The sequence below is a fragment of the Paraburkholderia sp. A1RI_3L genome, from assembly GCF_048957895.1.
GTDB lineage: Bacteria > Pseudomonadota > Gammaproteobacteria > Burkholderiales > Burkholderiaceae > Paraburkholderia > Paraburkholderia kururiensis.
Window position 1 is genome coordinate 457,407 of record NZ_JARCHA010000002.1, and the last position, 57,061, is coordinate 514,467.

Annotated in this window: 50 protein-coding genes and 1 tRNA gene (1 of these 51 running past the window's edge); 28 read left to right on the top strand and 23 right to left on the bottom strand. The window is 62.6% G+C overall.

The genetic code is table 11. From position 1 onward, the window contains the following. The 3 genes from PXJ20_RS08170 to PXJ20_RS08180 all read right to left on the bottom strand — a co-directional run. A protein-coding gene (locus PXJ20_RS08170; protein WP_126876722.1) for a hypothetical protein crosses the window boundary here: on the bottom strand, nt 1-500 show its 5' portion. Its footprint begins 61 nt before the window's first position; only the first 500 of its 561 coding nucleotides appear in the window; it begins with the start codon at nt 498-500; its stop codon lies off the left edge, out of view. Beyond that, nucleotides 497-958: a hypothetical protein gene (locus tag PXJ20_RS08175; protein ID WP_421029729.1), complete on the bottom strand. Its 462-nt coding sequence runs from the start codon at nt 956-958 to the stop codon at nt 497-499. The genes PXJ20_RS08170 and PXJ20_RS08175 overlap by 4 nt, the downstream gene beginning before the upstream one ends. A 675-nt stretch (nt 959-1,633) precedes the next feature. Further along, the gene (locus PXJ20_RS08180) at nt 1,634-2,599 is read right to left on the bottom strand and encodes a helix-turn-helix domain-containing protein (RefSeq protein WP_199540292.1); all 966 of its coding nucleotides are present in this window, start codon (nt 2,597-2,599) and stop codon (nt 1,634-1,636) included. Nucleotides 2,600-2,776: 177 nt separating this feature from the next. Here PXJ20_RS08180 and PXJ20_RS08185 point away from each other — a divergent pair, with 177 nt between their 5' ends. From PXJ20_RS08185 to PXJ20_RS08200, 4 genes are all read left to right on the top strand, one after another. After that, the gene (locus PXJ20_RS08185; protein WP_017774494.1) at nt 2,777-3,310 is read left to right on the top strand and encodes a 2,4'-dihydroxyacetophenone dioxygenase family protein; all 534 of its coding nucleotides are present in this window, start codon (nt 2,777-2,779) and stop codon (nt 3,308-3,310) included. An 18-nt stretch (nt 3,311-3,328) separates the two neighbouring features. Further along, the gene (locus PXJ20_RS08190) at nt 3,329-4,639 is read left to right on the top strand and encodes an MFS transporter (protein WP_026121369.1); all 1,311 of its coding nucleotides are present in this window, start codon (nt 3,329-3,331) and stop codon (nt 4,637-4,639) included. Between the two features lies 1 nt (nt 4,640). Further along, entirely contained in the window at nt 4,641-5,762 is a 1,122-nt protein-coding gene (locus PXJ20_RS08195; protein WP_421029730.1) for a 2,3-butanediol dehydrogenase, read from the top strand. A 244-nt stretch (nt 5,763-6,006) separates the two neighbouring features. Next, nucleotides 6,007-7,098, top strand: a complete 1,092-nt coding sequence (locus PXJ20_RS08200; protein WP_421029731.1) for a porin — start codon at nt 6,007-6,009, stop codon at nt 7,096-7,098. Nucleotides 7,099-7,335: 237 nt separating this feature from the next. On the opposite strand, the gene PXJ20_RS08205 is transcribed toward PXJ20_RS08200, so the two are convergent. After that, a complete protein-coding gene (locus tag PXJ20_RS08205) occupies nt 7,336-8,289 on the bottom strand; it encodes an aromatic alcohol reductase (RefSeq protein ID WP_421029732.1) in 954 nt (317 codons plus the stop codon). A 92-nt stretch (nt 8,290-8,381) separates the two neighbouring features. Between PXJ20_RS08205 and PXJ20_RS08210 the strand changes: the two genes are divergently transcribed. Further along, complete coding sequence (locus tag PXJ20_RS08210) at nt 8,382-8,795, top strand: winged helix-turn-helix transcriptional regulator (protein ID WP_421029733.1); 414 nt, start codon at nt 8,382-8,384, stop codon at nt 8,793-8,795. A gap of 133 nt (nt 8,796-8,928) precedes the next feature. On the opposite strand, the gene PXJ20_RS08215 is transcribed toward PXJ20_RS08210, so the two are convergent. Continuing rightward, nucleotides 8,929-9,327 (bottom strand): nuclear transport factor 2 family protein, encoded by a 399-nt coding sequence (locus tag PXJ20_RS08215; RefSeq protein ID WP_421030940.1) that lies wholly within the window; start codon nt 9,325-9,327, stop codon nt 8,929-8,931. 81 nt (nt 9,328-9,408) lie between these two features. Here PXJ20_RS08215 and PXJ20_RS08220 point away from each other — a divergent pair, with 81 nt between their 5' ends. After that, entirely contained in the window at nt 9,409-10,350 is a 942-nt protein-coding gene (locus PXJ20_RS08220; protein ID WP_421029734.1) for a LysR substrate-binding domain-containing protein, read from the top strand. Between the two features lie 229 nt (nt 10,351-10,579). On the opposite strand, the gene PXJ20_RS08225 is transcribed toward PXJ20_RS08220, so the two are convergent. From PXJ20_RS08225 to PXJ20_RS08250, 6 genes are all read right to left on the bottom strand, one after another. Further along, complete coding sequence (locus tag PXJ20_RS08225) at nt 10,580-11,575, bottom strand: acetamidase/formamidase family protein (protein ID WP_421030941.1); 996 nt, start codon at nt 11,573-11,575, stop codon at nt 10,580-10,582. Between the two features lie 61 nt (nt 11,576-11,636). Then, entirely contained in the window at nt 11,637-12,341 is a 705-nt protein-coding gene (gene urtE / locus PXJ20_RS08230; RefSeq protein WP_421029735.1) for an urea ABC transporter ATP-binding subunit UrtE, read from the bottom strand. Between the two features lie 2 nt (nt 12,342-12,343). Then, the gene (gene urtD / locus PXJ20_RS08235; RefSeq protein WP_277596748.1) at nt 12,344-13,099 is read right to left on the bottom strand and encodes an urea ABC transporter ATP-binding protein UrtD; all 756 of its coding nucleotides are present in this window, start codon (nt 13,097-13,099) and stop codon (nt 12,344-12,346) included. Further along, nucleotides 13,096-14,232 (bottom strand): urea ABC transporter permease subunit UrtC, encoded by a 1,137-nt coding sequence (gene urtC, locus PXJ20_RS08240; RefSeq protein WP_421029736.1) that lies wholly within the window; start codon nt 14,230-14,232, stop codon nt 13,096-13,098. The genes urtD and urtC overlap by 4 nt, the downstream gene beginning before the upstream one ends. Continuing rightward, nucleotides 14,229-15,839 (bottom strand): urea ABC transporter permease subunit UrtB, encoded by a 1,611-nt coding sequence (urtB, locus tag PXJ20_RS08245; RefSeq protein WP_421029737.1) that lies wholly within the window; start codon nt 15,837-15,839, stop codon nt 14,229-14,231. Before urtB ends, urtC begins: the two co-directional genes overlap by 4 nt. 82 nt (nt 15,840-15,921) lie before the next feature. Further along, the gene (locus PXJ20_RS08250) at nt 15,922-17,169 is read right to left on the bottom strand and encodes an urea ABC transporter substrate-binding protein (RefSeq protein ID WP_026121364.1); all 1,248 of its coding nucleotides are present in this window, start codon (nt 17,167-17,169) and stop codon (nt 15,922-15,924) included. Nucleotides 17,170-17,572: 403 nt separating this feature from the next. On the opposite strand from PXJ20_RS08250, the gene PXJ20_RS08255 reads away from it, so the two are divergent. Both PXJ20_RS08255 and PXJ20_RS08260 read left to right on the top strand, forming a co-directional pair. Further along, the gene (locus tag PXJ20_RS08255; RefSeq protein WP_421029738.1) at nt 17,573-18,760 is read left to right on the top strand and encodes a transporter substrate-binding domain-containing protein; all 1,188 of its coding nucleotides are present in this window, start codon (nt 17,573-17,575) and stop codon (nt 18,758-18,760) included. Further along, complete coding sequence (locus PXJ20_RS08260) at nt 18,757-19,359, top strand: ANTAR domain-containing response regulator (protein WP_017774479.1); 603 nt, start codon at nt 18,757-18,759, stop codon at nt 19,357-19,359. Before PXJ20_RS08255 ends, PXJ20_RS08260 begins: the two co-directional genes overlap by 4 nt. Before the next feature lie 106 nt (nt 19,360-19,465). Here PXJ20_RS08260 and PXJ20_RS08265 read toward each other — a convergent pair whose 3' ends face one another. The 3 genes from PXJ20_RS08265 to PXJ20_RS08275 form a co-directional block, all read right to left on the bottom strand. Beyond that, nucleotides 19,466-21,709 (bottom strand): copper-transporting P-type ATPase, encoded by a 2,244-nt coding sequence (locus PXJ20_RS08265; protein WP_421029739.1) that lies wholly within the window; start codon nt 21,707-21,709, stop codon nt 19,466-19,468. 42 nt (nt 21,710-21,751) lie between these two features. Next, nucleotides 21,752-22,066, bottom strand: a complete 315-nt coding sequence (locus PXJ20_RS08270; RefSeq protein ID WP_421057417.1) for a YHS domain-containing protein — start codon at nt 22,064-22,066, stop codon at nt 21,752-21,754. A 1,027-nt stretch (nt 22,067-23,093) separates the two neighbouring features. After that, nucleotides 23,094-24,002 carry a LysR substrate-binding domain-containing protein gene (locus tag PXJ20_RS08275; protein ID WP_026121599.1) on the bottom strand — a complete coding sequence of 303 codons (909 nt, stop codon included), beginning with the start codon at nt 24,000-24,002 and terminating at the stop codon, nt 23,094-23,096. A gap of 98 nt (nt 24,003-24,100) precedes the next feature. On the opposite strand from PXJ20_RS08275, the gene PXJ20_RS08280 reads away from it, so the two are divergent. From PXJ20_RS08280 to PXJ20_RS08290, 3 genes are all read left to right on the top strand, one after another. Continuing rightward, on the top strand, nt 24,101-25,036 hold the full coding sequence (locus PXJ20_RS08280) for a DMT family transporter (protein WP_421030942.1): 936 nt from the start codon (nt 24,101-24,103) through the stop codon (nt 25,034-25,036). A gap of 167 nt (nt 25,037-25,203) precedes the next feature. Then, nucleotides 25,204-26,298: an NmrA family NAD(P)-binding protein gene (locus PXJ20_RS08285; protein ID WP_026121600.1), complete on the top strand. Its 1,095-nt coding sequence runs from the start codon at nt 25,204-25,206 to the stop codon at nt 26,296-26,298. A gap of 243 nt (nt 26,299-26,541) precedes the next feature. After that, on the top strand, nt 26,542-27,189 hold the full coding sequence (locus PXJ20_RS08290; RefSeq protein WP_421029741.1) for a hypothetical protein: 648 nt from the start codon (nt 26,542-26,544) through the stop codon (nt 27,187-27,189). A gap of 229 nt (nt 27,190-27,418) precedes the next feature. On the opposite strand, the gene PXJ20_RS08295 is transcribed toward PXJ20_RS08290, so the two are convergent. Further along, nucleotides 27,419-31,828 (bottom strand): autotransporter domain-containing protein, encoded by a 4,410-nt coding sequence (locus tag PXJ20_RS08295; RefSeq protein ID WP_421029742.1) that lies wholly within the window; start codon nt 31,826-31,828, stop codon nt 27,419-27,421. Nucleotides 31,829-31,979: 151 nt separating this feature from the next. Next, a complete protein-coding gene (locus PXJ20_RS08300; protein WP_421030943.1) occupies nt 31,980-33,737 on the bottom strand; it encodes a hybrid sensor histidine kinase/response regulator in 1,758 nt (585 codons plus the stop codon). 142 nt (nt 33,738-33,879) lie between these two features. Here PXJ20_RS08300 and PXJ20_RS08305 point away from each other — a divergent pair, with 142 nt between their 5' ends. Continuing rightward, nucleotides 33,880-34,494, top strand: a complete 615-nt coding sequence (locus tag PXJ20_RS08305; protein WP_421029743.1) for a response regulator — start codon at nt 33,880-33,882, stop codon at nt 34,492-34,494. 1,726 nt (nt 34,495-36,220) lie between these two features. On the opposite strand, the gene PXJ20_RS08310 is transcribed toward PXJ20_RS08305, so the two are convergent. From PXJ20_RS08310 to PXJ20_RS08320, 3 genes are all read right to left on the bottom strand, one after another. Beyond that, nucleotides 36,221-36,778: a carboxymuconolactone decarboxylase family protein gene (locus PXJ20_RS08310; RefSeq protein ID WP_421029744.1), complete on the bottom strand. Its 558-nt coding sequence runs from the start codon at nt 36,776-36,778 to the stop codon at nt 36,221-36,223. 157 nt (nt 36,779-36,935) lie between these two features. After that, nucleotides 36,936-37,847 (bottom strand): LysR family transcriptional regulator, encoded by a 912-nt coding sequence (locus tag PXJ20_RS08315; RefSeq protein ID WP_413212404.1) that lies wholly within the window; start codon nt 37,845-37,847, stop codon nt 36,936-36,938. A 264-nt stretch (nt 37,848-38,111) separates the two neighbouring features. After that, nucleotides 38,112-39,044, bottom strand: a complete 933-nt coding sequence (locus tag PXJ20_RS08320) for a LysR substrate-binding domain-containing protein (RefSeq protein WP_421029745.1) — start codon at nt 39,042-39,044, stop codon at nt 38,112-38,114. Between the two features lie 96 nt (nt 39,045-39,140). Between PXJ20_RS08320 and PXJ20_RS08325 the strand changes: the two genes are divergently transcribed. From PXJ20_RS08325 to PXJ20_RS08365, 9 genes are all read left to right on the top strand, one after another. Continuing rightward, nucleotides 39,141-39,788: a LysE family translocator gene (locus PXJ20_RS08325; RefSeq protein ID WP_421029746.1), complete on the top strand. Its 648-nt coding sequence runs from the start codon at nt 39,141-39,143 to the stop codon at nt 39,786-39,788. 444 nt (nt 39,789-40,232) lie between these two features. Then, entirely contained in the window at nt 40,233-40,580 is a 348-nt protein-coding gene (locus tag PXJ20_RS08330; RefSeq protein ID WP_126877961.1) for a hypothetical protein, read from the top strand. 463 nt (nt 40,581-41,043) lie between these two features. Further along, nucleotides 41,044-41,910 carry an AraC family transcriptional regulator gene (locus PXJ20_RS08335; RefSeq protein ID WP_421029747.1) on the top strand — a complete coding sequence of 289 codons (867 nt, stop codon included), beginning with the start codon at nt 41,044-41,046 and terminating at the stop codon, nt 41,908-41,910. Between the two features lie 199 nt (nt 41,911-42,109). Next, on the top strand, nt 42,110-43,072 hold the full coding sequence (locus tag PXJ20_RS08340; RefSeq protein ID WP_277596756.1) for a quinone oxidoreductase family protein: 963 nt from the start codon (nt 42,110-42,112) through the stop codon (nt 43,070-43,072). A 12-nt stretch (nt 43,073-43,084) separates the two neighbouring features. Next, on the top strand, nt 43,085-43,264 hold the full coding sequence (locus tag PXJ20_RS08345) for a DUF1427 family protein (RefSeq protein ID WP_017774469.1): 180 nt from the start codon (nt 43,085-43,087) through the stop codon (nt 43,262-43,264). 123 nt (nt 43,265-43,387) lie between these two features. Further along, the gene (gene ribBA, locus PXJ20_RS08350) at nt 43,388-44,548 is read left to right on the top strand and encodes a bifunctional 3,4-dihydroxy-2-butanone-4-phosphate synthase/GTP cyclohydrolase II (RefSeq protein WP_017774468.1); all 1,161 of its coding nucleotides are present in this window, start codon (nt 43,388-43,390) and stop codon (nt 44,546-44,548) included. 79 nt (nt 44,549-44,627) lie between these two features. Beyond that, entirely contained in the window at nt 44,628-45,143 is a 516-nt protein-coding gene (gene ribH / locus PXJ20_RS08355) for a 6,7-dimethyl-8-ribityllumazine synthase (protein WP_421029748.1), read from the top strand. Continuing rightward, nucleotides 45,140-45,574: a transcription antitermination factor NusB gene (nusB, locus tag PXJ20_RS08360; protein WP_017774466.1), complete on the top strand. Its 435-nt coding sequence runs from the start codon at nt 45,140-45,142 to the stop codon at nt 45,572-45,574. The genes ribH and nusB overlap by 4 nt, the downstream gene beginning before the upstream one ends. 88 nt (nt 45,575-45,662) lie before the next feature. Beyond that, nucleotides 45,663-46,865, top strand: a complete 1,203-nt coding sequence (locus PXJ20_RS08365; protein ID WP_413212409.1) for a pyridoxal phosphate-dependent aminotransferase — start codon at nt 45,663-45,665, stop codon at nt 46,863-46,865. A 168-nt stretch (nt 46,866-47,033) separates the two neighbouring features. Here PXJ20_RS08365 and PXJ20_RS08370 read toward each other — a convergent pair whose 3' ends face one another. Beyond that, on the bottom strand, nt 47,034-48,224 hold the full coding sequence (locus PXJ20_RS08370) for a lytic transglycosylase domain-containing protein (protein WP_017774464.1): 1,191 nt from the start codon (nt 48,222-48,224) through the stop codon (nt 47,034-47,036). Between the two features lie 595 nt (nt 48,225-48,819). Between PXJ20_RS08370 and PXJ20_RS08375 the strand changes: the two genes are divergently transcribed. Both PXJ20_RS08375 and PXJ20_RS08380 read left to right on the top strand, forming a co-directional pair. Further along, the gene (locus PXJ20_RS08375; RefSeq protein WP_421029749.1) at nt 48,820-50,400 is read left to right on the top strand and encodes a UbiD family decarboxylase; all 1,581 of its coding nucleotides are present in this window, start codon (nt 48,820-48,822) and stop codon (nt 50,398-50,400) included. A 115-nt stretch (nt 50,401-50,515) separates the two neighbouring features. Further along, entirely contained in the window at nt 50,516-51,199 is a 684-nt protein-coding gene (locus tag PXJ20_RS08380) for a LysE family translocator (RefSeq protein ID WP_421029750.1), read from the top strand. A gap of 113 nt (nt 51,200-51,312) precedes the next feature. Here PXJ20_RS08380 and PXJ20_RS08385 read toward each other — a convergent pair whose 3' ends face one another. Together PXJ20_RS08385 and PXJ20_RS08390 are read right to left on the bottom strand one after the other, a co-directional pair. After that, nucleotides 51,313-51,660 (bottom strand): hypothetical protein, encoded by a 348-nt coding sequence (locus tag PXJ20_RS08385; protein ID WP_233411300.1) that lies wholly within the window; start codon nt 51,658-51,660, stop codon nt 51,313-51,315. A 418-nt stretch (nt 51,661-52,078) separates the two neighbouring features. Then, nucleotides 52,079-52,240, bottom strand: coding sequence for a hypothetical protein (locus PXJ20_RS08390; RefSeq protein ID WP_168724576.1), 162 nt, complete (start codon nt 52,238-52,240; stop codon nt 52,079-52,081). Nucleotides 52,241-52,549: 309 nt separating this feature from the next. On the opposite strand from PXJ20_RS08390, the gene PXJ20_RS08395 reads away from it, so the two are divergent. From PXJ20_RS08395 to PXJ20_RS08410, 4 genes are all read left to right on the top strand, one after another. Beyond that, complete coding sequence (locus PXJ20_RS08395; protein ID WP_026121360.1) at nt 52,550-53,485, top strand: Rossmann-like and DUF2520 domain-containing protein; 936 nt, start codon at nt 52,550-52,552, stop codon at nt 53,483-53,485. Nucleotides 53,486-53,651: 166 nt separating this feature from the next. Then, a complete protein-coding gene (locus PXJ20_RS08400) occupies nt 53,652-54,215 on the top strand; it encodes a YggT family protein (RefSeq protein WP_017774458.1) in 564 nt (187 codons plus the stop codon). Between the two features lie 80 nt (nt 54,216-54,295). Next, a tRNA-Gly gene (locus PXJ20_RS08405) sits at nt 54,296-54,370 on the top strand. A gap of 255 nt (nt 54,371-54,625) precedes the next feature. Further along, nucleotides 54,626-54,850, top strand: a complete 225-nt coding sequence (locus PXJ20_RS08410) for a hypothetical protein (protein WP_017774457.1) — start codon at nt 54,626-54,628, stop codon at nt 54,848-54,850. A 34-nt stretch (nt 54,851-54,884) separates the two neighbouring features. Here PXJ20_RS08410 and PXJ20_RS08415 read toward each other — a convergent pair whose 3' ends face one another. Then, the gene (locus PXJ20_RS08415; RefSeq protein ID WP_017774456.1) at nt 54,885-55,526 is read right to left on the bottom strand and encodes an HD domain-containing protein; all 642 of its coding nucleotides are present in this window, start codon (nt 55,524-55,526) and stop codon (nt 54,885-54,887) included. A gap of 401 nt (nt 55,527-55,927) precedes the next feature. Here PXJ20_RS08415 and PXJ20_RS08420 point away from each other — a divergent pair, with 401 nt between their 5' ends. Beyond that, nucleotides 55,928-56,935, top strand: coding sequence for a GlxA family transcriptional regulator (locus PXJ20_RS08420; protein ID WP_421029752.1), 1,008 nt, complete (start codon nt 55,928-55,930; stop codon nt 56,933-56,935). Nucleotides 56,936-57,061: the final 126 nt, after the last annotated feature.

Sequence of the window (57,061 nt, forward strand, 5' to 3'; positions counted from 1 at the left end):
ACCACGGAAAGGCCGGGATTGATCTGAAAAGGTGAGGAGATAGGCACAGTTGCTATAATTTGAGTCTTATCATTCGCTAGTTCCCAAGTGTAATCCAGCTCGCGGGAAACGAAGGCACCCATCTTTGTTTTTATCGATTTATCTTGCGCTGACAGCACCGGACTTCCGTGTTGTTTCACGAGATCAAATTGCAAATCAATTAACTTTGTCGGAGTGAATGATTCCGTTTTCAAAACACTAGTTAGGCGATCGTCACAGAATCGCAAGATGAATATTGATGCTTGACCATTGACAGGATCGAATCGTGCAACGGTTGTCGCATCACCAGACTGTGAAATGCTTCCACCGCCTGATCGCGCAGTCTGCTCGATCTCAGCTTTAAGTGTTCCACTTTTAAAGCCCCACTCGTCGAACGCGAGACACTTCGGCGCTATAGAAAGAAAAAAGAGCGAAATCGTAATCGAAGTCAAAAAACGAAGACCACGCATCAAGTTTTTCATGTTCTGTTGTTCTCTCTCACTATTTTTGTCTTACGACAGCCATCCGCCAATTCTTTAACAGCAGATTTGTTCTTCCCTGCGCGACGGGTCACCTCCGTTAGTCCAAGCGCGGGCCACGATCCGCTGAAGTGTGGTTCAGTCAGCGAGTGCTTATGGCCGTTGCTCTCAAATTTCCCCAAGCTACCGAGGATGCTCATAAGCAAAAAAGCGGCGAGTAGTAATCCGAGCAAAACATAAATCAACAGAAATTTGATTGGTGATTCTGCTTTGTATATGGTGCCGCCGCGCGTATGAGCTACGTCTTCCGTGTGATAGCTCGATATCGTCGCGATCAAGCCTGCCGTCGATGCGAACAGGGTTCCGATCCATCCGAAGTGGATAATGTTGGTCGAGTATATGTAGCATATCCCCCACGAAACGATGGCTACTATGATCAGCCCCCACACCGCTTTCTCCATCACTGGACCTGACCAGAAACATACTAATCGTGCAATTGTCGGCGATCCGAGCGGTACTGTCGAATGGCTCCTCTTGGTGACCTGCCCGGCTCTCCAGCGGGCTGAGGCTCAGCTGCCGCTTTGGAGCGCGGTTATGACGTTAGTCGGAACTAGCTTAAGGGCAGGAATGGTTCGACGAACGGACTTTGCAAACCGGCAGACGCCCCCCTCCCGCCATCGTCTACCGCTGTCTCGCTACGAACGCCACCAAGTGACGGTATTTCTGACGTATACGGCCGTTTTCTGCGGTTCGTATACCGTCACACCTCTGAGACCAGGCCTCTTCGCCACACTGAAGACGGCTGCTTGCCGCGCAACGTTGGATCTGTATCGATCGGCAATACCGCTCTAGCGGGCTGTTGTAATACACCTCACTGGCTCGAGGAATCCCTTTCCAAAGACCCGCTGCGTCGGTTTGGTCCGCGTCGAATTGATACCGAGCGTCCTTAATCCCAGGTAATCCAGGTTTTCGTCCGCACCCACCACCGCAAACGCGCCGACGATCACCCCTGCGCAGCGCTGCGCCAAATTCATGCTCGCGCAGGTGACGCGGCGACGCGCCCGCCGCAACGGAAGCGCGATGAAAACGAAAGCGGCGCGTGAATCACGTCCCGCATTGGCATCGGTTTCGCTGCTTCAACGGGCTTCGCGCAGCGCCATCGGCGACGCACCGTAGCGTTCGCGAATCGCGCGGCTGAAGTGCGCCTGGCTTGAAAAGCCCCAGCGAAACGCGATTTCGCCGATGCTCGTCTTGCGCAGTCGGGCATCGACCAGTTCGCGGTGCGCGCGCGACAGCCGCTCGGCCCAGATGTGCTGCGTGATCGACTCGCCTTCGGCGGCAAAGAGCCGGCTCAGGTGCCGCAATGACAGCCCGACCGCATCGGCGACCGCCTGCGGCGCGAGTTCCGGATCGCCGAGGTGCGTCGCGATGTATTGCTTCGCGGTCAGCAGGTACGACAGCGATGCGCGTGATGTGCCCGCGCCGTTCACTTCCGCATCGATCAGTTCCGCGACCAGCGTGCGCGTGTGTTCGACGAAGCGCGCGGCGTCACCTTCGACCGGCGCCTTCATGAACCGCTCCACACCCGCGCGCAGCGCCGTGCCGAGCATCACGCCCGCGCCCGGCTTTGGGGCGATCCGCAGCGGTAGCGCGGGCAGCCCCGCGTCGAAGCGCTCGTCGAACGTCGCGACCGGAATGTCGATCAGCAGCTGCCGCATCGGCGTCAGGAATCCGAAAAGATAAGGCACACGCGTGTCATACACGACGACGTCGCCGGCTTCCACGAGCAGGCAGCGGTCGTACTGGATGAAATACGCACGCCCGTTCAGGATCTGGCACGCAAACAGCGACTCCTTTGGCAACTGGCGCACCAGAGCGGGACTGCGTTCGATCACGTGATCCTGCCCGCTGATGTCGGCGATGCCGAGGCCCGGCAGCGCAATGTCGGTCTTCTCCACTTCGAGCCCCGCCGGCGACAGCGACGAGCAGCGCAGGCCGACGAGTGTCTGAGCACATATCGCCTCCCAGTACGCCATCCGGTCGCACACCGGCACGTCGGCCGTCGAGCCGCGCGTGCATGAAAGAACGGTCGAATTCGTCACGTCGCCTCCTGCGGGCACCCGTCGTGCGGAGCGGCACGGATTGGGAGAGGGTGCGTCTGGTTGTTGTTGCGGTGCGATGTCCGGCCGGATCAAGCATTTCGTCCGGCCCAGTCAAAAGCGGCGCGCACCGGCTGGCTAAAGTCGACCCCACGACACCTAACCACAAGGAGACAAACCATGGTCGACAAAGCCGTATCCGAATTCTGGCAAGGCATCGCGCCGATTGCCAATCCGTTCAAGCCCGATGCGCTGCCGGAGGCTTATATCCAGAACGCGGCCACCGAGGACGAGCGCTATTACGTTCCGTTTACCGAAACGGTTTCGTCGCGGCCGCTGTGGATCTCGCCGTCGCAGAACAAATGGTGCGACATCCTGATGGCGAAGAAGGCCGGGCTCGTGAACCGGCATTACCACCCACACGAGGTCTTCGCTTACACGCTGTCGGGCAAATGGGGATACCTGGAGCACGAATGGACCGCGACGCGCGGCGATTTCGTGTATGAAACGCCCGGCGAGGGCCACACGCTCGTCGCGTTCGACCACCCGGAACCGATGCGCGCGTTCTTCATCGTCAAAGGCCCACTGATCTGGCTCGACGACGAAGGCAACCCCGACGGCTACTTCGACGTGCATTCGTACATCGCGATGTGCAAGGCGCATTACGAGAAGGTGGGCCTCGGCGCACAAGCGATCGAGAAGCTGTTCCGCTGACACGCGACGAGGCCGCCCATGACACCCCAACCTTCCCCCAGACTGGCGTGGACGTATGAGAACAGGGTGCTGCTGATCCTGTTCATGACCTTCGGCTTCGTGTTCTTCGACCGCCTCGCGCTGTCGTTCCTGTTCCCATTCATGTCGGCCGAACTGCACCTGTCGAATACGCAGCTCGGCATGGTGTCGTCCGCACTCGCGCTCACGTGGGCGCTGTCGGGCGCCGCGACCGGCGCATGGTCCGATGCGCGCGGCACACGCAAGCCGCTGCTGGTCGCCGCGGTGCTCGGCTTCTCCGTATGTTCGGCGCTGTCGGGGCTCGTCGGCGGCTTCGCGAGCCTGATCGCGTTCCGCGCGTTGATGGGTATCGCCGAAGGGCCTGTGCTGCCGCTGTCGCAATCGCTGATGGTCGAGAGTTCGACACCGAGCCGCCGTGGGCTGAACATGGGCCTGCTGCAAGGCTCGGCCGCCGGCCTGCTCGGCGCAATGATCGGCCCGCCGGTCGTGATCGGCATCGCGACCGCCTATGGCTGGCGCGAGGCGTTCTACGTGTCGTGCATTCCGGGCTTCCTGATCGCGTTCTGCATCTGGCGCTGGGTGCGCGAAGTGCCGCCCGGCGGCGTGCGAAACGCGCAGGCCGACAGCATGGCCCCGCACGGTGCACCGCCAGCCGGCGGCGCGGCGATCAATCGCTGGGCACTGCTGAAGGAACGCAACGTCCTGCTGTGTGTGCTCATCAGTTGCTTCTTCCTCACGTGGTTCGTCGTGATCATCTCGTTCGCGCCGGTCTTTCTCGTCGAGAGCCGCCACCTGTCCCCGGCAAACATGGGCGTCGTGATGACCTGCCTGGGCGCCGCGTGGGTGTTCTGGGGCTTCGCGGTGCCGGCGATTTCCGACCGGATCGGCCGCAAGCCGACGATGGTCGTGTTCGCGCTGATCGCCGCCGCCTGCCCGATCGTGATGATCCACGTGAATTCGCTGTGGGCACTCGGCGCGCTCGTGTTCGCCACGTACACGGGCCTCGGCTGCTTCACGCTGTTCATGGCGACGATTCCGGCCGAAACCGTGCCGCCCCGCGCGATCGCCAGCGCGCTCGGCCTGATCATGGGTGCGGGCGAGCTGATCGGCGGCTTCGTCGCGCCGACCGTCGCCGGTTTCGCGGCCGACAAGTACGGCCTTCAATTCGCGATGTGGACATCGGCCGCCGGCGCGATCCTCGCGTGCGTGTTGTCGTTCGGTCTCGTCGAAACCGCGCCCGCCGTGCTGCGCAAACGCGCGCTCGACGGCGCCGCCCCCTGTTTCGATACCCAAAATCTGGGAGGACGCTGACATGCGTGCACTTCAATGGCACGGCCCGCGCGACATTCGCCTCGTTGATCTCGACACGCCGCGCGCCGGACCCGGCGAGGTTCGCATCGCGGTCGCGTATTGCGGCATCTGCGGCAGCGACCTGCACGAATACGCGGACGGCCCGCATGCGATTCCCGTCGACGCGCCACATCCGCTGTCCGGCCGCACCGCGCCGCTGACGCTCGGCCACGAGTTCTGCGGCACCGTCGTCGAAGTCGGCGCGGGCGTCACGACGCTCGTCCCCGGTGACCGCGTCGCGGTCGAGCCCGAGTATCACTGCCACCAGTGCGCGTACTGCCGCTCGGGGTCGTACAACCTGTGCGTCTCGATGGGCTTCGCCGGCCTGATGGGCGATGGCGGGATGGCCGATTTTGCAGTCGTGCCTGCCTACATGCTGCACCGGTTGCCCGATGACGTCAGTCTGGAGCAGGCCGCGGTGATGGAGCCGGCCGCCGTCGCGCTGCACGCGCTGCGGCGCGGCGAGCTGCGGCTCGGCGACACCTGCGCGGTGTTCGGGCTCGGACCGATCGGTCTGCTGCTGATCATGCTCGCGAAGCTGCAGGGCGCGACGGCCATCGTCGCGGTCGACGTGTCGCCCGAGCGGCTCGCCGCGGCGGCGCGTTTCGGCGCGACGCACACGTTCGATGCGCGCTCGCTCGACGCGCCGGTACTGCGCGACGCGATCCGCGAAGCGGCAGGCGGGCTCGGCGTCGACGTGAGCTTCGAGGCGGCCGGCCTGCCGGCCACGTTCGAGGCGGCAATGCAGGGACTGCGCAAGGGCGGTCGCCTCGTGATGGTCGGCTTGATGCCGCACGCGGGCTTCGATGCATTCCGCGCGGTGAACGACGAGCTGACCTTCACCGCGAGCGTGGGCTACCGGCACGTGTACGAAGACCTGCTGCGCCTGATCGGGTCAGGCGCGCTCGATCTCACCTCGATCGTCACGCGCACCGTCTCGCTCGAAGACGCCGTCGCCGACGGCTTCGACGCACTGCTCGCCGATCGCGCGCAGATCAAGATCCTGGTCGCGCCACCGCGCCAGCATGCGCGCTCGCATCACACCGTCGGGAGTATCGAACATGAGCCGCCCCTGGTCGTTTGACGCCAAGACCGTCGTCGTCACGGGCGCAATCGTGCCGGTGGACGGCGGGTATTCGACGGTCTAGCGCCCGACACGCGCGGACATTGGCGCATGAACTGCACGCCGGTACCCGCGCGAGTCCGATCCGGTTCCGTGCCGGACGCGATCGAATTGCCAGTTCGACGATTCATTATCTTCGTATTAATCAGTAGTCCAATCAAAAATATTCCGGCATGACCGGAAACATGTGAGGAGCACATTGGAGATGACGAAAAAGACCCTGCTGGCCCTCGCGGCCTGCACGATTCCGGCCGTGTCGTTCGCGCAGAGCAGCGTGACGATGTTCGGGCTGCTGGATGCCGGCATCAGCTATGTCAGCAACGAAGGCGGCCACGGTAATGCGAAATTCGACGACAACATATTCTTCCCGAACCTGCTCGGCTTCGAGGGCAAGGAAGATCTCGGCGCCGGCACGCGCGCGATCTTCCGGCTCGTCAATCAGTTCTCGCTCGCGAACGGTTCGATGATCGGCGGCGGGTTGTTCGCGCGCACGGCCTATGTCGGGTTACAGAACGACCGTTACGGCGCGCTGACGCTCGGCAACCAGTACGAGTTCATGGTCGATGCACTGGCCGCGAGCGGCAACGAGATCGCGCAGGATCTCGTTGGGCTGTACGGCTTTCGCAACGGGCCGTTCGACAAGCTCGCGCTGCCGAACAACGCGACCGGCGCGTTCGACTGGGACCGCGTCGCGGGCAGCAACCGCGTCGCGAATTCCATGAAGTACACCAGCGCGTCGCTGTCGGGGCTGACCTTCGGCGCGTTGTACGGCTTCGGCAACGTCGCGGGATCGGTCGGCGCGAACAACACGGTCAGCGTCGGCGCGAGCTACAACAACGGCCCGTTCGGCGCGGGCGCCGCCTACACCAACCAGAAATACGGCGCGACGGACGGGATGCCGGCCACGAGTGTGCGTAACTGGGGCGCAGGGGCGCACTACACGCTCGGTACGGTCACCGCGAAAGCGCTCTTCACGACCGTGCACAACGCGTGGAACGGCGCGGGCGCGTGGTCGGCGGAGGCCGGCGCCGCGTGGCATCCATCACCGGTCTGGGTGATCGGCGCGAGCTACACGTACATGAAGGGTAACGACACACTCGACAACGCACATGCGCACCAGGTCCTGGCCGCCGTCCAGTACTGGCTGTCGAAACGCACGATGGTGTACGTCGCGGGCGTGCATCAGCGCGCGAGCCATGGCAGCAACGCGCAGATCAATGGCGTGATGGATGCCAATGGCGCGGCGAGCGGCGCGGTGCAATCGATCGCGCGGGTGGGGTTCAGTACGCGGTTCTGACGCGCCGCACCGTTTGACGGAAATGCCCGCCCGGGTCGTCCCAGGCGGGCTTGACGTTGGCGCTACGCCCTCAGAAGCGAATGGGTACCGACTTCGATTCGGCCTACGCGTCGATGAACGACGCCCCGTACTCGCGGCCTATATCTCGCGTGGATCCCTTGAAAACGTGCCGCTTCACGCGGTTCGGCTATCCCCGGAAAACGGTACGTGCGGTTGAAAGGATGGTCGGACTGACGATTACTCGCAGCGGCCCGAAGCAAGGTTTGCATTGATCCACGATGCGACGTCGGTGACCGGAATAGCGTGGCGTTGATTGAACGTCCCACTCTTGTCCCATGCGACACCGCGCCCTTGAGCAAAAGCCGCACGATACTTACGCATCATGTTGTGCGGGTCGCGCGCCAGTTCATCCAGCAAATACTGCACGCTCCACTCCGAACGGCTGAAGGGGCGGCCGAGCGCTGCTTGCAGCTTGTCGGCGACCTCTCCGTAAGTCACGGTGTCACCGGCCAGATACACGATCTCGTTCCGGATACGGGGTTGGGCGAACACGATCTCGGCAGTCAGGGCTCCGATATCATCGGGCGTCGTCAGCGTTACAGCGGTGTCGAGGCTGCCCAGGGCGTGGACTGCGTCGTTTTGCAGATCAACAACACCGAAGTCCGGTTCAAACAGGTAGCTCATGAACATGCCCGTCGAGATGATGACCCACTCGGTCTGGTGCTGACTGCGCAGCAATTCGCGCACGTCAAGCTGTGCATCGAAGATGTCCTGCGGACTGCCGCGACCGATCACGTCAAAATCGACCCCGAACTGCCATGGGAAGTACCTCGGGATGCGCGCCTGCAAGGCCGCCCGCGCCAGCTTCATTGGCGTGTGGATTCCGGCTGCATAGCCCGCGCAACCGATTACCGTGTCATATCGTGTGAATACTTCGGCAAGCTCGTCGATGGAGCTCTTCACAAGATCGCCTACGACAATCTCGATCCCCAGACCTCGGATCTCCGCGATATCTTGTCGCTTGCCTCTCGCACTGGACTCTACGGCACTTGCGCGCAGCAGCACGCTGATCTTCGCGCCATCCACGTCCTTCGCGCGACGCGCAAGATTGCGCAGCACCGGGAGGCCGAGTTCGCCGGCACCGAGCACGAGAATGTTTTGAGACGTAGCATCAGGATCTGTCTGGTTCATTGTCTAGCCTGCCAAGGAATGCGTTGCGGCAGTCTAGCAATGCATGGACGTGTATGAAAGAAGGCACACGCGTGATACTGGGAGCCAGATAGTTGGGCCGGGACGAACTTCTCAAATATTCGCAGACCGTTTGTGACGGCCTGAGAGACGATGATGATGGGTTGCGGCGGGAGGTGCTCGCCCATACCGGAAACCGTTGGTCGCTTGGTGTCGTCCACACGCTCGGCGTGTACGGCAGACTGCGCCATGCAGAAATCGGCCGGCGCATGCACGGGGTTACTCAACGTATGTTGACGCGCACCTTACGACAGCTCGAGCGTGACGGCCTGGTGCTCCGTCATGATTTCGACGAGATACCCCCCAGGGTCGAGTACGAGCTGTCCGACACGGGCATGGAACTGCTCGTTCGCATGGTCCCGCTGTGGACCTGGATCGTCGAGAATGCAGACCTCTTTCGAGAAGCAAGGCAGAATTTCGATAGACAGCACCCCGACGCGAACTCGTAGCTTGCCGGGTTTTGATTCGCATTCCCTACCACCCTGGCCGGAAGAAGGATTGGAGCCTCTGGGTGCGTGGCGATCAAGGTCGACGCAACCCTTCGCAAACGCCAGCCTTCGGTATCGAGCCATATCTATACGGCTACGCATATTTGTCGCCTACCGTACTGCGAATGGGATGGGTATCGTAGACGATGATCATCCGTTCGATGAGTCCATCGTCGTCGAATTCGAAAACATCGACGCACTCGAAACGCACTGCGGACCCATCTTTTAACCCCCAGTCATAGACGAAGTAACCGGTCGCACGTCGGGCCCCCATTGTACTCACACAGATGTCGATAGGCGTGATTCTGCTTTCTCCAGACGCGGCATTAACCTTCGCAAAGAATGGCACAGGGCGCATCCAGCCGAGAAACGGCGAGAAGATCTGGGCGTCCGGCGTGAACAACGCACAGATCGCCGCGACATCGCCGCGCTCCAGTTCCCCGAGATAGTTGCGAACCTGCCGCGTGTATAGTGCTTCCGACGATGAGGTCATCTTCATTCTCCGATCATTCGTTGACCACTCCGCGCGTTCGAGCGGACGCGCATCCGATACAGGCACGATAGCGATGCACCGATGACCGAACAATCGAAAAATCCACAACCCGGGTATGCAGCGCATGCATATCCATTGGCCGACCTGACGCGGGCGCTGCCGTCGCTGACAGCGTTCCAGTCATTCGTCGCCGCGGCGCAACTCGGGAGCGTCAGCAAAGCCGCGGACCATCTGTGTCGAACGCAGGGCGCGGTGAGTCGTCAGATCCAGCAACTGGAAGCGCACTACCGGTGTGCACTTTTCGTGCGCCATGCGTCGGGGCTGACGCTGACAGCGGAAGGAAGCGAACTGTTGACCGTGGCCGTAAGCGTACTCACGCAACTGGTCCAACACGCAGACATGCACGCGAGGACAGCGTCTATCGTCACCCTGCGGTTGCCCTCCACGTTCGCGATTCGCTGGTTGCTCCCACGGCTGGCAGACATCAATCACGCGTTGCCTGGAACGGAACTCCGCCTCTCCACATCGGCGGACGACACGCCGGATTTCACCACGCCAGACGTCGACGCCATCGTTGTTCGTGGAACCGGGCAGTGGGCGGGAATGGACGCGGTTCCGTTGTTTGCCGAGCAACTCACCCCGATGTGCACACGCGAAATGACCGCATCGCTGCGCTCGGCAGACGACCTTGCTCATGTCACATTGCTTCATCCCGGGCACGGCCATGAGGAGTGGCGATGCTGGCTGGAAAGCGTGGGGGCAAGCCACATCGATGCGAACCGCGGACTCGTTTTCGATACTCTCGAATTGACGCTCACCGCTGCGGCGGAGGGGCATGGCGTGGCAATAGGCGATCCCCGGATGGCGAGGGACCGCCTGCGGGCGGAGACACTGGTGACGCCTTTTGTCGATGTGGCGAAAAACGGCTTGTCGTACTTCCTCGTCTATCCGTCTCAACGAGCCGCACAGTCCAAAATCCGCGCCCTCGCTGACGTCCTGTTTCGGCTTGCACAGGAAGACTGATTGTCGATGCCGCCCTGTTGCGCCGCGGCATCGCGCGTCGAGGCCTGTAACGCCGGGCCATCCGAAACGTTGAACGGGGCGCCCCGCACCTTCACCGCGCCACCCGCGACCTGCGCGATGTCGGCCACCGCCTGTTCGACAGCGGCATCATCACGCGGCCGATACCCTTGGCGCCGCCGGTTACGAGCGCCTTCAAACCCTTGAGTTTCAAGTCTACGATGGCGTCTCCTCAGGCGGCCGGTGCGAGATATTTCTTGCTGATCGCCGCGCCAACCGAATACTTGGGGTCGACGAAATTGCCGAGCCGCACCTTGCCGCACTGGCTAAGCATCATGTAGGCATCCCAGCGGTCAAAGCCGTACTCTTTCTCCATCCAGAGCACCAGTTCGTGGTAGGCGATGCGTGTTGCGTCCTCGAGCGGGCGGGCGCTGCCGATTGCCATCAGCAGTTCATCCGTTTCGAGGCGCGGCCACTCGATAGGCCAACCCTTGATCAGATCGACGTGAATCGTGGTCGTGCTGGAGAATTCGACAGCGGTGCCGCACACTTCGCCGTCGCCCTGGCAGGCGTGCGCGTCGCCGATAAAGAGCCGCGCACCGGCGGAACGCACCGGCAGATAAGTGATGCTGCCGGGCCCCATGTCTGGCACGTCCATATTGCCGCCGTGGTTGTCCGGCGTGAGCGAATTGATCGAGTCGATTTCCGGCGACAGACTCAGCGTGCCGATATGCGGCTTGTACGGCAGCGTCACGCGCTTGCTCCAGTAGACGCCTTCTTCGTCCACATCGATCTTGCGGGTCATCTCGGGCAGCGGCTCATTGAGCGTCGCGGTGTATTCCGTACCCGTCAGCGCACCGAAGCGCGGAATCAGGCAGCAGGTGCCGCGAGGGTTGTCGCCGCGCGGCAGCATCGATTCGATATACACTGCCACCACGTCGCCCTTCTCCGCGCCTTCGATCATGATCGGGCCGCTCTGCGGATTCAGGAACGGCACCCGCAGCTTCTGGCTGGGCAGATCCCGTTCCGTGAGGATCTTGCCGTCAAACGCATCGCGCGTCTGAACCACCACCCGGTCGCCCGGCGCAATGCTCATCACCGGCGCGGAGTACGGCCCGATGGTGTAGTGAAATGTGCCCTGACGGGATTCACTGAGTTCATGCGTTACGCGAACCTCGCCGCGTGCGACGCCGCGCGTGTGCATGATCGATTGTTCTAGCCATTTCATCATGGGGTTCCTGCTCGAATGTGGGTTGTCGAAGTGAAAGCGTGCCTGGCTGGGCGCCGCATCACACTGAAATTAGCGCTCTGACGTTATTGGCTTCCATCTGGTCACGAGGCCCCGCCGATACAACCTGGCCTCGTACCAGCACGACATAGTCGTCGGCTACCGCCTGCGCGAAATCAAAAAATTGCTCTACCAGCAGGATCGACAGCGATCCTTTCAGCGAACGGATCACCGCCTCGATCTCCATCACAATCGACGGCTGAATGCCCTCGGTCGGCTCATCGAGAATCAGCAGCTTCGGATTGGTCAGAAGCGCCCGGCCAATCGCGAGCTGTTGCTGCTGTCCACCGGACAGATTGCCCGCGATGCGCCGGCGCATCGTCTTCAGCACAGGAAACGTTTGAAAGACATCGTCGAAAGAAAATTGCTTGCCCCTCGCGGTCTGATTGCGTTCGCCCGCGTAGGCACCGATACGCAGGTTTTCTTCGACGCTAAGCTGCGGGAAAATCTCGCGTCCTTGCGGTACGTAGCCGAGACCCGCCAGCGCGCGCCGATGCGATGGCGTGCGCGTAAGCGTCTGCCCCGCCAGTTCGATTTCACCGCCTTTGACAGGCAGCAACCCGACGAGACACTTCAGCAGCGTCGTCTTACCCACCCCATTCCGGCCGAGCACTACCGTGCAAGCGCCGTCGGCCACGTTCAGCGACACGTCGCGCAATGTGTGACTGCTGCCGTAAAACTGGTTGAGTGCGGAAATCTTCAGCATGCCTACCGTCCCAGATAAACCTGAATCACGCGTGGGTCATTGCGCACGCTCTCCATCGATCCCTCTCCGAGCAGCTTTCCTTCATGCAACACGCTGACGAGGTCCGCGATTTCACCGACAAAATCCATGTCGTGTTCGATCACCACCACTGCCCGGTCCGGCGACCTGAGACGCGAGATCAGTTCGGCGGTGCGGGCGGTTTCGTGGTCGGTCATGCCGGCAACAGGTTCGTCGAGCAGGATCACGTGAGGATCGGCGACGAGCAGCATGCCGATTTCGAGCCACTGCTTCTGGCCGTGGGACAGTGTGCCGGCCAGGCGGCGCCCTTCATGCTCCAGACCGATCGTCTCGAGTACTTCGTCGATACGACGGTTCTGCTGGGGGCCGAGGCGCGAGCGAACCATCTCCGCATAGCCGCGGCCATTGCGAATCGCCAGTTCGAGGTTCTCGCGGACCCGCAGCGCTTCAAACACGCTTGGCTTCTGGAACTTGCGGCCGATGCCGAGGCGCGCGATGGATGCTTCGTCGAGCGCCGCAAGGTTCGTGACCTTGTTGAGAAACACTTCACCGGACACCGGCCGGGTCTTTCCCGTGATGACGTCCATCAAGGTCGTCTTGCCCGCACCGTTCGGGCCGATGATGGCGCGAATCTCGCCGTATCGAAACTCCATCGACAGGTTCGTGATCGCCGCGAAACCGGAAAACGTCACACACAGCCCGCTGATGTAGACGGCGGTGGCACGCAGTGGCTGGTTCATTGGCTGCCCCCGTTGTTTTCAGGGCCGGTAGCCTTGAGCGCGCCCCACAGGCCATTGCTGAAATACACGACAATCACGAGTGTCACGCCAGCAAGAATGAACGGCCACAGCGCCGGCAGTTGCGCCGTCAGCCAGAACTTGAGTCCGTTGACCACGATAGCGCCCACGATTGCGCCGATCAGGGTGCCGCGCCCACCAATGGCCACCCACACGGCGATCTCGACGGACAGTTGCGGCGACACGATAGTCGGGTTGACGATGCCGACCTGCGGCACGTACAGCATCCCGGCAAACGCGGCGAGCACCGCCGAGAGACACCACGCGAAGAGCTTCAGCGTATGCGTGCGGTAGCCGAGAAACCGCATCCTTGCTTCGTCGTCGCGCACCGCGATTAGCGCCCTGCCAAAACTGGAGCGGGCGAGAAAGCGCACGCCGATATACGCCGCCACCAGCAGCAGGCACGAACACACCGCGAGGGCGATCTGTGTGGAGGTATCGGCAAGCTGATGGCCCGCGAGACTCGTGAAACCGGTCATGCCGTTGTTGCCGCCGAGACCCACGTCGTTGATGAACAGGAGCAGCATCAGCGCATAAGTCAGCGCCTGAGTGATGATGGACAGATATACGCCATTGATGCGCGAGCGAAACGTAACGAAACCGAACGTGCCCGCAATCAGCACGGTTACGACGACGGTGACGATGATCGTCACATCGAGTCGCGAGAGCATCTTCCATACCGGTGGAAAGTCGCTCGCCCCCATGTATTGCAGGAAGTCCGGCAAGACGTGCGTGTCGGCATAGGCGCCGTTCAGCAGATAGATGGCCATCATGTAGCCGCCTATTCCGAAGAAGATGCCGTGCCCGAGGCTCAGGATGCCGGCATAACCCCACACCAGATCGAGTGCCAGCGCGAGCAGCGCGAAGCACATGATCTGTCCGATCAGGTTGATGCCGAACAGCGACAGATGCAGCGCATTCGACTCCGGAATCACGAAATAGGCCAAAGGCAGATAGAGCGCCAGCAGGACCAGCAACGGCACGATGCCGACCTCCACGGACTGGCCCATCCATTTCGTTGCGAACGCCGACAAGGTGAATTTCCTGCTGGTACGCGGATCGGGAAACGTATTCATACGCGGGTCTTCAATGCAAAAAGTCCTTGCGGGCGCTTCTGGATAATCAGCACGATGAGCAGAAGCACGGCCACCTTGGCGGCAACGGCTCCGTAGAACGGTTCGATGAACTGGTTGATTTCGCCGAGCGCGAGCGACGACGCGACTGTCCCCGCGAGACTGCCCGCTCCGCCGAGCACCACCACCATGAACGAGTCGACGACGAAACCCGTGCCCATCGACGGATTGACGCTCGCAATCTGCGTCAACACCACGCCGGCCAGCCCCGCGAGCCCAGCGCCCAGCCCGAACGCGATGCGATCAACGCGCTCGGCGGGCACGCCGAGGCAGCGCGCCATGTCCCGCAGTTGCGTCGTGGCGCGCATCAGCAAACCAAGCTTCGTGAAGCGAACCACGGCGAAGGTCGCGCCGAAGATCAGCACCGCTAGCGCGATGGCAAACACGCGGTTGCAGGTCACGAAAAAGCCGGGCGCAACCTGCATGCCGCCGTTGAGAAAGCCCGGCGTAATGAACTCGACGTTCTGCGAGCCGAACAGCACCTGAATCAGCTTGATCAGCGCGATACTGACCGCCCACGTAGCGAGCAGCGTCTCGAGCGGCCGGCGATACAGAAACCGGATGACGAGAAATTCAAGCAACATGCCGCACGCGGCGCAGATCACAAATGCCACCGGAATCGCAACAAAAATGTAGGCGTCGAACCAACCTGGCAGATGCGCCTGCATGAAACGTTCGACGAGATACGTCGCGTACGCGCCGATCATGATGAATTCGCCATGCGCAAGATTGATCACGCCCATCAGGCCGAATACGATCGACAGGCCGAGTGCCGTCAACAACAACACGCCGGCATAGCTCAAGCCGCTAAACAGGATCGACAAGCCCTTGCCAAGCGACAGCCACGTGTCCATGTGGCGAATCGCTCTCTGCACCGCGGCGAGCACGTCCGGGTCCGAGCGCACGGAGTCCTCCGCCGCGAAGTTCGTCAGCGCAGTGCGCGCGGTCTCGCTCGGCACCTCGGCCACAGCGTTGATCGCCGCCAGGCGGTCGGCCTTCACATTGCTGTTGAGACCGCGCTTGGCCAATGCCAGCGTGAGAGTGGTCGCGATATCCGGGTCACGCTGTGCCTTGACCGCGCGTGCGACGACGGCGGGGTCGAGCAAGGCAAAGAACTTGTCGACTTGCCGCGCAGCCGCCGCGCGAGTGTCCCGTCGCGACGAGAACAGGTCCATTTCCGCCGACGCCACCACGAGCTTGCGCATCATCACGATGCTCGGCACATAGGGCGAATCCGTTGACGCATTGACGCGTAACTGGAGAGTCACGCCATCGAGCGCGGGGTGTCCCTGCAGCGTAACCTGACCGTCGGCGCCGCACGCCAGCGCACCGTTGCGAATCGCATCGACAATCTGACGTGCCCACGCACGTTCGTGCGTGTCATCGGACACGCCGGCTTCCACCAGTTGCTCCAGTGCAGCGGCCTTATCGCCGTTCGTCGCGCAGAACGACGCGAGTATCGCGGCGCGGCCCGGTGCGGCGCTCGCGGCACTGGCCCAGACAAGCGCGAGACAAACGATCGTGCAAAAGATCTGCCTGAAATTGATCATGGGTATTTCCATTCGATCCTGCAGGGATCGACATGCTTGCGCACGCCGATCCCACAACTGCCAGTCTCTGCGGCAGGGACTGTCAAGCCTTACCGATGAAGGGGCTGAACGGCACCGGCTTCTCGATGTCTTTCGACTTCCACAAAATGTCGAAGCCCTGTTTGGCATTGATCGAACCGATCATGTCGCCGCGCCACAGGTACTGCGTGGAGGCATCCATCTTCACGGTGTAACCCGCCGGATCGACCATGGACTGCCCTGCAAGCGCTTTGCGCACCGCGTCCGTGCTGGTGGAGTGCGCTTTCGTCACGGCCTGCGCCCAGAGATGGATGCCCAGGTAAGTCGACACCATCGGGTCGATCACCATGTCCGGTCGATGCTTCAGGTTGTGTGCGCCGACATAGTTCTTCCAGTCGCTCTTGAACTGCCGGTTCTGCGGCGTATCGACGTTCTGGAAATAGCACCAGCAACTGAGGTGGCCAACCAGTGGCGTGGTATCGAGACCTTCGAGATCGCTGTCCACCACGTCCAGGCCGAGGATCGGAATATCAGTTGCGCGCACACCCTGATTGATCGCTTCCTTGAACATCGCCGGAATCGAATCGCCCACCACGGTCATCACGACGATGGCCTGGCCGCCAGGCTGCGCGGCGAAGTCCTTGATGTCGCGCACGATGGTCTGGAAATTCGACTGCCCGAATGGAACGTAATGTTCGCGCCATGCCGAGTCCGGAATGCCTTTGGTCTTCAGATAGCCTTTGAGCATCTTGTTGATCGTGCGCGGCCACACGTAGTCGCTGCCGATCATATAGAAGCGTCTGGCAGCGCCGCCCTGCTCGCTCATGAGGTAATCGATAGCCGGGAGCACCGAACTGCTCGGCGGCGAGTTCAGATAGACAACGTTCTTCGACTGCTCTTCGCCTTCGAAGTGAAGCGGATAAAACAGCAGACTGTTCTGCGACTCGACGACCGGCAACACCGACTTGCGCGACACCGACGTCCAGCAGCCGAACAGTGCCGCGCATTGGTCGCGCAGGATCAGTTGCTTGGAGAGCTGTGCATACATGGGCCAATCCGACGCCGGATCGACAACGACACCTTGCAGCTTGCGCCCGAGCACACCACCCTTGGCGTTGATCTGATCGATCGTCATCAGTGCCGTATCTTTTAACAGCGACTCGCCGTTGGCCATCGTGCCCGATTGCGAGAACAACAGGCCGAGCTTGATCGGATCGCCCGCACCCGCGGCAAACGCAGCCTTAGGCAGCGCAGCACCCGCAGCGCTCACCAATCCGGAGCCGACTGCCGACAGGAAAGTACGTCTTTTCATTTGCTTCACTCCGACATGGATTAGAAATCGCAAACGCAAAAAGCCCGAAACCAGACAAGCTGGTTTCGGGCTTTTTTGGCCGGTGCCGCTCAAGACGCCTTTGTCTCGAACAGCTAAATGGATGCTGTACGTCCCCGTTTTGCACGACGGGTCGACGCACTTCTATTAGCAATGGCTATGCCAGAATTTACGGTTGGCGAGAACAGCTGCCGCAAATTCCTTTTGCGCGGCGGATGCAAATTGATCAGTTGCGTTCCTGATAAAGCGGACGGCATCATAAATAAAGCAGTCTGCGCCGCTGATGCGCCCAGCGCCGCACCGTGGCAGTGCTCGTGCGCACCAGTCGCGTGCCGCGCGCACAAACAGCGCACTTCCCAAACGTAGCGACCATCGGTTTTGACGAATGACCCGTATTGACGCCGGCCTTGCCTCGGAGCCAATCAGAATTGGCGTCCTGTATTCACGCTCAGGTACAACTTCAGCTGCGGAGCTCACTCAACTGCAAGCCACCATGCTCGCGGTGGAGGAGATCAATCGCGCAGGAGGCGTGTCGGGACGCGAGATCGAACTCGTCTGCCTCGATCCACAATGCCAGCCCTGGCGTTACGCCGATCTCGCCGAACAACTGATTCTCGAACATCGGGTCAGGGTGATCGTCGGCTGCTATATGTCCAGCACACGCAAGGCGGTCATTCCGATTGTCGAACGGCACAATGCGCTGCTCTTCTACGCGACACCGTATGAAGGCTTCGAGTACAGCCGCAATGTGATCTACACGGGAGCGGCGCCCAATCAGAACACGCTACCCCTCGCCGGTTTCATGCTCACGCAGTTTGGCTCACGCGTGAGCATGATCGGTTCGGACTACGTGTGCCCCTACGAGTCGAATCGCGTGATGAGCGATCTGATTCTCGAGCGGGGCGGAGAAAAGGTGGATGAAACCTATCTGTCGCTCGACGCGCCGTGGGAAAGTTATCTGGATGCAGCGAGGCGGATCAAGCAACTCGCCCCAGACTTCATTTTCTCCACGGTAGTGGGCGAAGGCATTCCGCATCTGTACCGTGCATTTGCGCAGGTCGGGCTCGATCCGTACCGCACGCCTATCGCCAGCCATATGACGAGTGAAGCCGAAATTGCGCTAATGGGACACGACCTCGCAGAAGGGCACATCACCTCCGCCACCTACTTCCAGAGTGTGGATACAGCCGCAAACCTCGGCGCCGTTGCCCGCTATCAGGCCCGCTTCGGCGACAATCAGCCGACCAACATGTGCTGGGAAGCCTCCTATTTCCAGATGCATCTGCTCGCGGATGCGATCCGCCGCGTCGGCTCGGACGACCCCACCTTGTTGCTGCGTGTGTTGCCCGGACTCGAATTCGACGCTCCACAAGGCCGCGTCCGCATTGACGAGCACAACAACCACACCTACCTGCATCCGCAAATCGGGCGAGTCGACGCGCGTGGCCGCTTCGATATCATCGGGCGCGCGCCCGAACGCGTGAAGGCGGATCCTTATGTCGTTTCTCACAGCACGCCGGCGTGGACCGCGCAAGCGCATCCTGAACTCGCACGCACGGGAGCCGATCGATGAAGCGGACCGCGCAGACGCCGACGATCCTACGCGACCTGCGTTCGCTAAAAGTCGTGGTGATTCATCCGCGGGATCAGGATTGCGAAGAGCTACTCGCGCAGCTTCAGCGCATTGGCTGCGGCGTGGAAGTATGCTGGCCGCGCCTCGATACCCTGCCGTGCAACACCGATCTCGTCATCATGGCGATTCGTCCCGAGGCGCTGTCGGTCGATTATCCGTGGCTTGGATCCAGTGCGTCACCGCCGGTGATTCCGGTCGTGACGTATGAGAATCCGATCACCATCGAAGCGGTACTACGGTTGAATGCGTTCGCAACGATTCCCTCGCCGGTACGCTCGTTCGGGTTGTTGACCGCTATTGCCGTTGCGCTCACGCAATTCAAGGCATCCCGCGCGCGTGAGCGATACATAGAACGGCTCGAGCAGAAGCAGGCGAAGGTCCTCGTGATCCGCCAGGCCACGCGGATCGTCATGGAGTCGCGCGGCATGTCCGAAGAAGATGCGTATCAACTGCTGCGCTCGCAGGCCATGCTCAAACGCGAACAGATCGAGACGGTGGCTGGCGACATCGTGAAGGCGTACGAGACCCTGAGTTTCTAACACTCGCCGAGCCGGGATTGCCTTTTGTCTTGAGACAAGACGGCCCCGGCCGAGTCAGGTTTCCGAGCAAATCACCTCTGTACCCGATCGACATCGCGCCGGACGCTCAAATGCGTGCCCGCCGCAGCCGCAAAGCGTTGCTCACGACCGAGAACGAACTGAACGACATGGCCGCTGCGGCGATCATTGGCGACAGCAGGATGCCGAAGGCCGGGTAGAGCACGCCTGCGGCAATCGGCACGCCCAGCACGTTGTAGACAAAGGCAAAGAACAGGTTCTCGCGGATATTGCGCAGCGTGCTTCGGCTCAGGCGCCGGGCGCGCACGATGCCGCGCAGGTCTCCCTTGACCAGCGTGACCCCGGCGCTCTCCATGGCCACGTCGGTGCCCGTGCCCATGGCAATGCCCACTTGAGCCTGAGCCAGTGCAGGCGCATCGTTCACGCCGTCACCGGCCATGGCTACGAATCGTCCTTCCGACTGCAAACGCTTGATCGTGAGCGCCTTCTGATCGGGCAGCACGCCGGCAATGACCTCATCGATGCCAAGGGTCCGTGCGACGGCTTTTGCGGTTGTCTCGCTGTCCCCGGTCAGCATCACGATATGCAATCCCTCGTCGTGCAGGTCGCGAATCGCCTGAGGTGTCGTGGCCTTGACCGGATCGGCCACCGAGACGAGACCAGCCGGCTTTCCGTCGATCGCGACGAACATCGCGGTGCGCCCCTGCGCGCGCTGTGCTTCGGCCAGCCCGGCAAGGGCCGACGTGTCGACGCCCTCGTCCGTCAGCAAGACCATGTTGCCCAGCAGGCAAGGATGGCCCTCGACCCGGCCCTTCACGCCTTTTCCTGGCACCGATTCGAACGCCTCCGCATGCTCCAGCGCCAATCCCTTGCGCTGCGCGCCCTGCACGATGGCAGCCGCAAGCGGATGCTCGCTGCCGCGCTCCAGGCTGGCGGATAAACGCAGCACGTCATCGGCGAGAAACCCGGCCGCTGGCAGCACCTCCTGAAGGCTTGGGTGCCCTTCCGTGAGGGTGCCGGTCTTGTCGACCACCAGGGTATCGACGCGGCGCAGCGTTTCGATCGCTTCCGCGTTCCTGAACAGCACGCCCACCGTGGCGCCTTTCCCACTCGCCACCATGATCGACATTGGCGTGGCCAGCCCCAGCGCACAGGGGCAGGCGATGATCAGCACGGCGACGGCATTGATGATTGCATAGGTCATCGCGGGTGCCGGTCCGACCACGGCCCAAACGGCGAAGGTCACGATGGCGGCCAGCACCACGGCCGGCACAAAGTACGCTGCTACGACGTCGGCCAGGCGCTGGATCGGCGCGCGACTGCGCGAGGCTTCGGAGACCATCTGGACGATCTGCGCCAGCAGCGTGTCGGCCCCCACGCGCTGTGCCTCGATGATCAGCGTACCGCTGCCGTTCACCGTCGCACCCACCACCTTGTCGCCCGCGATTTTCTCCGCCGGGATGGGTTCGCCGGTGATCATCGATTCGTCGACCGACGAACGTCCTTCGAGCACCACGCCGTCGACGGGCACCTTTTCGCCGGGCCGTACCCGCAGCCGGTCGCCGACCTGAATCTGCTCCAGCGGAACATCCGTTTCGCTGCCATCGGTTCCCACCCGCCGAGCCAGCCTGGGCGCCATGCCGAGCAGCGCGCGGATTGCCGCGTTGGTGCTGCTCCGCGCGCGCAACTCGAGCACCTGGCCGAGCAGTACGAGCGTCACGATCGCCGCGGCGGCCTCGAAATACACCGCGACGTGGCCGGTGGCGGGATGCCGGAACGCGGGCGGAAAAAGTCCCGGCGCGATCTGCGCGACCGCGCTGTAGGCATAGGCCACCGCTACACCGAGCCCGATCAGCGTGAACATGTTGAGATTCCACGTCGCGACCGATTGCCAGCCTTTGGCAAAGAACGGAGCGCCGCCCCACAGCACCACTGGAGTCGCGAGTGCAAACTCGATCCAGGAAAAATACGATGCGCCGGGCAGCGAGCCGAGGTGCATGGCAGGAATGTCGCCCGCCATGGTCAACGCGAGCAGCGGCGCGGTCAGGACGGCACTCACCCAGAAACGCCGGGTCATCGATTCCAGTTCGGGGTTTCGCTCTTCGTCGGCGTGAGCGGCGCGTGGTTCGAGCGCCATTCCACACTTCGGACAGGCGCCGGGTTCCGGGCGAACGATCTCCGGGTGCATCGGGCATGTCCATTCGGTGTGGCTCGATACCGGCGTCTTCAACTCGAGCGCCATACCGCATTTCGGGCATGCACCTGGCGACGGGCGCTCGATTTCGGGGTGCATCGGGCACGTGTAAATCGCCGCATGAGTTGCTGTATCCATCGCGATCTCCCCTCGATGAACAATGTGGATTCTGGATTCGGCTCAACAGCCGTGATGACGGCGGTGCATGCCGCCGGCAAACCGCTGCGGATCCTGATTGAACGTCTCGCGAGACGCTTCCGATTCGAAGTAGTACGTGCGACCGTCGAAAATGGTCGTCAACGCGTGGACCCGATCTACCGGGTGGCCGTTGACCGGATCACGCAACGCGGCGCCGTCGCTGTCGTGATGCGAGTTGTCCTCGCGCGGTGCATGGCGGCCTGTCCCCATGCCGCATCCCATTCCACCTCGCCGCATCATCAGGAACATGACGAGGGCAAGGACGATCCAGTACCCGTTCTGCGATAACCAGTTCATTTTGATTTCCTCCAATTCTGATTGGACACACACCACCCAGACACGCGTTGCCGGAAGGCATGCTCCATAGTCCGAACGGATCGGGTTGACGATCGATGAAGATCGTTTCGTGCCGGATCCGGCGCATGGGTATGCACGCCATGCGCTATACGGCGGTTTGAGCAGCCAGGACGACCTTAGACACAAGGGCTGGCTGACGGCGTTACGCGAGAGAAACGCGAGGAGGACGATCGATACCTTCGGTCAGAAAGTTCGACTCGGGATCGGAAGTGGGACGGGCCGTGTAAAACATGAACGCTTTAACGCCGGGTGGTGCGAAGCGGGGACCTGCTTCAAATGCACCGGTAGAGCACGAAGAACACGTTCCGCATGGGACGGTCGCATGTCTCACGCGCGTCGAGCTATGCATGCGGATCGCGTCGGACGTGTTCGACGCGCCTTGTCGCGCAATGTCGCCATGTCGCAGTTCGACGTGATGACCGCTGCTCATCGGTCTTGGCCCCGCTTCCATATCGCAAGACAACGTCGCTGCTCCCGCCAGCCGAATCGGCAGAATCAGGACCAGCAGAACGGCGATCAGAAATGCGGGCAAGCGAAGCATCGCTGTGTCTGTCCCGGAAAAAATGAACGCATGCTGGGCCTTCCCATCGCAGGAAGGTCAAGGTACGCCTCACGTTTGCGTCGGCCCTTACTTGCGGATCCATTGAAGAGGACAGGCAGCAGGAAATGCAGCCACCACGACAGCCGGGAAAGGTCGATACGCTGGTCAGCATTCGCGGAACAATCGGCCACGCATACGTCACGCCTGGCGCCCCCGCGAGAATCAGGTTTTCATTGTGTGAGCGTGAGGCCACACCCACTTGACGAAGATCAAGCCGGGCAAGTGTAGGACCTGGGCCGCATGCACGTCATCGGAGAGGAGGGAGACGGCGGACGTCGGAAATCGATCCATTGTTGCCGGTCGGAATCGCATTATCCGGCGTCGGCATTAGAGCCGACAGCAGCCATTTAGACGATAATTCGACGACTAAATGCCCCCACGTCGCGCACATCCCACAGCGATGCTGCCGATAAACCACGCCTTGAGCAATTGAACCGCCTGTTTGGTTCCGGCACTGGCGGGATGGACGAGGTAGTATCCGGCGTCCAACGCCAGCGCATTATCGAATGGCTCGATCAGTTCTCCACGAGCCAGTTCCGCTTCTACCAGCAGGGGGCTGGTAAGCACAACGCCTTGCGCGCGCACTGCGGCGTCGATCGCCATCAACGACTGGTCGAACCTGATACCGGTAATGGTTTCAATCCGCGAACCGTCGAGACCGCTGAATCGAGCAAGCCACGCGGCCCAGTGCGGGTGTAGCGTGTTATGGAGCAGTGTCGCCGTGCGCAAATCGTCGGGGCGCTTCAATCGGCGCTGTTTCGCGTATGCCGGATGGCAATACGCGCGGGCCTCGTCATGGCACAGTAGTTGAACGGATAGTCGTGCATCCATCCCGTCGAAATGCCTAACCGCGAGATCGACTCCATCCAGTTCGAAGTCGACCATCGTTGTCGATGTGCTCAGGCTCAGCGCAATCCCGGGGTTTGCCTGCAGGAAGTCGGCCATGCGTGGGGCGAACCACTTGGCAGCGAAGCTCGGCGGCATCGACAACCGCACGCCGCTACCGCGACGCTCACGAATGCGATGGCTCGCATGAATGAGGTCGGCCAAGGCGGGTTGAATCTGCGCGAAGTAGGCGCGACCATCCTCTGTGGGCGTTACCTGCCGTATCTGGCGTACGAACAGGGCAACGCCGAGCCATTCCTCAAGCTTCTGAATCTGCTGCCCTATCGCACCAGGCGTCACGTTCAGTTCCCGGGATGCAAGAGTAAAACTGCCGAGCCGCATGGCAGCTTCGAATGCAGGTAGGGCTTTCAGTGGAGGAGTCAATCCCATAACTCAGTTTTTCTATTCCATAGTCGACATTAAATCATTTGTAGCGCATGACCGTGCCGAACACAATCAGGACTTCATCCGCTTTCCGGTGCGCTGTCATGAACCCCGCTTATTTCGCCTTCGCCGCCCTCGGACTGATCTGGGGCACCAATTTCCTGTTCATGAAGTGGGCGAGCGTCGATCTGGCTGCCAGCCAGATCGTGTTTCTGCGCGTGCTTTTCGGCTTTATCCCGCTGCTGGCCGTCGCGCTTTTCAGTAAGGCACTCAAATGGCGCCATCTCCGGCACGCTCACCATTTCGTGGTGATGTCCCTGCTCGCGACGGTGATCTACTACTACGCATTCGCGAAGGGAGCCGGCCTGCTGTTCTCGAGCATTGCTGGGATGCTAAGCGGCGCCATCCCGCTTTTTTCCTTCCTGTGCGCATGGGCGCTGCTGCGTGAGGAGCGCCCGAACGCGCGAATGATCGCGGGCATCGTCTGCGGATTCGTCGGCGTACTGCTGATCGCGCGTCCGTGGAATGCGCACGCGGCTGGCGTCAACCTCCTCGGAGTCGGCTATATGATCGCCGGCTCGCTGAGCGTGGGCTGCTCGTTCGTGTACGCGCGCCGCTTTCTTTCCGGCCTGGACCTCTCACCGCTCGCCCTCTCGACGTGGCAGATCGGCTTCGCACTGGTCCTGATCGGCTGCGTCACAGATTTCCACGGCATCGTGCGTGTGACCGGCGATGCGCGAGCGCTGCTCGGCCTCGTGCTGGGACTCGGTCTGACGGGCACCGGGATCGCTTACATGCTTTATTACTTCATCGTCGGACGGCTCGGAGCAGTGGCGGCGTCCAGCGTGACGTACATTCCGCCGGTCGTTGCGTTGCTGATGGGTTCGTGGCTCGCGCAAGAACCGATCGGCGCAGTCGAACTGTTCGCGATGGGCGCAATCCTCGGTGGTGTGTTTCTGCTGCAACGTGGCCGGCAACCACGCGCAGCCGCGGCGCGCGGTCCGGCGAAGGCAACCGGTCAGGGCCGCAGTGTCGTATGAATGCTTCGATGAAATATCGCGCGGACCGCAATTCGGCATCTCGACGGAAGTCCACGGGCGAGTGGTCGGCGTACGGGTGCCCGATGCCATATGAAGCTGACATCCGTGCCATTGGCGCGCAGCGCCCGGTCGGCAAATCTATCCAACTCATACCTGCGTGAACAAACATGTCTTCACGGGTTCCCTCGACCATATTCGTCATCGGTGGAACGGGCGCACAGGGATTGCCCGTCATCCGGGCGCTCGTCGCCGACGGCAAATATGCCGTGCGCGCCTTGAGCCGAGATCCTGAATCGCGAAGGGCCATCGAACTCTCCACTCTGGGGAACGTCTCGATCGTGAAGGGCACGTTTGCCGATGAAGCGGTTCTGCGTGACGGTTTTCGTAATTGCAACGCAGCGTATATCAATCTCGATGGATTCAACACCGGCGAGAAGACTGAGATTTATTGGGCCATCCGATGCTATGAAATAGCCATCGAAGAAGGTGTCAAGTTCTTCGTATATGGAAACCTCGATTACGCGCTCAAAAGGTCCGGATACGATTCCCGGTTTCGGACAGGCCACTATGATGGCAAAGGCCGCGTAGGGGAATGGATTCTGTTCCAGAACCTGACAAACCGGGACCGGATGGGCGCCGCGCTGCTTACGACCGGCCCGTATATGGAGATGGCCATCTCGGCAATGACACCGATGACGCCGTCCGTGGAAAACGGCGTCGTTACATGGCGGGTGCCGCTCGGCGACGGCGCCGTCCCGCATGTAGCGCTTGAGGACTGCGGGTACTACGCACGTTGGCTTTTCGACAATCCGGAGCGTGCGAATGGCATGAATCTCGAGGTCGCGATCGATCATGTCGAGTATGCGAAGCTTGCCGAGGCGTTCGAAGCCGTGACCGGACATCCCGCGCAATATATCGATACCGACCTCGAAGCATACTGGAGCGGACCGCTCAAAGCCGCGGCCGATTTGCCTTCCGGATATAACGCCGATCTCCGCGACAAAAGTACGATGAGCTTCCGCGAAAACTTCACCGGCTTCTGGAATCTGTGGAAGTACGGGATCGTCAAGAGAGACTACGCATTGCTCGACGAAATTCATCCTGGGCGAATCAGGACGGTCGAACAATGGCTCAGGCGCGAGGACCAGTTGGGACGAGCACTGGGCAACGGAGGCCTCTGGGAAAGGGTTCAGCCTGAAAATCTGCTCAGGTCGCCGCCTGTCTTGAAGCTGTCCGAAGACAAGAGGAAGGGCGCGTTATAAGTTCCTCGCGAACGTCTGGTTCAACTGCAAAACGCCTCACTACTTGCTACGCGCTTTCTCACGCTGCGATGCCGGCGAAGATCGTCGACGCTCAACGTCCGAAGCTGTCGCCAAGGCGGCCGACGCGGAACGGCATGCCAATGTCCGGACATGGCCGATAGTGTTGAAAAAAACGGAAACTCTCCTGGACGTTGCGTATCCTCTGATGTGGGCGATCGATACGGTAACGTACACGAGAAAACCATGAAAACCACACGCGCACTGCTACTCGCCGCCGCGCTGCTTGCCGGGTGCCAGACTGCCACGCAGCAACGAGCAAATCACATGTCCGCAGTCATCAAACAGGCTGTCACACAAATGAAAGATTGCGCTGCCGAGGCGTACAACAGTCCTCAGGCGGCACCGATACGCGCTCGACGCCCGATGGACCCAGCCGACGCGACACTGGCACAGCTAAATAGCGCCGACCATGCAACACCGGACGAGATTAAATCCCTGTACGCAGTTCACGACATGATCCAGCCGTGCCGCAAGGCAACTGCGGACGAGCTGATGACGGTCACGCCTACGGTAGTACCTATCCTGCTGGGCAGTTATCAGGAAGGCGATACGGCGCTGCTGTCGCTAATTAACCAGCAAACGACGTGGGGGCAGTACCTTCAGGATCAGCAACGCGAGGAAAACGCCAGTAAGGCCAAGCTGATCGCCGAATTGAATCGTATCCAGAGCGATCTACAGCAGTCGTATCAGGCTGAGATGCAGCAGCGCGCGCAGGCCGCACAGGCGATGGCAAATTACCTTCAGACACAACAGGCTATCAACGCGATGAATCGACCTGTGTACACGAACTGCACGAGCTTCAGCAACACGACCAACTGCCTGACGCACTGACATGTCCGACAGCGGGAACGACCGTTGTATGGACGCACCTGACGCTCAAATGTCCACCCGAGAACTCGATCGAATGCCGGGAGATGGCCGACCAGAGCCCCACGCCCGTGCGCGGCGATCGTCACGGGCGTGCTCGCGATGCAAAAGGCGTGACCCGACCCTGAGCGGTCTGCCAGCCTCAGAGAATCGAGCGGCCGGTTTGTGCACTCGACCGGCCGCATAGACCAGATCAGAACTGGTACCCGACACGGAGGTCGCCCTGCTGCGCCGATGCATGCGTGGTATTGATCAAGGTGTCGTAGCTGAGCGAGACATCGAGGTTTTTCAGCGGATGCAACGTCACGCTTGCGCCCGCCGTGAGATATCCGCGCGGAAAGTTCGTTCCCGGCGCAACGAACCCCGTGCCGTCGTGCGCCGCCACGTTAATCGAGCGATTCGTGTCGAGCAGCTCGTGTGCGTAGCCCAGGCGCAGTTCCGCATTGACCGGCCTCAGTGCATCGCCGAATGCCCGGTCGACTGTCACACCCACATACGGTTGCAGGCTGCGTACGTTATCCGTGCCGACGTTCAGATCCTGCCCGCCAGCGCCGCTTTCGCCAAAACCATTCGCATGGAAGTACGCATAGCGCACCCCGGCGCGTGGCGTCACCGTCACGCTACCGAACGTCATCGGCAGGCTCGCCTGGGCGCCCGTGCTGAACTCCTGGCCCATATGATCGCCTTCTGCCGTGGTGGCGGCGCCGAACGGCCGCTTCTGCGACAGGAAGTCGAGCCCCGCACCCAAGGTGGCGGCAAGGTTCACCGGTCCGACATTGCGGGTACCGTAAAGCGCCGCACGTAGCGTATCGGTCGTGCCGGAATCGCCCGTGTTCTGCTCGTTGATGTCCGTGTGGTCGTAGCCAATCGCCACGCCTGCCGTGCTCGCGCCGAAGCGCTTTTCGAGGCCCGCGAGGAAACCAAAGCGGTTGGTCTGGAAGCCTGGTTCGCCGTTCGTGCTGCCGACCTTCGTCCGGCTCCCCGTCGCGCTGATCCAGCCATAGGGCTGAGCGGCCGTAGCCCGCGAGACCTGGCCCATACGATCGAGCAGCGCCGCGCCCTGCGTCTGTGCGCCGAAAATGGCCGACGTGCCCACGGCGGTGTAGATGCTGGTGTTGGTCGGCGCGATCACCAACGGGTCCGCCGGTGTGGAGGTCGCATTCAGCACGAGATCGACCGCATTGGCATCGTAGTTGAGCGACGGCGTCAGCGCGCCGAGGTTCGATGCGCCGGTGCTCGTGACGCTGGCGAACTTGCCACTGATGCTGTTTGCCGACACCAGCGTGTAGGTCTTCGCCGAGTAGGCGCCCGGATCGTACGTAATCGCCAGCGTGCCAGCGAGCGCCGCGCTGCCGCCCACCTTCAGCTGCGAGGCCTGCGTCGGGTTGACCTCGATCGCAAGCGTCGCGTTGCTGGCCTGCGCGTAGTTTCCGCTTACAGTCAGCGTGCCGATCGAGCCGCCCGGCATCACGACGCCCTGGTTGCTCACGTCGCCCGCCACCGTACCATGACCGCGCAGCGTACCCGCTGCATCAACGGAGACATTCCCGCCCAACAACGCCGAAGGCGTATTGATGTCGCCCACCTCGAGCAAGCCGGCGTTCACCTCGGTCGTGCCGGTGAACGACGAACTGTTACCGTCCAGGATCAGCGTGCCGCTACCTTGCTTGACAAGCGTACCTGACCCGCTAAACGTACCGGAGAAACTGCCGATCGCGCTGGAGAGCGTCAGCGTTTGGCTGCCGAGCTTCACGCTGCCCATGCCCGAGAGATTCTGGATCGTTGCACCGGCCGCCACTCCCGAGATATCCAGAGTGCCGTTGGCTGTCACGCCGCTCGATTGTGCGATGCTGCCTGTCCCCGACAGGAGTAAGGCGCTTCCGGCATCGATGGTCGTCACACCCGCGTAGGTATTCGTTCCCGACAGCGTTTCATTGCTGCCCGACAGCGTAAGACCACCGGCTCCCGATATCACGCCGCCGAACGACCCGGAACCCGTTAGCACCAACCCGACAGTACCCACCGAGACAGAACCTGTCCCCGACAGGCCGCCCATCGACCCAGAAATCTGGAGATTGCCGAAATTGACGACATTGCCTAGCGCAATATTGTTCCCACTCGACAGGATGAGCGTTGCAGCGTTGCCGATTGTCGTCGTACCCGTGTAGGTGCTCACGTTCGTCAGGGTTTCGGTACCCGCGCCAATCGTTAGACCGCCGGTGCCGGAGATCACGCCGGAGAAGGTGCCGTTGGCGTTCGAGAGCATCAGGGTCTGGCCGCCCAGTACGACGTTTCCGCTGCCCGACAGGCTCTGGATCGATGTACCGCTGGTACTGGAAATATCCAGCGTGCCGCTGTCGGCGACGCTGGAATGTGCCACGCTGCCGGTACCGGATAATGCGAGGGTCGCGCCGCCGTTGATGTTCGTACTGCCGGTGTACGTATTCGTGGCCGACAGCGTGAGCGTACCGCCGCTTTGCTCGACCGAGCCACTTCCTGAAATGGCGCCGCTAAACGTTACGTTGTCCGAGCGATTGAATGCGAGCGCTCCATTGTTGGCCACGCTACCCGAGAGCGATCCGCTTACGCCACCATTGCCGACCTGGAGCGTACCGCTGCTGATCGTCGTACCGCCTGTATAGGCGTTCGTACCCGAGAGCGTCAGCGTGCCTGTGCCGCTTTGCGTAACGGAACCGCCACCGGAGATACTTCCGCCATAACTCGAGTCGGTCGACTGTCCGAAAATCAGTGCACTGCTATCGGTGATGTTGCCAGTCAGGTTCGACGTATCACCCGTCAGATCAAGCGTGCCGCTGGTGATCGTCGTCGTACCTGAATAAGCGTTTGCGCCCGAGAGCGTCAGCGTGCCCGTGCCGCTTTGCGTGACCGAACCGCTGCCGGAAATGACGCCGCTATAACTCGAATTGGCCGACTGTCCGAAAATCAGCGCACCGCGATTGGCAATGTTGCCCGTCAAGCTCGCGGTGTCACCCATCAGTTTCAGCGTGCCACCGCTGATCGTCGTCGTGCCTGCGTAGGTATTGGCGCCGGAAAGCGTCAGCATGCCGGTGCCGCTTTGCGTTACCGAACCACTGCCGGAAATTGTTCCAGAAAACGTCCAGTTGTCCGAGTGATTGAACGCCAGCGCACCGTTATCCATCACGTTACCTGCGAGCGATGCGCCCGCGCTGCCGTTTCCAATCTCCAACGTCCCGCCCGCAGCGATGGTTGTACCGCCCGTGTAGGTGTTATTGCCCGTCAGGATCGTCGTGCCGCTACCGTTCTGGCTCACCCTGCCAGTTCCGCTGATGTTGGCCGAGATCGTGGACGTATCCGTCTGGTTGAAATTGATCTGGCCATTGTTCACGACGCTGCTCAGTCCGGTGATCGTGCCGGCCGTCGTGTCATTGACCGTGGCATCGCCGAGGTTGAACGTCCCGTTGCTATTGATGGTGAACGATGCGCCGGTGAGGTTCAGCGTGCTGCCACCACCCAGATTGAATATGCCCGCGCCGCCTGCGCCGGCATTGCCAAAGGTACCGGAACCGCCTGCATACCCACCAAGGACGAGCGATCCCGTAACGTTGACGGTCGAATTGCCTGTTACGGTCACCGTACCTGTGCCGCCCGTACCGCCGCTGTTGGTTGTCGTTGTGCCCCCGCCACCGCCGTCCCCGCCCAAAAGCAACGTAGTCGCGGAAAGTGTGGCACCACTCTCGATGGTGACCGTCCCAGCACCGCCAGCACCACCCGTACCGCCGCTGGTGCCAACACCACCGCCGCCGCCGCCCACCTGGAAGGTAGTCGCCGAGAGTCTTGCGTTGCTGTCGACGGTGACCGCGCCAGCACCACCCACTCCACCCGCCCCACCCTCACCACCAGAACCGCCTCCCCCGCCGCCCACCAACATACCCGAGGTCAGTGTCAATCCAACCCCGGCACCGGTAACCGAGAGAGAGCCGGCGGTACCTGTGCCACCGTTGCCGCCGTTGCCGCCGCCACCACCGCCGCCGCCCCCGCCGGCACCCACCCCGGCATAGCTATAAACGTTGGATTGGCTCGAGCCAGTAGAAATCGTGTCCGAACTCGGTACTGTCGTGATGGTGCCGACCCCGGTCCCGCTACCGGCATTGCCACCGGTGCCGCTCGATCCGTTGCCGCCGATGACCCCACCGGAATCTCCCCCACCGCCATTGCCGGTGGTGTCACCGCTCCCCCCGGCAGAGCCGCCACCGTTGCCGGCAATGTAGCCAAAATTGGTAGCGAAAGTGCCGAAGTTGCCGCCGCCGCCGCCCCCGAAGCCGCCACCGCCACCGCCACCATAAACTCCGCTACCGCCGCTGCCGCCGCCTCCACCACCGCCGAGCCCGCCACTGCCGCCGGGGTTGCCGCCGCCGCCGGCGCTACCGCCGCTTCCTCCGCTACCGATGAGTAAAGACACCTGGGCGTTGGCCCCCGCCATTGGCACAAACACGCCGCACAGCAGCAAGCCGATGGCCACTACTGTCTTGCTCGATGCCTTGCCGCGTGCGCGAGCCCGCTCCGATGCAACCTGCCACACCCCGTGTGTGGCGTTCCAGACCACCCGGTACGCCTGATTCATTTTATTTTTCTCCGATACCTGCCGCGCACGCCGTTACGCCGCCAAATTCGTTTTAGGAATTCAGAAATCCCCGATTGGCGGACGGTAACGCATGGGCTCGGTCGAGGTAAATACTGCAAATGCAGTAGTCACCCACGCGGCTTCAGCCAGGCTACATCTCGATCAGCGCTCGCATTTCGTGCGGATCGAGCGGTTTGTGCATGACGCGATAGCCACTCGACGAAGCGCCGTTGATGCCCTCGGTCGAGGTATCGCCGGTAATGATGATTGCCGAGATTGCACGCCCGATCGAGTCGGATATCGCCCGAACGACATCGACACCCGTCACGTGCCTCGCCAGCCTGTAATCGGTCACGACCAGTTCCAGCGCACAGCCATGCGACCTGGCTGCCGCGATCGCCTGCTCCAGAGATTGCGCCGCGACAACGGTGTGTCCCCAGGCGCCAAGCAGGGTCTGCATGCTGGCCAGCACGTCGCGATCGTCGTCCACGACCAGGATCGTCTTCTTTGGGCCGCCGGAGACCGCCGGTGCCTGTTGCGCTTGCTCGCCGGTCCCGGATGGACGAATGTGTTGCATGACCGGCAGCCTGATCGAAAAGAGCGAGCCGCGTTCAGGCCGCGAGCGCACCTGGACACTCGCACCGAGCAGGGTGGCCGTTCGCTGCACGATGGCCAGACCGAGCCCCAGGCCCTGTTCCCGATCACGCGCTGCATTGTCGACCTGATAGAACTCCCTGAAGATACTGGGCAGTTGATCGGATGCGATTCCGATGCCTGTGTCGAATACCTGGACCTCTACGTCCGCGCCGCGGCGCCGGCAAGCGACGAGGATGCCTCCATGGTTCGTGTAACGCACCGCGTTCGACACCAGGTTGGTCAGGATATTGCGCAGGAGAACTGCATCGGTATCCAGCCAGATTGCGGTCGGACGAAATCTCAGTGTCAGCCCTTTCGCTGAGGCGGCGCTGAGAAACTGGCTTTCCAGCGCGTCCAGTTCCTGCTGAAGTGGAAAACAGCGCGGCTCGACTTCGATCACCCCCGCATCGAGCCGTGAGACGTCCAGCAATACATTCAGCAACTGGCACATGCCTTTCAACGCCGTCTGCAAGCGTTCGGCGATTTCATCGAGCGCCGCGCGCCCGATGGTCGGCGCCCCGGCCATGGCGCGCAGCGTTGCGATGTAGAGGCCCAATGCATGGGCGGGCTGACGCAGGTCGTGGCTCGCGGCAGCCAGGAATTGCGATTTGCCGCGGTTGGCGATCTCCGCTCGCTCCTTTTGCTCGGTCAGTTGCCGGATCAGGCCAACGTTCTCGAAACGCAACAACACGGCGTCGCGCACCGTCCGTTGCAGGGTCCGGCTGAATGCGATGTTGACTCCCAGCAGGAACAGCGAAAGGAATCCCAGCACGGAAAACAGGGGCGTGCCATACACGAAGGAGCGAATGGCAAACGGCAGCACAGTCGGCGCGGCAAAGCCAAGATAGGTCGGCCACCAGCAGGACAACGAAGCAACCGATCCCCCCGTCATGCCGGCCAGCACAATGCAGATCAGTACTGTCACGACGATGTTGTCCGGCGCAAAGAACAGAATCCCCATGGCGCCCCACAGGCAGCCGGACATGGCCGAGAAAAACATGTATCGCCGCACGCGCCGCATAGCCGTCGCGACAGGGTGCTCAGGCGCTCGACGATCGCGCCACACCATCACGATCCGCATGCCGGTCAGCACATAGATGGCAGTCGCCCACGCCAGCAGATCGCGTCGCAGAACCTCGTTCCACAGCAGAAGTACCGTCAGGCTGACCACGGCGATATTGCCGAAAAGGATAGGCGGCGACTGACGATATAACGTGTTGACCAGCGCCAGGCGCACATTGTCGCCATATTCGTGAGGTATTCTGTTTGCCATTTTGAACACGCGCGTCTGATCTTGTGTAACGTCAGGTTCTCGGGAAACCCGTTACGCCGCACGATGCGCCGCACCGGCGATTGCTCGGCATTGTCGCAAAAGAATGAGGCATCGAGTGGCCTCGGAAAACGGTGAAAGAAAAATGAAAAAAATCGTGCTTGCCGAAGATCACGCCATGATTCGCGACGGTATGAAGCTGCTACTAATGACGAGGAGCAACTGGTGCGTGGTGGGCGAGACGGGAGACGGGCGGATGGTAGGTCAGCTCGTGCGCGATACACAGGCCGACCTGTTATTGCTGGACCTCGATTTGCCAGGCTGCCGGGGCATCGAGCTGGCGCAACAGATCAGGGGCGAATTCCCGCAGACCAGAATTCTGGTCGTGACGGGCAACCAGAGTGCTTCCGAAGTCAGGTCTGCCATGGCGGCTGGCGTGGACGGGTACACGCTCAAACATGAAGACGGCGACGAACTTCTTCATGCGATTTCCCTGGTGCTGTCCGGCATCCGGTATGTGAGCAAGGCGCTCGCGCATGCGCTCGAGATTGCGCACGACAACGCTGCGCAATCGATCACGGCGCGGGAAAGGGAAATCCTCGTGCTGATCGCCAAGGGACTTTCCAGCCGGGACGTCGCCAAGAAACTGGACCTGAGCGTACTGACGGTGCGCAAACACCGGCAGAATCTGATGTCGAAATTGTCGTTGCACAACGTTGCGGAATTGACCGCCTATGCCATCCGGATGGACTGGCCATGACCCCGCCGGTTTTGTGACGAGCACGCGCCAGCCCGCGGGCTCACAGCGATTCGAACAGACTGGTTGGGTGCCCTACGGGACCGGTGCGCGGCAAGATGGCCAGCCGTGGCTCCCATGACATCTTGCCCGCCGACCTGTCGGGCGAAAAAGTGACCACGCTGCGGCGTTACTACGGACCCGACTTCGTGGTTGACGAGAGTCTGTGGGAAGGGTCGGCAGCCGGAGCGCCGTTCGGCATTCCCTGCCACGGACACAAGCTGGGCTGCAGCAGGGTGGCCTGGAACTGCCGGCGGGCTGCGTACAGTCGGTTTCGATTCAGGCAAACGAAACGATGCTCGGCCTTTATCCCTTCCTTGCGCTAATGCCGATGACCGCGGCGCGGAGTGGAGCGCGGTACGCCAGCAATTCTCGCGCTAAAGGGCGCGCGATTTCTGGAAACGGTGCGCCTCTATTACAGCGATACGTCACCCAACCCGGTGCTGACGACGGCACTTGACTGCGTGGCGGCCGTGAAAGTGCGCATTGCGGGATCATTGGCCAAGTGGTGACTTGTGCAGGTGCGCGTGACCAAAGGATGTGTTCAACGACGAAGCTGCAGCATGAAGAACGCTCTGGCTATGCGCATTTTCTGGCGAGGATTTGCAGTTGCAAGGCGGTGAGGCGGCCTTGTGCCGGCAGAAAGTGCGGCGCCGTATCGGCTGTTACGAGTCACCTCTGCTCGACGCTTGCAATGTGGCATCTTTGGACTCGTAGCGAAGGACTGCTTGCTGACCTGAAGAGACATCAGAATGTCTAACCTGTAGTTCTCCGGAACGGCAGGTACTGGCCGTTCGCCGCTAGTTGGTGATGTTGTCGCGTATCGATGCCGGGTCTTTCGGTTCCCAGTACCCACCGCTTCCGTGATACGTTTCCGCGTGCAACCAAAAAGCTTCATCGCAATGCAGGCAGCGAAAATGGTACTCGACGTAGTCGTCCCATGCGGCACCCTCCGCCAGTTTGTCAAACGAGACGGAGACCCAAGGGCTGTTGGGAATCACTTCTATGAGCGTTTTGTCCGCGATGTTCTGCGCTGCTATCTCTATCGCCTTGCGTAATTCGCGAGGATGTCTGATTGCATACCGAACGCAAATGTCTTCGCATCGTGGGCATGCCACAAAAGGCTCCTTCAAGGTTTTCCGCCTTTAACGGGGATGGCCGGACTGATGTCTAGCAAAGGCGATGAACCGAATTGTCGGCGATTCATGCGTCGATGTCGAACGGCCGGTTGTGTGCCGAACTCGGCCGACGGATCACACCCGCCTAGGTCTCATCGAGACACGGCTATTCGTTGTCCACACGACGAATACTTACTACGCGCGCCGGATACTCCTTCATGTGCCGAATCTCAACAGTGTCGCCTACATGGACGGACAGCGTGGTCGGTGTGGATACCGACCGGACTTCCGAATAGATCAATGCGCGTCGTTCCAGTGCGCGAGCGAAACGCGACACGCCAGCCGCAGCCGGGGACTGGAGCGCTGTCGCGCGCACAGACGTACGAGCGGGACATCGGCTGTTTCTTCGCGAACCCTCGCGCCAGGTAGAGGCGGCGATCTGGTGTATCGCACTGAAAAAGCGTTCCGGCCGGCCAGGCGCACATGAAGAGCCGCGCGTGGCCGGAACGGAGCAATCAGCCATCGATCCTGGAGAGGCGGACACCCATAGCGGTGCCTGGTCCATCCGTACTTCAGGCCGCTTTGCGAGCCCGGGTCCGGAGCGCCGGGAACGTCGCGTCGCTGTCGGTCTTGAACGTGTTGTTGAACAGGTTGGTGATAAAGCTGAACGCCGTTTCGGCGACGATGTCCACGACCTGTTCGTCGGTGTAACCCGCAGCACGCACCGCTTCGACATCCGCGTCTTCGATGTGACCGCGCGACGTGGCGACCTTGTAGGCGAACTGCAGCGCGGCGTCGGCCTTGGGATCGGTCGAATGGCCGTCGCGGTTGAGTTCCATGTCTTCCGGCGTCAGACCTTGCAGCTTCGCGCCGAGATACGTGTGCGCCGACAGGCAGTAGTTGCAGCCGTTCACCTCGGCCGTCATCACGTGGATGCGTTCACGGGTCTTGTGACCGAGGCTCTGGCCGAGCGTCCCGTGCATGTCGGCGATCGCCTTCAGGGCATCGGGCGACTGCGAGATCAGGGCGAAGAAGTTCGGAATCACGCCGAGCACTTTTTCGTAGTTCGCGAGGATCGGTTGCGCTTTGGCGGGTGCGGCTTCTTTCGAGGGAATGGGAAGGCGGGCCATGAGATTTCTCCGTTGATCCGAGCCACCGTGGCTTCGGTAGGAGGCATAGTAGGGTCTTCCGTCCAAAACAATAATTGGCTATTTTCGAGAACCGATCTTCCATCAAACGAAAGTATGGCCAGACGGCAAGGATGAGGATTCGACGCAGCGACCACCATCAGGCCTGACCGAGCGCCGACATTGCGGACCGCAAGCGGTCGGCGGCGAAATCGAGAAAGACCCGCATCTTGAGCGGCAACAGTCCGCGCTCACCGTGGATGAGGCTCACCGGAATCGACCCGACATCGAACTTCCTAAGGACGTGGACAAGCGCCCCTGTGCGCAGCGCGGCATCGCAGTGATAGCGGTAGACCCTCGTGAAACCCGTATGGCGAAGCGCGGCCTGTACGGCAGCCTCGGCCGTGGTCACCGACAGCCGCGCATGGATATTGACGTCGAAATCGCGTCTGGTCGCGGGATCGCGGAACCACCAGGCCGTGGTGGACGGGCCGGCAAAGACGACACACGGAAGCCTTTCCAGATCACCGGGGTGTTTCGGTACGCCGTGCGCAGCCAGCAAGTCCGGCGAAGCGCACACCAGCGTCTCCATCGTGCCGACCCGGGTTGCGATCATGTTGCTGTCCGGCAGGGTGCCAATGCGGACCGCCATATCGACGTGGTCGTCGTAGAGATGAAGATTGCGGTCGGAGAGAAGCAGGCGGACATTGATCTCGGGGTAGGCCGCGAGAAAGTCCGTGACGATGGGCAACATGTACATATCGCCAAACAGTACCGGCGCGGTGAGAACCAGTTCGCCGCGTGGGGTGGTGTACTCGCCGGCCGCGGCTCGTTCGACCTCCTCGATGTCTTGCATGATGCGTTTGACCGACCCGACGTAAGCCTCGCCCGCATCGGTCAAGGTCAGCTTGCGTGTCGAACGATGCAGCAATTTCGTGCCGAGGTACGCCTCGAGTTCGGTGACCTTCCGGCTCACGGTCGGCAGCGGCATGTTCAAGGCCTTCGCGGCCGCCGTGAGACTACCTTTTTCGATCGTGAGCAGCACGATCGACATGGCTTCGAGTCTGTCCACCTGACCTTCCATCCAATGAAATGTTGCGGCGAACAGGCAACATAACATCCTTATGAATGAAACATCGGTGGCAATGTGCGTCCCACCGTCGAAAGGCGGCCGGCGCGCGGGCACCGGCGCACCGATGCAGGCCGTTGACCGTTTCCGCCAGCGCATTGGCATACCGGTGAGGTCGACCGCGTTGTGACGTATTCAAGGTCAGGAGCGCGAATCCAGGGTCGATCGAGAAATGTCCGAATGCCGGCGCACAACGGCTATCCGGCATCAAGTCCGTGAGGAGGTGCTCTTGCGCTGTACTGACGGCCCTGCGCTTGCTCCGATGCCCTCCCGTAACCATTGAATCAACTCAAGTACCTCCGGCCTTCGTTCCTGCTTTGCCGTGACGATGTAATTCGCGAGCGGGCTCGCGACCGTACGCCGGTCTAACCGAACGAGTTTGCTTTGCCGCAGCCACGCTGTTGCAAGCGGCAGACGGGCCAACGCGATACCCAATCCTGATTCCGCCGCAGACAGGACCAACGTGTAATCCTCGAAACGTCGGTCATGTGGCCGTCCCTTGAGTGAAACGTCGTGGCCGTGAAACCACGTACGCCAGCCCGTCAGGTCCGAATCGTGGAGCAGAGGATGCGCCAGTAACCCCTCAGGGCCGGTTCGCCTTAGTTCTGCGGCGATGTCAGGATGCGCCACTGGGGAAAGCATTTCCGGCAATAGCAATTCGGCATGCAGGCCTGGCCAGTGCCCCCGGCCATAGCGAATCGCGAGGTCAGCTTCCCCGCCAGAAATGTCCGCGTTACGCGAACCGACATCGAGCTGAATCCTGGGCGGATTCGGGCCGGCTTCGAGCGCGGCAAGCCGCTTGAAGAGCCAGAGCTGCGCGAATGAAGAGACAACGCTCATGCGTACCAGTCTTGCGCTTTGACGTGTACGCCATTGCTCGGCAGCGCCATCGATGATGTCGAATGCCTGTTCCACCTGTCCGACAAAGCGCTGCCCGTCTGGTGTGAGCGTGACTCCGCGACCGTGCCGTTCGAAGAGCGGCACGCCGAGCCAGTTTTCGACAGCAGCAATGCGCCGGCTGATCGCCCCGTGCGTGATGTCGCTGGCCGTGGCTGCTGCACTGAACGATCCTGCGTGAGCGACCAGACAGACAGTTTCGAGGTTAGCAAGCGGCGGCCGGGCCTTCTGGATGTGCTTCAAATTCACACCTCGCTATCGAACTGTGCGCTAGCTTATCAGACAGCCTGCCCCTCAAAATATGGTCTTCCAGCCCCTTTCCTGGCCCGTGGAGACTCCATGAATATCTCGTCGGCTCTCCTAGCCATCCTCATGGCTCTTTTGATCGGCGCGATAAGCCCCGGGCCGAGCTTCGTTCTGGTTGTCAGAAACTCGCTCGGGTTATCGCGTCGGGACGGGCTTGCCACCGCAATGGGAATGGGCGTCGGCGGAGTGTGCTTCAGCGGAGTCGCCCTGGCGGGACTCTATACGCTGTTGAACAGCGTGGAATGGCTATATGGCGGGCTCAAAATTGCCGGCGGCGCCTATCTGCTCTATCTCGCTCTGGGAATCTGGCGCGGATCATCGTCGTCGATTGTGATTGCTGGCAATCGGCCTGAAGCGAAGCCGAACACGGGCAGATCGTTCTGGACGGGGTTGACCACCCAGTTGACCAATCCCAAGACAGCGATTGTCTACGGCAGCATTTTCGCGGCGTTATTGCCGCAGCATCCGCCTTTGTGGTGCTACATCGCGTTGCCGCCGCTTGTCTTTGCCGTCGAGGCGGGGTGGTACGCTACCGTCGCTGTATGTTTTTCGGGTGACGGTCTTCGGCACAGGTACCTGAACGCAAAGATCTGGATAGACCGCTGCGCTTCGGCAGCGATAGCCGCGCTCGGATTGCGCCTGATACTCGCCGTGTATCGACGAACCGATGCTTTGCACTGAGGCAAGCACGGGAACGTTTGGCTGGCAGATGTGCGTCTGCTGTCCGCAGCCAATCGGCCACCGCACGTAGAAGAACCAGCGGCAGAAACTGGCCGTATCTCGACCCATGCGAATCGCTAGATTTAGAGACTCGATCATTGATCGCCGTCGTCGCCCACCGTACCTCCGAGCCGCAGGCGACGATCCTCGATCCAGCCCTCGAAATCCTCCCAGTTATACCCATTCAGCCGCGGCGTGAGCCACCGAGCAAGTCTCATCGTCACTGATTCAGGGGTCGACGTCGAACGTCTCAAACTGGCCGCATCGCCGATTGTCGTCGGTCGTCCCAGGTCACCATCCGTCACGGGTTTTCACGTTGCCAGCCGCCAGACGTTCATTCGAACAGGCCGCAGTCGCGAGACCGCAGCCGGACCTTCCCGACATCGAACGAACAGGAGCAGCGCAATGAACTACGTTCCACCCGCACAGCGCCGGATTGCGGCAGCCACCACATTGTTGGGCAATCCGCCCCAGTACGACCTCAACCCGATCTTTGCCCAGGTTCCGCCGGACGGCTGGGCGCCGCAAGGCTATCAATACACGTTGACCGTCCAGTGGAGCAACGTGCCGGTGCAGGATCTGCCGGACATCACCGTGCGCGCCCACGTGCATTACAGCTGGCAGGACAACGCATGGGTGCGGTTCGGCGGCAATGCCTGGATCTCGGGCGTCAACAACTGGGACACGCCGACGCCGCAGGCCGTGATCAACATGACGCCAGCCACGCCGCCGGACGAGAACTATCACCCCTGATGCGACGTAAGGCGCAGCATCCGGACGGGAGGGGGAGCGCTAGACCGCAAGACATCCCGACCGGCACCGCCATTCCCGCCTTGCCAATCGTCACAGCCGCAGCCGCGCGATCGAGGAAGGTGCCGCGTTCGCGCGGTGCCCCGTCACACGACAGTCAGTCCAATTTCCGAAGTCGTCTCGCTACAGACACGGTCAGGCGACGGTATTTCTGACGGTATACTGCTGTCACTTTGCAACCACGCGTATATAGGCTGGCCGTCTCCAGCCAGACTCAACATAATTGCGCGATGTGGAGCGGATGCTCTCGCTGGAACAGGACGACCGCAAGCCGCTGTAACGCGGTCGTCTACGCCGCCCGGATGCGGCAGCCGTCGCGAGCGGAACCGGTTATCGCGTCTCAACAGCCGGGCAGCAGCAGCCCGGCCGCACCCTCATCTTTCCAAGCCTGAACGCAGCCACCAGCATGCCCAAGGCCATTCCTCCCGACTTGCAGGCAAGCCACGGCAGCGGCCGTGCGCTCGCGCGGCGCTATCCGCGCGGCCTTTACATCGAGCCCCACGCGCACGACTGGGCGCAGGTGCTCTACGCGGTTGCAGGCGTGATGTGGGTGGAAGCCGGCGACGAAGCGCTCATGGTGCCGCCGCAGCGCGCGGTGTGGCTGCCGGCCGGTACCGTGCACGCCATCCGCATGTTGAGCGCTGTCGAAATGCGCAATGTCTATCTGCGCAGCGCTTACGTGCAGCACTTGAGCAACCGGTGCGACGTGTTCGAGGTCAACGGTCTGCTGCGCGAGTTGATCAGCGCCATCGCGGAGCACGAGCAGGATCGCGACGACACCTATCTGGACGCCGCCTTTCGCATGATCGTGCTCGAACTCGAACATGCGCCGCGACACGCGTTGCGCATCCCGCTGCCGGGCGCGCACGCCGACCGCCGGCTTGCGGCACTGTGCGAGGCGGTAATCGCCAATCCGTCCATCGACGTCAGCTTCGAACAGCACGCTGCTCACACCGGAGCGAGCGTGCGGACGCTGGCCCGATTGTTCATGCGCGAACTGGGCGTGGGTTTCGCCGAGTGGCGCCGCCAGGTTCAGCTTGCCGTCGCCGTGTCACGCCTTGCCGAAGGACAGCCGGTGGGCAGCGTGGCGCGCTCGCTCGGCTACCTGCCGGGCAGTTTCAGCGATATGTTTCGCCGCGAACTCGGCGCGCCGCCCACCGGGTTCTACACGCGCGCCACGCTGGCTACCGAAGCGCCTTCGGATAGCGGCGGCGTCAGCGGGGCCGCCAGTGCGTCAGACGGACCGAGCCGCGCCGACGCTCAGGCCGACTGACTGCGGCACCGCGTGGCGCACGGCGCATAGAGCGAAGCGACGTAAGCGCCAGCCGCGACACTTCCCCGCCGAAAACGCCGCACGCCGTCTTGTCCGAAATTCGAAAGCGCTTGTCTACTCGACGGACTGCACGCCACCTACACTTCGGACCGTACGTCGCCCCTGCGCGGCGATGCAATCTCATACAGGAACGGTCGCCATGAAAGCCATCCGATTCAGCACCTTCGGCAGTCCAGACGCGCTCGAATACGTCGACGTGCCCACGCCCGAGCGCGACGGCGATTCGGCCATCGTGAAGATCGTCAGCGCATCGGTGAATCCGAGCGACGTCAAGAACGTGTCCGGCCATTTCGAGCACACCGCTTTGCCGCGCATTCCCGGGCGCGACTTCAGCGGCGTCGTGGTGGACGGGCCGCCGGACTGGATAGGTGTCGACGTCTGGGGCACCGGCGGCGACATCGGCTTCACGCGGGACGGCACCCACGCGCAATTCATCCGCATTCCGGCCGCCGCGCTCTCGCGCAAGCCTGCGAACCTGAGCCACGAAGAAGCATCGGCGATCGGCGTGAATTTCGTCGTGGCCTGGCTCGGCACGGTGGACTACGCGCAACTGCGCGAGGGCGAAACCATCGCCGTGATCGGTGCGGGCGGCGGCGTAGGCGGTGCCGTGACGCAGATCGCCAAGGCGCGCGGCGCTCGCGTGATCGCCGTGGACCGCCATCCGCCGCGCCCGGATTCACCCGCCGGACGGCTGATCGATCACTATGTCCCGCTCGACGCCTCCACCGTCGAAACCGTCAAGACCTTGACCGGCGGCGGCGCGGACGTGGTCTACGACACGGTGGGCGGCGTCGCCTTCGAAACGGCGCTCGGCCTCGTGCGACGGCGCGGCCGCGTGGTCGAAATCAGCGCGACGGGCCGGCGGCGCGTCGAATTCGACCTGATCGACTTCTATCACAACGAGACGCAGCTCTTCGGCGCGGACAGCGCCAAGCTCGGCGTGGCAGAATCCGCGCGGCTCATGAACGCGCTCGTGGACGGTTTCGAAAGCGGCAAGCTGGCGCCGCCCGTCATCGCGGCACGCTTCGGGCTCGACGCCGCGCACGAGGCATACAAGGCCGTGGCCGCGGGTACTGCGGGCCGCGTCGTGATCGCGATGTGACGGAGGCCGGCCATGCTGAAAACCTATCTGGTCTCGCTTGCCGTGGGCGTGCTCGTCGGCGTGATCTACAGCGTGCTCGATGTGAAGTCTCCCGCGCCGCCCGCCGTGGCGCTAGTCGGCCTTTTGGGCATGCTGGGCGGCGAGCATCTGCCCGCGTTCGCCCGTTCGATCGCCGCGCACCTGCTGGGCTAACCGGGTGGAGGAGCGGAGCAGCGGCCGCAAGCAGGGAAAGCGCGGAGGCCTTTTCCATCCGGCCGAGGGGACGGGCGCGTCAGCGTGGCGTAAAATACGCGCTTTCTCCAAATTGCCGCCCACATGACGCTCGCCTCCACCCCCGAGATCATCGCCGAACTGAAAGCAGGCCGGATGGTGATTCTCGTCGACGAAGAAGACCGGGAAAACGAAGGTGACCTCATCATTGCGGCCGACTTCGTTACGCCGGAAGCCATCAATTTCATGGCTCGCTACGGCCGCGGGTTGATCTGCCTCACGCTCACGCAGGAACGCTGCAAGCAGCTGAACCTGCCGCTCATGACGTATCGCAACGGCACCCAGTACGGTACGGCGTTCACGGTCAGCATCGAAGCCGCGGAAGGCGTGACCACCGGCATCTCGGCCGCAGACCGGGCGCGCACCATCGCCGCCGCAGTCGCACACGACGCACGTGCAGACCACATCGTGCAGCCGGGCCACGTGTTCCCCATCATGGCCCAGCCGGGCGGCGTGCTCGTGCGCGCCGGGCACACCGAAGCGGGCTGCGACCTCACGGCGCTCGCGGGGCTCACGCCCGCCTCCGTAATCTGCGAGGTCATCAAGGACGACGGAACGATGGCGCGCCTGCCGGACCTCATCGATTTCGGCAAGGAACACGGCATCAAGATCGGCACGATCGCGGACCTGATCCACTACCGCAGCCGCACCGAATCGATCGTCGAGCGGGTTGCCGAGCGCACCATGCAGACCGCGCACGGCCCCTTCCACGCGGTCATGTACGTCGATCAGCCCACGCGCATGCCGCACATCGCGCTGGTGCGCGGCACACCCAGGCCGGACCAGGACACGCCCGTGCGCGTGCACGAGCCGCTTTCCGTGCTCGACCTGCTGGAAACCGGCGCGTCCACGCACTCGTGGACGCTCGACGCGGCGATGAAGGAAATCGCATCGCGCGAACTCGGCGTCGTCGTGCTGCTCAATTGCGGCGACACCAAGGAACATCTGATCGACGTCTTCAAGGCGTTCGACCAGAAAGAGCGCGCAGAGGCTCTCGCGCGGCGCCCGGTCGACTTCAAGACCTACGGCGTCGGCGCGCAGATCTTGCGCGAACTCGGCGTGGGCCGCATGCAGGTGCTCTCGAAACCGAAGCGGCTCGGCAGCATGTCGGGCTACGGCCTCGAAGTCACCGGTTTCATGCCGATGCCCGGCAGCAAGGAATCGCTGCCGCCCTACCCGCCCGAGACGCCATCGCCGCACGACTGAAACACGCGCGGCCCACTATCCGAAAGCCACCCGGCACTTTCGGGCCTCTCCACGCTCAACCCGACACTACGGACCTCATATGGAAATCGGACAATACCAACCGAATCTCGACGGCGACGGCCTGCGCGTCGGCATCGTGCAGTCGCGCTTCAACGAGCCGGTCTGCAACGGCCTTGCTGACGCGTGCATCGAAGAACTCGAACGCCTCGGCGTAGCCGGCGAAGACGTGCTGCTCGTCACCGTGCCCGGCGCGCTGGAAATTCCGCTCGCACTGCAAAAGCTCGCCGAAAGCGGCCAGTTCGACGCGCTCGTCGCGCTTGGCGCCGTGATCCGCGGCGAGACCTATCACTTCGAGCTCGTCTCGAACGAAAGCGGCGCCGGCATCACGCGCGTCGCGCTCGACTTCGGCATTCCGGTTGCCAACGGCGTGCTCACCACCGACACCGACGAGCAGGCCGTGGCCCGCATGACGGAAAAGGGCCGTGACGCCGCGCGCGTGGCCATCGAGATGGCCAACCTGGCGGTCGCGCTGGAGCAACTCGACGGCGACGACGAAGAAGAGGAAGACGAGGAAGACGAAGAGGAACGGGCATGAAGAGCGCACGCCGACGCTCCCGCGAACTGGCCACGCAGGGGCTGTATCAGTGGCTGCTTTCGGGCGTGCCCGCCGGCGAAATCGATGCACAGTTGCGCGGTTCGCAGGGTTACGACAAAGCCGATCACGAACACCTCGAGGCAATCCTGCACGGGGTGATCCGCGAGTCGGACACGCTTTCCGCCGACATCACGCCCTGCCTCGATCGTCCGATCGAACAGCTCTCGCCGGTCGAACGCGCCGTGCTGCTCGTCGCCACGTATGAGCTCAAGCACCACATCGACGTTCCGTATCGCGTTGTGATCAACGAAGCCGTGGAACTCGCCAAGACGTTCGGCGGCTCGGATGGCTACAAATACGTAAACGGCGTGCTCGACAAGCTCTCGGCGCAACTGCGCCCCGACGAATCGCAGGCCGCGCGCCGCCGCTAAGCCCTGACGTTAAGCCCCGTCGTTACGCCTTAAGCCCGGACCGCTGAAGTCCGAGTCGCCGGGCACCTGCAGGAACTGGAAACACTGTATGAACTCCGTAGCCGAACCGCTGCTGCGGCTTGCCGCCCGCGTCGACGCCATCCAGCCGTTCTATGTGATGGAACTGGCCAAGGAGGCAGCGCTGCTCGAGCAGGCCGGGCGCGACATCATCCACATGGGCATCGGCGAACCCGACTTCACGGCGCCCGAGCCTGTCGTCGAAGCCGCCGCGGCCGCGCTGCGACGCGGCGTGACGCAGTACACGAGCGCACTCGGCATCGCCGCGCTGCGTGAGGCGATTGCCGGCCACTACGAGCAGGCTTTCGGCGTCAGCGTGGACCCGGCGCGCATCGTCGTGACAGCGGGTGCGTCGGCGGCGCTGCTGCTCGCCTGTGCGGCACTGGTCGATCGCGACGACGAAGTGCTGATGCCCGACCCGTGCTACCCCTGCAACCGGCACTTCGTGGCCGCGGCGGAAGGCAAGCCGGTGCTGGTGCCGAGTGGTCCGGCCGAACGCTTCCAACTGACGGCAGACGACGTCGAGCGCCTGTGGACCTCGCGCACGCGCGGCGTGCTGCTGGCGTCGCCGTCGAACCCGACGGGCACCTCCATCGAGCCGGCCGAGCTCGATCGCATCGTCAAGGCGGTGCGGGCGCGCGGCGGCTTCACGATCGTCGACGAGATCTACCAGGGCCTCAGCTATGGCGCGCGGCCGGTCTCGGCGCTGACGTTCGGCGACGACGTCATCACGGTCAACAGTTTCTCGAAGTACTTCAACATGACCGGCTGGCGACTTGGCTGGCTCGTGGTGCCGCCCACGCTCGTGAGCGCCTTTGAGAAACTTGCGCAGAACCTGTTCATCTGCGCCTCGGCGCTCGCACAGCATGCGGCACTCGCCTGCTTCGAGCCCGACACGCTCGCTATCTATGAAGCCCGGCGGCTCGAATTCCAGGCACGGCGCGACTACATCGTGCCGGCCCTGGCGTCGCTCGGGTTCTCAGTGCCGGTGATGCCCGACGGGGCGTTTTATGTCTACGCCGACTGCACGGACGTGCCTCATCCCGCAGCCGGCGACAGTGACGCACTGACGAAAGCAATGCTCCATGACGCCGGCGTCGTACTCGTGCCGGGCATGGACTTCGGCACGAACGAGCCGCGCCGCTACATTCGCCTCTCCTACGCGACGGCGCAGGCGAAGCTCGAGGAAGCGGTACAGCGGTTGCGGGTACTGTTCGAGCGCACGGGGCGCTGAGCGCCCCATCGAAGACAAAGCGAGCGGCACCCCAAACGCCGCGTCAACGAAAAAGGGCACCGCGAGGTGCCCTTTCTGTTTTTCGCCTGTTTCCGTCGGGCCATCGGCCAACGACAGTCCCGTCTTCTTCGCTTCGCCTGAGTCGGCTCGGGCGCTCCAGCGAACGCGTCAGGCGCCCATCTCAGACGACGGATGTTTCTGCGCGCTCGTGCTGGCGTCGTCTTGAGCCGGCACGTGCGCCGTTGCCGCAGCAGCCTTGTCCGAGAGCGGATGCGCGCCATCGAGCGTTACCTGCACACGCTTGGCCGAGGCGACCGTGGTCTGCGACTGCTGCGCCGGAGCGGCCGCCGTCGTGGGCGCCTGGGGCGCGTTAATCGGCACCTTCACGCCGCGCGCCACGTCGCGCAGACGACTGCGCTCGGCGATCACCTTCGCGCCGTAGCCGCCGTCGTCCTGCGTCGATGACCCGACGTACAGCCGCAGGCCGCCCGCGAGCGAACCGCCGCGTGCAATGCAGTCCTTGAGAACCAGCGCGCCGACCTTGATGTTCGCGAGCGGGTCGAGCGCGGCGCTCTTGCCGCCGAAATACTGGAACTTGTCGGAATGGACTTTCGACATGACCTGCATGAGGCCCTGCGCCCCGACGCCGCTCTCGGCATACGGGTTGAAGCCGGATTCGATCGCCATCACGGCCAGCAGCAGGAGCGGATCGAGACCGACTTCACGACCAGTGTCGAATGCCGCCTTCACCAGTTCGCCAACGGGCTCCTGGGCCACGCGATAGCGGCGCGACAGATACGTCGCGACGAGCGCCTGTTCGCGCACGGAAACGAGCACGCGGTTATCCCGCGCATCGGCGGCCACGCGTTGCGACGGGATCATCCGGGCGAGTTCGCCGACGCTCGGCAACGAACGCGGATCGAGGCCGTTCAACGTGACGGACGCAAACGGCGAGGACGTGGCTGCGGCGCTGTTGCTGTCGCCCGCAACGCCCGACATCGATACGGGCGCCACGCCGCCTGCCACGACCGCGGAATTGCTTGCCGTGGAGGCCAGCGAGTCGTCCGACACACCGCTACGAGCGCCCGGCGGCGCAAACGACGGCAGCGGATTGCCTTGCAACAGCCGCGCCGGTCCAGCCTGAACGGCCGCCGACACGAACGGCATGACGCGGGCCGCGAATGTACCGCGCCAGCTGGGCATCAGCCAGAGCGCGAGCGCGAACAGGACGGCCATGCCGCCTACCACGCTGAAGAGATGGTGACTCAAACGCGTCCCACGGCGCAGAACGGCACGCAAACCTTGCGTGATGCGTTCAGCGAACCGTTCGTCGGGACGCCACGTTAACCAGGTGTTCATTCGGATCTCCCATGTTGCATGACCCGGTGAACGTGTCGGCAAGCCGACGTACAGCCATTCGAAGGGTCAAAGACGCCACGCGCTCTGGTTGGTGCGGTAGCGTCGGGAAACGGCAGGTGCGCCGTACGGGGAGTCATCCACAAAAGTCGGGCGGCATGTGTCGAAGACATGCGCGCAGTGACTCCCACGCGAAAAGCCGGCGTCACGTGGCGCCGGCGAGGACAACAAATCTAGACCGTTCAGTAGCCGTGCAGGGGTCGGCAAACGGTGACGCGTTGCGTCTGAAGGACCGGGGGCGATGGTAAAGAATTCAAGCCCTGCAACCAATGTCGAGCGATTCTAGCAGGGTTTTATAGATCGTCAACACTATAGCCCGTCACAACTATAACTAAATGTAATAATGAACGCTGTTCAGCGCGTGGAGAACCGCTCACTGAGCGCGTTTCCGGCCCATCGCGATTTCCGCCGCCAACGTGCGGCGGGTAACGCAGGTAAAATCGACAACCGTTTTGGACGCCGGGAACGCACCCTGTCGTCCGTCTGTTTCGCTCACCTCTTCGGCCTCGCCGCACTCGCGCGGCCTTGACCCATCCGAATGAAATACAAAGACCTGCGCGACTTCATCAGCCGCCTCGAGACGCTCGGCGAACTACGCCGCATCGCCCAGCCCGTGTCGCCCGTGCTGGAAATGACCGAGCTATGCGACCGTGTGCTCCGGGCCGGCGGCCCCGCGCTGCTGTTCGAGCATCGCGGTCAGCATGGGTTCCCGGTGCTCGGCAACCTGTTCGGCACGCCGCGGCGCGTGGCGCTCGGCATGGGCGTCGACGCGTCGGAGTCCGATGGCGAAGGTGCCGCGCTGGAGTCGCTGCGCGACGTGGGCCGGTTGCTCTCGACCCTCAAGGAACCCGAACCGCCACGCGGCCTCAAGGACGCGGGCAAGCTCTTCACGCTCGCCAAGGCCGTGTGGGACATGGCGCCGAAGACGGTTGGCTCGCCGCCCTGCCAGGAAATCGTCTGGGAAGGCGCGGACGTCGACCTCGGAAGGTTACCTGTCCAGACCTGCTGGCCCGGCGACGCAGGGCCGCTCGTCACGTGGGGGCTCACCGTCACGCGTGGGCCGAACAAGGTGCGACAAAATCTGGGCATCTACCGGCAGCAGTTGATCGGACGCAACAAGCTCATCATGCGATGGCTCGCGCACCGCGGCGGCGCGCTGGACTTTCGTGAGTTCGCGCTGCGCAACCCGGGCAAGCCATATCCCGTCGCGGTCGTACTCGGCGCAGACCCGGCCACCATCCTGGGCGCGGTGACGCCGGTGCCGGACACGCTCTCCGAGTACCAGTTCGCGGGACTGCTGCGCGGTGCCCGTACCGAACTTGCGTCGTGCCTCACGCCGGGCGTCGATACGCTGCAGGTGCCGGCGCGCGCCGAGATCGTGCTCGAAGGCTTCATCTACCCGCAAGATCCGCACGTGACTCCCGAGACACCGCACGGTGCGCCGCCGCGTCCGTCGAAAGGCGCCGCTGCCGCGTATGAATACGCACTGGAAGGCCCCTACGGCGACCACACCGGCTACTACAACGAACAGGAGTGGTTCCCGGTGTTCACCGTGGAGCGCATTACGATGCGCCGCGACGCGATCTATCACTCCACCTACACAGGCAAGCCGCCCGACGAACCGGCCGTGCTGGGCGTCGCGCTCAACGAAGTCTTCGTGCCGCTGCTACAGAAGCAGTTCCCCGAGATCACCGACTTCTACCTGCCGCCCGAAGGCTGCAGCTACCGCATGGCCATCGTGCAGATGAAGAAGAGCTACCCGGGCCATGCCAAGCGGGTGATGTTCGGCGTCTGGAGCTTCTTGCGGCAGTTCATGTATACGAAGTTCATCGTCGTGGTGGACGAAGACGTGAACATCCGCGACTGGAAGGAAGTGATCTGGGCCATCACGACGCGCATCGACCCCGCGCGCGACACGGTGCTCGTGGAGAACACGCCCATCGACTATCTCGACTTCGCGTCGCCCGTGGCAGGCCTCGGTTCGAAGATGGGCCTCGACGCCACGAACAAATGGCCCGGCGAAACCAACCGGGAATGGGGTCGCCCGATCGTGATGGAGAGCGCGGTCAAGGCGCGCATCGATCGCCTGTGGGACGAACTCGGACTCGGAGGCGGCTAAAAAAGCGACGGTCGCGTGACGGCGGCACAGTCACGTGCAGACCGCTTTCGCGACTGGCCGCGCATTCCTGTACGCGAGTCGTCACAACAAATCAGAAACTGGAGTTTGTTCGCGCATGCCCGCCCTCTCGATGTTCTCGGACGGTTTCTTTCTCTCGCTGTCGCTGTGCCTCGACATTGGACTCGTCAACGTAGCGATGATCTCGCTCACGTTGACACACGGCTTCAAGCCGGGATTCTGGCTAGGCCTCGGCTCCTGCCTGGGTGATCTGATCTACGCCGCGCTTGCGCTCGCGGGCATGGCCGCGCTTCTGCAGTTCGCGCCGGTACGGTGGGTGGTCTGGATAGGCGGCGGCGCCATTCTGCTGTTCCTCACATGGAAGATGGCGCGAGAGGCCGTCAACCCCGCCGTGGCGCCCGCGGTGGCCGGCGAAGCAGATGCCAGTACCCCGCACCTCAGCCCCTCGCGCGGCTTCACGCGCGGGGCATTGCTCGCCCTCTCGTCGCCGACTGCGATTCTGTGGTTCGCCGCGGTGGGCGGCGCGCTCATCGCAAAGTCCGGCGCAACGAACGCCAGCGGCGCCGCGGTGTTTCTCAGCGGCTTTTTCCTGGGCGGCCTCGCGTGGACGCTGTTTCTCTGCAGCCTCGCGAGCCACGGCCGCAAACGGGCGGGGCCCGGGTTGCTGCGCGCATGCCACGTTCTTTCCGCGCTGCTCTTTGCGTACTTCTCGTGGAGCGTGATCGTGAACGGATATCACGACCTCATCGTGCATCACGCGCAGAACAACGGCGTGCTGTAAACGCAGAACGGCGCAACGGGGCGGGAAGCCTCACGTTGCGCCGTTCGTATCAGCGCGCCATCGATACGGTTACAAGAGACCGCATCGACCGCCGGCCGGCATCTGGCCGAAGCTCAACGCCTCCAGTGGCCGTGTCCCCAGTAGCCGCCGTGATGCCAATACGGCCGGCCCCAGTAACCGCCGACCACCACGCCCGGCGGCGGACCGTAGTAGTAAGCCGGAGCCGGCGCGTAGACGACTGGCGGCGGAGGCGGTGCGTAATAAACAGGCGGGGGCGCAGCGTAGACAGGATAGGCAGGGGCCAGCGGCACCCCAATGCCGACGCCGATCGACACATGGGCCTCGGCCGCACCCGCAAGCCCCAAACCGAGCGCGGCGGCAACGACAAACGAAACGGTCTTCTTCACTTCTCTTCTCCTTGCGGCACGGCACCCTGCCGGCCCGCATGACGGTACGGTCATGCGTTCAATGTAACGAAAACGCCGTTATGCCGCCGACGCCATTTGTTGCAAATTGCAAGGTCCGTGAACGCGTCGGCGAGCAGGAGGAACGGCCGCTACATATTGGATTCGCGCGGCCCATGTGAATTCAAGATAAATCAAGACATTTGCGGTGCCGTGTCGATAGTCAAAGGCGTTCTTACCGGCTCGCCGCCAGCGGCCCACGCCGGACCGGTAATGTTTAATTACAAATTCGGGGGTGGTGGTGTTGTGATCCGGCAGCACGGGTCATGCCGTTGTGTTGGACTTGCGCGCCGCTGCGGAACGAAAGAAGAGCCGGCAGCAGCATCAAATCGCCTGACGGAAAAACAAAACGCCCGGCACGTGGCCGGGCGCTCGGGGTCTGTTCATAAGCGATTCGCCGGCTGGGCCCGCGGCGCTATCCGACTTTGACGTAGGTGAATTCGCGGCTCACGCTGGGCGGCACGTAGGCGCCGCCGATCTGCACGCGTGGCGTCAGACGTTTTCTCTGGTCCCACCACCGACGGCGCTGCGAGTGGGTCAGGAACCGCAGGTGTTTCCGGTAAGAAAAGATGCTCATGGTGAACGCTCCCGAAACGAACTGCCGGATAGAAGCAACACGACGACCAACCACAACGGAAAGCCGGAGCCGAGCGGAAATTGTGCGCAGTTTCCGTTGCGTCAAGGGCATGGCCCGTACATGAGCCGCGGCATCCGCCATACTCGGCCAGTACTGTTCTGAGGAAAGCGCCCGTCGCAACGTAGCGGCCATCACGCCACAGCGTGTTGCCCGACGACGCCCGCCCAAACCAGCCGTCCGCCGCCGTTATCGCCCTTTTGATGGGCGATACTCCACCCTTTCCGTATTCATTTCGTCGGAGCAGAAACCATGTCTCTGTCCCCACTACCTCGCATCGGCTTCATCGGTGCGGGCCGCATCGCGTTCTGTCTCGCGCACGGCTTCTCGCGCGCCGGGTATCCGGTGGCGGCCATCGCGAGTCGCACGCCGGAGTCGGCTCGTGCGCTCGCCAGTCAGATCGGGCAATGTGCCGCGTACGACGACCCGCAAGAGGTTGTCGACGCAGCCGATATCGTCTTTCTAACCGTCCCGGACGATGCCATCGGTTCGACAGCGAACAGTCTTCGCTTCGACCCTTTGTCCGCGCGCACTGGCGCCTGGGCCCTCGTGCATTGCAGCGGCGCGTCGCCGGTGGAATTGCTTTCAGCCGCTCGCGACCAAGGCGCTGCGACCGGTGGTTTTCACCCACTCTACCTGTTCGCCGGAAATCTCGCAGACCTGGCGCGCATCGCCGGCTGCTCTGTCACCATCGAGGCGGATGGTCGTCTCAAGGACGCCCTCACGGACCTCGCCCGCGCGCTCGGCTGTCATCCGCTCTCGATCCCGCCGGGCGGCCGCATGCTGTACCACGCCGCCGCACACTATGCGGCGAGCTTCGCGCTGTGCAGCCTCGCAGAGTGCGTCGCCCTGTGGCGCAAGCTCGGTTTCGACGAAAACGATGCGCTGCGCGCCGTCTTGCCCATGCTCTCCGGCACGATCGAAACCGCTCGCGACAAAGGGCTCGTCAATGCGCTTGCCGGCCCGGTGTCGCGCGGCGATGCGGGCGTCGTGGAAAAGCAGCTCGCGCTGCTCGAATCGCTGGGCGGCGACCATGCGCCGCTCTACGCGCTCATGACACGACGTGCCATCCAGCTCGCACGCAGGCGCAAGGCGCCGCCCGCGACAATCGACACGATGGCGAGCGCCGTCGAGGCGTCGCTCGTGCGCACGCTTGGCCGCATTCCGGCGGATGCAAGCGGCGAGTAAGCCGTGATAATGTGACGACCGGCGCGGCGCCATCCATTTGCCGCGCGAAGGCGGCGCGGGGCGCATGCCTTCGGGGCGCTCACGCGAGGCTGCGCCCCACGCGGAACACCATTCGACAACAAGGCCGGCGCATCCATCGATGCGCCCTGAAAGAAAAGGACACGCGATGTTCGGCGATATCGCCCGCTTTCTGCTCAATACCGTTTTCACGCTGTTCGGCGCCGCCTTGCTGCTGCGCGCCTGGCTGCAGTTCGTGCGCATGCCGCCGTACAACCCGGTCTCCAGCGCCGTGCTGCAGGTCACCAACTGGCTCGTGCTGCCGTTGCGGCGCGTGATTCCGGGTGCGCGCGGTATCGACTGGGCAAGCGTGGTCGCCGCGCTGATCGCGGCACTCGTCTACGTCGTGCTGATGGTGCTGATTGCCGGCGTCGAACCGCTCGGCCTGCTGCCCATGCTGCTCCTCGTTGCCGTGCTCACGGTGGTCAAATGGGCGCTGAACCTGCTCATCTGGCTGACGATCCTGATGGCGCTGCTCTCGTGGCTCAATCCGCGCTCGCCGGCCATGCCGATTCTCTATCAGCTCACCGCACCGTTCCTCAATCCGTTGCGCCGCGTCGTCCCGCAGGTAGGCGGAGTCGATCTGTCGCCGATCCTGCTCTTCGTGATCGTGCAGGTGCTCCTGATGGTCGTGACGAGACTGGCGGTGTCGCTCACGTTGTTCGGCATTTGAATGCAGTAAAGCTCGTGTGCCGCGCCTGCGGCGCGCGAGATTGCGGAATTCGGGCAAAACCGCGTAGAATTGCGTGCTCCGCGGGCGTCGTATAATGGCTATTACCCCAGCTTCCCAAGCTGGAGACGTGGGTTCGATTCCCATCGCCCGCTCCACCAGGCACCACAGGCCTTGCTGGTAGCCACACCGGCCAGCACCTCTCCCGGCAGCAGCGGTATCCGCGCTCCCAACTGCCAAACTCCGATTCCGATCAAATCAGGCAATCGCCGAACGACGGCGCCTCGGGCGTTCGCCACACCACGTGCATCGTGACGCGGCACATCCTGCCCGGCTGGGAATTTCCACGCGGCTCAATTGTCTGTGTACGGTTAATATCCGTTTTCCCCGTATTCGTTCGCGTGGCTGCACAGATGGAACGCTTCTTCATGTCGCGCTCGCGTGCAATTTCCCTGCTCGTCGAGACCCGCCAATCGATGCTCGCCGAGGCCGACCATTCGTCGTCGACCACGGAGGCTCAGCGCATGCGCGCGGCGGTCAATCAGATCGACCGCCTGCTGCTCGACGTGCGCGCCGGCCGCACGCGCGAGTTCGAACTCGGCAGTCCCACGCCGATGCGCGTCATCGTATCGCTGTAAGCGCAGGCCGCGCCGACGGCCCGTCCAGGGCGTCTCAATCCTTCCAGGCCGAGCCGAGAATGATCGAGCAGAAGTTTTCGCGGTGATAGTGCGGGTCCTTGAGCGCCAGCACGTCTGCCTTTACGTTGCCGAACGTGGTTTCCGGCTTGTGCATCGTTCCGCACGCGAACGCGTGGATGATCCCCTCCTTGAACCCCAGCCCGCGCGGATGCGCATGCGTCACCTCGTGGCGCTGCTCGTCCGTGAAGTCGTGGTACGCGAGCCCGAGCACGTCCATCTCCACTCCCGCCGTCACGAGCGCGACCACCGGCCGCTTGTGCTTCGGGATGCCCGGCGTGGTGTGCAGCGCGATGGCATCCCAGACGTCGTCGATATCCGCGGCGCCGATACCGTGGCGGCGCAAAAAATCGCGCGCCGCGTTGGCGCCGTCCACCTCGAAGCGTTCGTCTTTGCTGCTGTAGGGTTCGACAAGCCCCATGTCGTGAAACATCGCGCCGATGTAGAGCAGTTCGGGATCGTAGGCGAGCCCTTTGCGCTCGCCCGTCAGCGCGCCGAACAGAAACACGCGGCGCGAATGATGAAAGAGCAGATCCGTTTCCGTGTCGCGCACGAGTTCGGTCGCTTCGCGCGCCATCGCGCTGTCGGGAATCTTGATGCCGGCAATCGTCTGTGTCATGTGGAACCTCGATGAGAATAAGCCCGCGCATGTCGTACGGATGACGCGGACAAGTTGTGACGGTGGCCTGACGTATCCAGCCACGTACGAAGGACGTAACGCCCCCTGCTCGATGTGGGCATGGGCGCAGGCGCCCGTGCGGGAATCGAGGCGCGTGCCGGCACGTATCGACGCCAGTGGCTTTGCTATGCTCGTGCATCGTTGCCCGCCGGAAGCGAACTTCCATGCCACCGAGTATTGGTGCACGGGCTTCCTCGGGCAACGCCGGCGGACCGCCGGACACTGCCAAACGCACGTTGTCTTCTGCCGCACGCATCGCCGTGCGCGCCGCGATGGCGAGTGCCGATGCGCGCGTCGCGGCGAATTGAGCCGGCGCCATAGAATCCAAAGGACTCTTCCTCATGCGCACCGTCGCGATTGCGATCTTTCCAGGCGTGCAGGCGCTCGACGTCGCGGGCCCGGTCGACGTGCTCGGCGAGGCGAACGCGTTTCTCGCGCCCGAAGATCGCTACGACGTCATGCTGCTCGCCGATACCGCAGGCGCCGTCCGTGCCTCCAACGGCCTTACGCTTGCGCCTCACGACACCTTTGCGCGCGCGCCGCGCCGCTTCGATCTCGCGCTCGTGGCCGGCGGGCCGGCGCTGCCGCGAGGCGACGCACCGTCCGGCGTTACGGAATGGCTTTCCGGCGTCGCCGCGGGCTGCAACCGCTACGGCTCCATCTGCACAGGTGCATTTGCACTAGGCCGCGCCGGCCTGCTCGAAGGCCGCCATGTCACGACGCACTGGCAGCACGCGCAACAGTTGGCCGAGCAGTTTCCGCAAGCGCGCGTGGACTTCGATCGCATCTATCTGCACGACGGGCCGCTCGTGACGTCCGCGGGCATTACGGCCGGCATCGACCTTACGCTTGCTCTGGTTGCTGAAGACCACGGTCCGCAGCTTGCGCTTGCCGTGGCGAAGCGGCTCGTGGTGTTCGCGCAGCGCCAGGGCGGCCAGTCGCAGTTCAGCCCCTACCTCACAGCCCCTGCCGACGACACATCGCCGGTCGCCAAGGTGCTGGCTCACGTGATGACGCACATCCGGGAATCGTTCACGGTAAGCGAACTCGCGCAAATTGCGGGCATGAGCGCCCGCCACTTCGCGCGTGTGTTCGTCCAGCAGACGAACATCACGCCGCACGAGTTCGTCGAGCGGGCGCGCATGGATTCGGCGCGCAAGCTGCTGGAGAGCACGAATGCCGCGTTGAAAACGATCGCCTACGACTGCGGATTCGGCACCTCGGACCGCATGCGGCTCGTCTTCATGCGGCGCATCGGCGCGACACCGATGCAATATCGCGAGCGATTCCGCGCCACACTGCAACGTGATGGCGATACCGAGGTTGCGCGCGAGAAACCACCGCGCTGACCGGCAAGTTCTACCTTGCGGCGGCACGAGAGCGGAGCTGCCACGACGCCTACTCCGGTTGGGGCCGAGCCCTAAATGTTTCGGACAACATCACAACACGCGGCTCGCCCAGGTGCCTCACAACTG

What these genes read in the sequence shown, in the direction of transcription:
- PXJ20_RS08175 (WP_421029729.1), bottom strand. Translation starts at nt 958, where the DNA reads ATGGAGAAAGCGGTGTGGGGGCTGATCATAGTAGCCATCGTTTCGTGG.
- PXJ20_RS08185 (WP_017774494.1), top strand. Translation starts at nt 2,777, where the DNA reads ATGGTCGACAAAGCCGTATCCGAATTCTGGCAAGGCATCGCGCCGATT.
- PXJ20_RS08190 (WP_026121369.1), top strand. Translation starts at nt 3,329, where the DNA reads ATGACACCCCAACCTTCCCCCAGACTGGCGTGGACGTATGAGAACAGG.
- PXJ20_RS08195 (WP_421029730.1), top strand. Translation starts at nt 4,641, where the DNA reads ATGCGTGCACTTCAATGGCACGGCCCGCGCGACATTCGCCTCGTTGAT.
- PXJ20_RS08200 (WP_421029731.1), top strand. Translation starts at nt 6,007, where the DNA reads ATGACGAAAAAGACCCTGCTGGCCCTCGCGGCCTGCACGATTCCGGCC.
- PXJ20_RS08205 (WP_421029732.1), bottom strand. Translation starts at nt 8,289, where the DNA reads ATGAACCAGACAGATCCTGATGCTACGTCTCAAAACATTCTCGTGCTC.
- PXJ20_RS08215 (WP_421030940.1), bottom strand. Translation starts at nt 9,327, where the DNA reads ATGACCTCATCGTCGGAAGCACTATACACGCGGCAGGTTCGCAACTAT.
- PXJ20_RS08220 (WP_421029734.1), top strand. Translation starts at nt 9,409, where the DNA reads ATGACCGAACAATCGAAAAATCCACAACCCGGGTATGCAGCGCATGCA.
- PXJ20_RS08225 (WP_421030941.1), bottom strand. Translation starts at nt 11,575, where the DNA reads ATGAAATGGCTAGAACAATCGATCATGCACACGCGCGGCGTCGCACGC.
- urtE (WP_421029735.1), bottom strand. Translation starts at nt 12,341, where the DNA reads ATGCTGAAGATTTCCGCACTCAACCAGTTTTACGGCAGCAGTCACACA.
- urtD (WP_277596748.1), bottom strand. Translation starts at nt 13,099, where the DNA reads ATGAACCAGCCACTGCGTGCCACCGCCGTCTACATCAGCGGGCTGTGT.
- urtC (WP_421029736.1), bottom strand. Translation starts at nt 14,232, where the DNA reads ATGAATACGTTTCCCGATCCGCGTACCAGCAGGAAATTCACCTTGTCG.
- urtB (WP_421029737.1), bottom strand. Translation starts at nt 15,839, where the DNA reads ATGATCAATTTCAGGCAGATCTTTTGCACGATCGTTTGTCTCGCGCTT.
- PXJ20_RS08250 (WP_026121364.1), bottom strand. Translation starts at nt 17,169, where the DNA reads ATGAAAAGACGTACTTTCCTGTCGGCAGTCGGCTCCGGATTGGTGAGC.
- PXJ20_RS08255 (WP_421029738.1), top strand. Translation starts at nt 17,573, where the DNA reads ATGACCCGTATTGACGCCGGCCTTGCCTCGGAGCCAATCAGAATTGGC.
- PXJ20_RS08260 (WP_017774479.1), top strand. Translation starts at nt 18,757, where the DNA reads ATGAAGCGGACCGCGCAGACGCCGACGATCCTACGCGACCTGCGTTCG.
- PXJ20_RS08265 (WP_421029739.1), bottom strand. Translation starts at nt 21,709, where the DNA reads ATGGATACAGCAACTCATGCGGCGATTTACACGTGCCCGATGCACCCC.
- PXJ20_RS08270 (WP_421057417.1), bottom strand. Translation starts at nt 22,066, where the DNA reads ATGAACTGGTTATCGCAGAACGGGTACTGGATCGTCCTTGCCCTCGTC.
- PXJ20_RS08275 (WP_026121599.1), bottom strand. Translation starts at nt 24,002, where the DNA reads ATGGGATTGACTCCTCCACTGAAAGCCCTACCTGCATTCGAAGCTGCC.
- PXJ20_RS08280 (WP_421030942.1), top strand. Translation starts at nt 24,101, where the DNA reads ATGAACCCCGCTTATTTCGCCTTCGCCGCCCTCGGACTGATCTGGGGC.
- PXJ20_RS08285 (WP_026121600.1), top strand. Translation starts at nt 25,204, where the DNA reads ATGTCTTCACGGGTTCCCTCGACCATATTCGTCATCGGTGGAACGGGC.
- PXJ20_RS08290 (WP_421029741.1), top strand. Translation starts at nt 26,542, where the DNA reads ATGAAAACCACACGCGCACTGCTACTCGCCGCCGCGCTGCTTGCCGGG.
- PXJ20_RS08295 (WP_421029742.1), bottom strand. Translation starts at nt 31,828, where the DNA reads ATGAATCAGGCGTACCGGGTGGTCTGGAACGCCACACACGGGGTGTGG.
- PXJ20_RS08300 (WP_421030943.1), bottom strand. Translation starts at nt 33,737, where the DNA reads ATGGCAAACAGAATACCTCACGAATATGGCGACAATGTGCGCCTGGCG.
- PXJ20_RS08305 (WP_421029743.1), top strand. Translation starts at nt 33,880, where the DNA reads ATGAAAAAAATCGTGCTTGCCGAAGATCACGCCATGATTCGCGACGGT.
- PXJ20_RS08310 (WP_421029744.1), bottom strand. Translation starts at nt 36,778, where the DNA reads ATGGCCCGCCTTCCCATTCCCTCGAAAGAAGCCGCACCCGCCAAAGCG.
- PXJ20_RS08325 (WP_421029746.1), top strand. Translation starts at nt 39,141, where the DNA reads ATGAATATCTCGTCGGCTCTCCTAGCCATCCTCATGGCTCTTTTGATC.
- PXJ20_RS08330 (WP_126877961.1), top strand. Translation starts at nt 40,233, where the DNA reads ATGAACTACGTTCCACCCGCACAGCGCCGGATTGCGGCAGCCACCACA.
- PXJ20_RS08335 (WP_421029747.1), top strand. Translation starts at nt 41,044, where the DNA reads ATGCCCAAGGCCATTCCTCCCGACTTGCAGGCAAGCCACGGCAGCGGC.
- PXJ20_RS08340 (WP_277596756.1), top strand. Translation starts at nt 42,110, where the DNA reads ATGAAAGCCATCCGATTCAGCACCTTCGGCAGTCCAGACGCGCTCGAA.
- PXJ20_RS08345 (WP_017774469.1), top strand. Translation starts at nt 43,085, where the DNA reads ATGCTGAAAACCTATCTGGTCTCGCTTGCCGTGGGCGTGCTCGTCGGC.
- ribBA (WP_017774468.1), top strand. Translation starts at nt 43,388, where the DNA reads ATGACGCTCGCCTCCACCCCCGAGATCATCGCCGAACTGAAAGCAGGC.
- ribH (WP_421029748.1), top strand. Translation starts at nt 44,628, where the DNA reads ATGGAAATCGGACAATACCAACCGAATCTCGACGGCGACGGCCTGCGC.
- nusB (WP_017774466.1), top strand. Translation starts at nt 45,140, where the DNA reads ATGAAGAGCGCACGCCGACGCTCCCGCGAACTGGCCACGCAGGGGCTG.
- PXJ20_RS08365 (WP_413212409.1), top strand. Translation starts at nt 45,663, where the DNA reads ATGAACTCCGTAGCCGAACCGCTGCTGCGGCTTGCCGCCCGCGTCGAC.
- PXJ20_RS08370 (WP_017774464.1), bottom strand. Translation starts at nt 48,224, where the DNA reads ATGAACACCTGGTTAACGTGGCGTCCCGACGAACGGTTCGCTGAACGC.
- PXJ20_RS08375 (WP_421029749.1), top strand. Translation starts at nt 48,820, where the DNA reads ATGAAATACAAAGACCTGCGCGACTTCATCAGCCGCCTCGAGACGCTC.
- PXJ20_RS08380 (WP_421029750.1), top strand. Translation starts at nt 50,516, where the DNA reads ATGCCCGCCCTCTCGATGTTCTCGGACGGTTTCTTTCTCTCGCTGTCG.
- PXJ20_RS08385 (WP_233411300.1), bottom strand. Translation starts at nt 51,660, where the DNA reads ATGACCGTACCGTCATGCGGGCCGGCAGGGTGCCGTGCCGCAAGGAGA.
- PXJ20_RS08390 (WP_168724576.1), bottom strand. Translation starts at nt 52,240, where the DNA reads ATGAGCATCTTTTCTTACCGGAAACACCTGCGGTTCCTGACCCACTCG.
- PXJ20_RS08395 (WP_026121360.1), top strand. Translation starts at nt 52,550, where the DNA reads ATGTCTCTGTCCCCACTACCTCGCATCGGCTTCATCGGTGCGGGCCGC.
- PXJ20_RS08400 (WP_017774458.1), top strand. Translation starts at nt 53,652, where the DNA reads ATGTTCGGCGATATCGCCCGCTTTCTGCTCAATACCGTTTTCACGCTG.
- PXJ20_RS08410 (WP_017774457.1), top strand. Translation starts at nt 54,626, where the DNA reads ATGGAACGCTTCTTCATGTCGCGCTCGCGTGCAATTTCCCTGCTCGTC.
- PXJ20_RS08415 (WP_017774456.1), bottom strand. Translation starts at nt 55,526, where the DNA reads ATGACACAGACGATTGCCGGCATCAAGATTCCCGACAGCGCGATGGCG.
- PXJ20_RS08420 (WP_421029752.1), top strand. Translation starts at nt 55,928, where the DNA reads ATGCGCACCGTCGCGATTGCGATCTTTCCAGGCGTGCAGGCGCTCGAC.